54 protein-coding genes, 5 tRNA genes and 2 pseudogenes (1 of these 61 running past the window's edge) are annotated in these 56,333 nt (G+C 58.4%); 23 read left to right on the top strand and 38 right to left on the bottom strand.

Annotated elements, in window-relative coordinates:
• The 7 genes from JFU48_RS17560 to leuC all read right to left on the bottom strand — a co-directional run.
• Positions 1-866: the beginning of a FimV family protein gene (locus tag JFU48_RS17560; RefSeq protein ID WP_201137127.1), read on the bottom strand. It extends 1,777 nt beyond the left edge of the window; the window shows 866 of its 2,643 coding nt (coding positions 1-866); its start codon is at positions 864-866; its stop codon lies beyond the left edge, outside the window.
• Positions 867-1,075: 209 nt separating this feature from the next.
• A complete protein-coding gene (locus tag JFU48_RS17555) occupies positions 1,076-2,086 on the bottom strand; it encodes an aspartate-semialdehyde dehydrogenase (RefSeq protein WP_201137126.1) in 1,011 nt (336 codons plus the stop codon).
• A gap of 247 nt (positions 2,087-2,333) precedes the next feature.
• Complete coding sequence (asd, locus tag JFU48_RS17550; RefSeq protein WP_003226428.1) at positions 2,334-3,446, bottom strand: aspartate-semialdehyde dehydrogenase; 1,113 nt, start codon at positions 3,444-3,446, stop codon at positions 2,334-2,336.
• A gap of 66 nt (positions 3,447-3,512) precedes the next feature.
• Complete coding sequence (gene leuB / locus JFU48_RS17545; RefSeq protein WP_003226430.1) at positions 3,513-4,595, bottom strand: 3-isopropylmalate dehydrogenase; 1,083 nt, start codon at positions 4,593-4,595, stop codon at positions 3,513-3,515.
• Between the two features lie 52 nt (positions 4,596-4,647).
• Positions 4,648-5,415 carry a class I SAM-dependent methyltransferase gene (locus JFU48_RS17540; protein WP_201137125.1) on the bottom strand — a complete coding sequence of 256 codons (768 nt, stop codon included), beginning with the start codon at positions 5,413-5,415 and terminating at the stop codon, positions 4,648-4,650.
• A gap of 146 nt (positions 5,416-5,561) precedes the next feature.
• Positions 5,562-6,206: a 3-isopropylmalate dehydratase small subunit gene (leuD, locus tag JFU48_RS17535; RefSeq protein WP_103484400.1), complete on the bottom strand. Its 645-nt coding sequence runs from the start codon at positions 6,204-6,206 to the stop codon at positions 5,562-5,564.
• Positions 6,207-6,218: 12 nt separating this feature from the next.
• Positions 6,219-7,637 (bottom strand): 3-isopropylmalate dehydratase large subunit, encoded by a 1,419-nt coding sequence (gene leuC, locus JFU48_RS17530; protein WP_201137124.1) that lies wholly within the window; start codon positions 7,635-7,637, stop codon positions 6,219-6,221.
• A gap of 141 nt (positions 7,638-7,778) precedes the next feature.
• Here leuC and JFU48_RS17525 point away from each other — a divergent pair, with 141 nt between their 5' ends.
• From JFU48_RS17525 to JFU48_RS17515, 3 genes are all read left to right on the top strand, one after another.
• Entirely contained in the window at positions 7,779-8,669 is an 891-nt protein-coding gene (locus JFU48_RS17525) for a LysR family transcriptional regulator (protein ID WP_007969232.1), read from the top strand.
• 68 nt (positions 8,670-8,737) lie between these two features.
• Positions 8,738-12,043: a bifunctional diguanylate cyclase/phosphodiesterase gene (locus JFU48_RS17520; RefSeq protein WP_201137123.1), complete on the top strand. Its 3,306-nt coding sequence runs from the start codon at positions 8,738-8,740 to the stop codon at positions 12,041-12,043.
• Between the two features lie 59 nt (positions 12,044-12,102).
• Complete coding sequence (locus JFU48_RS17515; protein ID WP_201137122.1) at positions 12,103-13,794, top strand: molecular chaperone HscC; 1,692 nt, start codon at positions 12,103-12,105, stop codon at positions 13,792-13,794.
• Here JFU48_RS17515 and JFU48_RS17510 read toward each other — a convergent pair.
• The 12 genes from JFU48_RS17510 to gltX form a co-directional block, all read right to left on the bottom strand.
• Positions 13,791-16,487 carry a DUF805 domain-containing protein gene (locus tag JFU48_RS17510; RefSeq protein ID WP_201137121.1) on the bottom strand — a complete coding sequence of 899 codons (2,697 nt, stop codon included), beginning with the start codon at positions 16,485-16,487 and terminating at the stop codon, positions 13,791-13,793. The genes JFU48_RS17515 and JFU48_RS17510 overlap by 4 nt on opposite strands.
• Positions 16,484-17,179, bottom strand: a complete 696-nt coding sequence (locus JFU48_RS17505) for a DUF1266 domain-containing protein (RefSeq protein ID WP_201137120.1) — start codon at positions 17,177-17,179, stop codon at positions 16,484-16,486. Before JFU48_RS17505 ends, JFU48_RS17510 begins: the two co-directional genes overlap by 4 nt.
• A 186-nt stretch (positions 17,180-17,365) precedes the next feature.
• A complete protein-coding gene (locus JFU48_RS17500) occupies positions 17,366-17,812 on the bottom strand; it encodes an Hsp20 family protein (RefSeq protein ID WP_201137119.1) in 447 nt (148 codons plus the stop codon).
• Between the two features lie 121 nt (positions 17,813-17,933).
• Positions 17,934-18,893 carry a tRNA dihydrouridine synthase gene (locus JFU48_RS17495; RefSeq protein WP_201137118.1) on the bottom strand — a complete coding sequence of 320 codons (960 nt, stop codon included), beginning with the start codon at positions 18,891-18,893 and terminating at the stop codon, positions 17,934-17,936.
• 169 nt (positions 18,894-19,062) lie between these two features.
• Entirely contained in the window at positions 19,063-19,512 is a 450-nt protein-coding gene (locus tag JFU48_RS17490; RefSeq protein ID WP_201137117.1) for an acyl-CoA thioesterase, read from the bottom strand.
• A 46-nt stretch (positions 19,513-19,558) separates the two neighbouring features.
• Complete coding sequence (locus tag JFU48_RS17485; protein WP_003226446.1) at positions 19,559-20,392, bottom strand: alpha/beta fold hydrolase; 834 nt, start codon at positions 20,390-20,392, stop codon at positions 19,559-19,561.
• 30 nt (positions 20,393-20,422) lie between these two features.
• Positions 20,423-20,962: a TetR/AcrR family transcriptional regulator gene (locus tag JFU48_RS17480; protein ID WP_045122549.1), complete on the bottom strand. Its 540-nt coding sequence runs from the start codon at positions 20,960-20,962 to the stop codon at positions 20,423-20,425.
• 181 nt (positions 20,963-21,143) lie between these two features.
• Positions 21,144-21,219, bottom strand: a tRNA-Glu gene (locus JFU48_RS17475).
• Positions 21,220-21,300: 81 nt separating this feature from the next.
• Positions 21,301-21,376, bottom strand: a tRNA-Ala gene (locus tag JFU48_RS17470).
• Between the two features lie 53 nt (positions 21,377-21,429).
• Positions 21,430-21,505: transfer RNA gene (locus JFU48_RS17465), tRNA-Glu, on the bottom strand.
• A 79-nt stretch (positions 21,506-21,584) separates the two neighbouring features.
• Positions 21,585-21,660 (bottom strand) — tRNA-Ala (locus JFU48_RS17460).
• Positions 21,661-21,863: 203 nt separating this feature from the next.
• Complete coding sequence (gene gltX / locus JFU48_RS17455) at positions 21,864-23,345, bottom strand: glutamate--tRNA ligase (protein ID WP_103484287.1); 1,482 nt, start codon at positions 23,343-23,345, stop codon at positions 21,864-21,866.
• A gap of 231 nt (positions 23,346-23,576) precedes the next feature.
• On the opposite strand from gltX, the gene JFU48_RS17450 reads away from it, so the two are divergent.
• Both JFU48_RS17450 and JFU48_RS17445 read left to right on the top strand, forming a co-directional pair.
• A complete protein-coding gene (locus JFU48_RS17450) occupies positions 23,577-24,626 on the top strand; it encodes an HlyD family secretion protein (protein ID WP_003226450.1) in 1,050 nt (349 codons plus the stop codon).
• A 49-nt stretch (positions 24,627-24,675) separates the two neighbouring features.
• Positions 24,676-26,166 (top strand): DHA2 family efflux MFS transporter permease subunit, encoded by a 1,491-nt coding sequence (locus tag JFU48_RS17445; RefSeq protein ID WP_201138491.1) that lies wholly within the window; start codon positions 24,676-24,678, stop codon positions 26,164-26,166.
• A gap of 123 nt (positions 26,167-26,289) precedes the next feature.
• Here the strand turns inward: JFU48_RS17445 and uvrB are convergent, their stop codons facing one another.
• Entirely contained in the window at positions 26,290-28,305 is a 2,016-nt protein-coding gene (gene uvrB, locus JFU48_RS17440; protein WP_003226454.1) for an excinuclease ABC subunit UvrB, read from the bottom strand.
• A 336-nt stretch (positions 28,306-28,641) separates the two neighbouring features.
• On the opposite strand from uvrB, the gene JFU48_RS17435 reads away from it, so the two are divergent.
• Together JFU48_RS17435 and JFU48_RS17430 are read left to right on the top strand one after the other, a co-directional pair.
• Positions 28,642-29,838, top strand: a complete 1,197-nt coding sequence (locus JFU48_RS17435; protein WP_201137116.1) for an amino acid aminotransferase — start codon at positions 28,642-28,644, stop codon at positions 29,836-29,838.
• Positions 29,839-30,064: 226 nt separating this feature from the next.
• The gene (locus tag JFU48_RS17430) at positions 30,065-30,265 is read left to right on the top strand and encodes a hypothetical protein (protein ID WP_003226457.1); all 201 of its coding nucleotides are present in this window, start codon (positions 30,065-30,067) and stop codon (positions 30,263-30,265) included.
• Here JFU48_RS17430 and JFU48_RS17425 read toward each other — a convergent pair.
• Positions 30,262-30,492, bottom strand: a complete 231-nt coding sequence (locus JFU48_RS17425) for a hypothetical protein (protein WP_007943502.1) — start codon at positions 30,490-30,492, stop codon at positions 30,262-30,264. The two genes, JFU48_RS17430 and JFU48_RS17425, sit on opposite strands and share 4 nt — an antisense overlap.
• A 227-nt stretch (positions 30,493-30,719) precedes the next feature.
• Here JFU48_RS17425 and JFU48_RS17420 point away from each other — a divergent pair.
• A tRNA-Asn gene (locus JFU48_RS17420) sits at positions 30,720-30,795 on the top strand.
• Positions 30,796-30,917: 122 nt separating this feature from the next.
• Here the strand turns inward: JFU48_RS17420 and JFU48_RS17415 are convergent.
• Positions 30,918-32,444 (bottom strand): nucleobase:cation symporter-2 family protein, encoded by a 1,527-nt coding sequence (locus tag JFU48_RS17415; RefSeq protein ID WP_003226461.1) that lies wholly within the window; start codon positions 32,442-32,444, stop codon positions 30,918-30,920.
• A gap of 253 nt (positions 32,445-32,697) precedes the next feature.
• Between JFU48_RS17415 and JFU48_RS17410 the strand changes: the two genes are divergently transcribed.
• Entirely contained in the window at positions 32,698-32,982 is a 285-nt protein-coding gene (locus JFU48_RS17410) for a BrnT family toxin (RefSeq protein WP_103484283.1), read from the top strand.
• A gap of 3 nt (positions 32,983-32,985) precedes the next feature.
• A complete protein-coding gene (locus JFU48_RS17405) occupies positions 32,986-33,318 on the top strand; it encodes a BrnA antitoxin family protein (protein WP_003226464.1) in 333 nt (110 codons plus the stop codon).
• A 2-nt stretch (positions 33,319-33,320) separates the two neighbouring features.
• Here JFU48_RS17405 and JFU48_RS17400 read toward each other — a convergent pair whose 3' ends face one another.
• Together JFU48_RS17400 and xth are read right to left on the bottom strand one after the other, a co-directional pair.
• The gene (locus JFU48_RS17400; protein WP_201137115.1) at positions 33,321-34,148 is read right to left on the bottom strand and encodes an arylamine N-acetyltransferase family protein; all 828 of its coding nucleotides are present in this window, start codon (positions 34,146-34,148) and stop codon (positions 33,321-33,323) included.
• 100 nt (positions 34,149-34,248) lie between these two features.
• Positions 34,249-35,043, bottom strand: a complete 795-nt coding sequence (gene xth, locus JFU48_RS17395; RefSeq protein ID WP_003226468.1) for an exodeoxyribonuclease III — start codon at positions 35,041-35,043, stop codon at positions 34,249-34,251.
• Positions 35,044-35,170: 127 nt separating this feature from the next.
• On the opposite strand from xth, the gene JFU48_RS17390 reads away from it, so the two are divergent.
• Together JFU48_RS17390 and JFU48_RS17385 are read left to right on the top strand one after the other, a co-directional pair.
• Entirely contained in the window at positions 35,171-35,755 is a 585-nt protein-coding gene (locus JFU48_RS17390) for a GNAT family N-acetyltransferase (RefSeq protein ID WP_003226470.1), read from the top strand.
• Positions 35,756-35,844: 89 nt separating this feature from the next.
• A complete protein-coding gene (locus JFU48_RS17385; protein WP_201138490.1) occupies positions 35,845-36,150 on the top strand; it encodes a hypothetical protein in 306 nt (101 codons plus the stop codon).
• Positions 36,151-36,227: 77 nt separating this feature from the next.
• On the opposite strand, the gene JFU48_RS17380 is transcribed toward JFU48_RS17385, so the two are convergent.
• From JFU48_RS17380 to JFU48_RS17360, 5 genes are all read right to left on the bottom strand, one after another.
• Positions 36,228-37,796, bottom strand: a complete 1,569-nt coding sequence (locus JFU48_RS17380; RefSeq protein WP_103520380.1) for a sensor domain-containing diguanylate cyclase — start codon at positions 37,794-37,796, stop codon at positions 36,228-36,230.
• A gap of 236 nt (positions 37,797-38,032) precedes the next feature.
• The gene (locus JFU48_RS17375) at positions 38,033-38,494 is read right to left on the bottom strand and encodes a hypothetical protein (protein ID WP_342216041.1); all 462 of its coding nucleotides are present in this window, start codon (positions 38,492-38,494) and stop codon (positions 38,033-38,035) included.
• 62 nt (positions 38,495-38,556) lie between these two features.
• Positions 38,557-39,285, bottom strand: coding sequence for an alpha/beta hydrolase (locus tag JFU48_RS17370; RefSeq protein WP_201137113.1), 729 nt, complete (start codon positions 39,283-39,285; stop codon positions 38,557-38,559).
• Between the two features lie 3 nt (positions 39,286-39,288).
• On the bottom strand, positions 39,289-39,786 hold the full coding sequence (locus JFU48_RS17365; RefSeq protein ID WP_003226482.1) for a PAAR domain-containing protein: 498 nt from the start codon (positions 39,784-39,786) through the stop codon (positions 39,289-39,291).
• Between the two features lie 135 nt (positions 39,787-39,921).
• Positions 39,922-40,587, bottom strand: a complete 666-nt coding sequence (locus JFU48_RS17360; RefSeq protein WP_003226484.1) for a ribonuclease T2 — start codon at positions 40,585-40,587, stop codon at positions 39,922-39,924.
• Between the two features lie 165 nt (positions 40,588-40,752).
• Between JFU48_RS17360 and JFU48_RS17355 the strand changes: the two genes are divergently transcribed.
• Together JFU48_RS17355 and JFU48_RS17350 are read left to right on the top strand one after the other, a co-directional pair.
• Positions 40,753-41,223 carry a hypothetical protein gene (locus tag JFU48_RS17355; RefSeq protein WP_003226486.1) on the top strand — a complete coding sequence of 157 codons (471 nt, stop codon included), beginning with the start codon at positions 40,753-40,755 and terminating at the stop codon, positions 41,221-41,223.
• A gap of 76 nt (positions 41,224-41,299) precedes the next feature.
• A complete protein-coding gene (locus JFU48_RS17350; protein WP_201137112.1) occupies positions 41,300-42,085 on the top strand; it encodes a transporter substrate-binding domain-containing protein in 786 nt (261 codons plus the stop codon).
• A gap of 138 nt (positions 42,086-42,223) precedes the next feature.
• On the opposite strand, the gene JFU48_RS17345 is transcribed toward JFU48_RS17350, so the two are convergent.
• From JFU48_RS17345 to JFU48_RS17330, 5 genes and pseudogenes are all read right to left on the bottom strand, one after another.
• Entirely contained in the window at positions 42,224-42,439 is a 216-nt protein-coding gene (locus JFU48_RS17345; RefSeq protein WP_081794889.1) for a hypothetical protein, read from the bottom strand.
• A gap of 102 nt (positions 42,440-42,541) precedes the next feature.
• On the bottom strand, positions 42,542-43,321 hold the full coding sequence (rimA, locus tag JFU48_RS17340) for a S6 modification regulatory phosphodiesterase RimA (protein WP_201137111.1): 780 nt from the start codon (positions 43,319-43,321) through the stop codon (positions 42,542-42,544).
• 134 nt (positions 43,322-43,455) lie between these two features.
• Positions 43,456-44,235: a methyl-accepting chemotaxis protein gene (locus JFU48_RS30620; protein WP_446739783.1), complete on the bottom strand. Its 780-nt coding sequence runs from the start codon at positions 44,233-44,235 to the stop codon at positions 43,456-43,458.
• Positions 44,236-44,313: 78 nt separating this feature from the next.
• A pseudogene (locus JFU48_RS30615) lies at positions 44,314-45,390 on the bottom strand (methyl-accepting chemotaxis protein); the annotation flags it as partial.
• 447 nt (positions 45,391-45,837) lie between these two features.
• Complete coding sequence (locus JFU48_RS17330) at positions 45,838-46,200, bottom strand: DUF6124 family protein (RefSeq protein WP_003226502.1); 363 nt, start codon at positions 46,198-46,200, stop codon at positions 45,838-45,840.
• A 441-nt stretch (positions 46,201-46,641) separates the two neighbouring features.
• Between JFU48_RS17330 and JFU48_RS17325 the strand changes: the two genes are divergently transcribed.
• From JFU48_RS17325 to JFU48_RS17315, 3 genes are read left to right on the top strand one after another with little or no spacing between them, the layout of a single operon-like run.
• The gene (locus JFU48_RS17325) at positions 46,642-47,187 is read left to right on the top strand and encodes a PAAR domain-containing protein (protein WP_201137109.1); all 546 of its coding nucleotides are present in this window, start codon (positions 46,642-46,644) and stop codon (positions 47,185-47,187) included.
• Between the two features lie 10 nt (positions 47,188-47,197).
• A complete protein-coding gene (locus tag JFU48_RS17320) occupies positions 47,198-47,980 on the top strand; it encodes a hypothetical protein (RefSeq protein ID WP_201137108.1) in 783 nt (260 codons plus the stop codon).
• Positions 47,977-48,321 carry a DUF7079 family protein gene (locus JFU48_RS17315; RefSeq protein ID WP_027611493.1) on the top strand — a complete coding sequence of 115 codons (345 nt, stop codon included), beginning with the start codon at positions 47,977-47,979 and terminating at the stop codon, positions 48,319-48,321. The genes JFU48_RS17320 and JFU48_RS17315 overlap by 4 nt, the downstream gene beginning before the upstream one ends.
• Before the next feature lie 150 nt (positions 48,322-48,471).
• On the opposite strand, the gene JFU48_RS17310 is transcribed toward JFU48_RS17315, so the two are convergent.
• Complete coding sequence (locus JFU48_RS17310; protein WP_157160377.1) at positions 48,472-48,930, bottom strand: hypothetical protein; 459 nt, start codon at positions 48,928-48,930, stop codon at positions 48,472-48,474.
• Between the two features lie 743 nt (positions 48,931-49,673).
• Here JFU48_RS17310 and JFU48_RS17305 point away from each other — a divergent pair.
• The 4 genes from JFU48_RS17305 (at position 49,674) to JFU48_RS17290 (ending at position 51,190) form a co-directional block, all read left to right on the top strand.
• Positions 49,674-49,892 (top strand): hypothetical protein, encoded by a 219-nt coding sequence (locus tag JFU48_RS17305; protein WP_201137107.1) that lies wholly within the window; start codon positions 49,674-49,676, stop codon positions 49,890-49,892.
• Between the two features lie 143 nt (positions 49,893-50,035).
• A complete protein-coding gene (locus tag JFU48_RS17300; protein ID WP_201137106.1) occupies positions 50,036-50,482 on the top strand; it encodes a helix-turn-helix domain-containing protein in 447 nt (148 codons plus the stop codon).
• Between the two features lie 223 nt (positions 50,483-50,705).
• Positions 50,706-50,945, top strand: a complete 240-nt coding sequence (locus JFU48_RS17295) for a hypothetical protein (RefSeq protein WP_082729259.1) — start codon at positions 50,706-50,708, stop codon at positions 50,943-50,945.
• Positions 50,942-51,190 carry a hypothetical protein gene (locus JFU48_RS17290; RefSeq protein WP_201137105.1) on the top strand — a complete coding sequence of 83 codons (249 nt, stop codon included), beginning with the start codon at positions 50,942-50,944 and terminating at the stop codon, positions 51,188-51,190. Before JFU48_RS17295 ends, JFU48_RS17290 begins: the two co-directional genes overlap by 4 nt.
• A gap of 250 nt (positions 51,191-51,440) precedes the next feature.
• On the opposite strand, the gene JFU48_RS17285 is transcribed toward JFU48_RS17290, so the two are convergent.
• Positions 51,441-52,577, bottom strand: coding sequence for a glycine-rich domain-containing protein (locus tag JFU48_RS17285; protein ID WP_201137104.1), 1,137 nt, complete (start codon positions 52,575-52,577; stop codon positions 51,441-51,443).
• Between the two features lie 594 nt (positions 52,578-53,171).
• Here JFU48_RS17285 and JFU48_RS17280 point away from each other — a divergent pair.
• On the top strand, positions 53,172-54,287 hold the full coding sequence (locus tag JFU48_RS17280; protein ID WP_201137103.1) for a DUF4238 domain-containing protein: 1,116 nt from the start codon (positions 53,172-53,174) through the stop codon (positions 54,285-54,287).
• Between the two features lie 53 nt (positions 54,288-54,340).
• Here JFU48_RS17280 and umuC read toward each other — a convergent pair whose 3' ends face one another.
• Positions 54,341-55,618: a translesion error-prone DNA polymerase V subunit UmuC gene (umuC, locus tag JFU48_RS17275; RefSeq protein ID WP_201137102.1), complete on the bottom strand. Its 1,278-nt coding sequence runs from the start codon at positions 55,616-55,618 to the stop codon at positions 54,341-54,343.
• Positions 55,611-56,036, bottom strand: coding sequence for a LexA family protein (locus JFU48_RS17270; protein WP_201137101.1), 426 nt, complete (start codon positions 56,034-56,036; stop codon positions 55,611-55,613). Before JFU48_RS17270 ends, umuC begins: the two co-directional genes overlap by 8 nt.
• Before the next feature lie 93 nt (positions 56,037-56,129).
• Between JFU48_RS17270 and JFU48_RS29980 the strand changes: the two are divergent.
• Positions 56,130-56,333: pseudogene (locus tag JFU48_RS29980) on the top strand (SOS response-associated peptidase family protein); the annotation flags it as partial.

Below are 56,333 nucleotides of genomic sequence, written 5' to 3'. Positions count from 1 at the left end.
CGACCCTTGGCGCCTTCGGCAGACACCAGGCTCAGGTTGTCCTTGGCATTTTGCCCGGTGCCGACATTGCTGCGGCCACGCTTGGTGGCATCGAGCTGCTGCTGGCCGGTGCCAGGCTTGGCCACATAGCGACGACCCTGACGCCAGGCTTCGTTCTGCGCCGCCACTTCGGCAATCGCCTTGGACTGCGGCAGCGCGGCACTTTGCGTTGCATCCGGCAGACGCAGCACCTGACCGGTTTTCAGCCGGTTGATGTTGCCGTCGATGAACGCATCCGGGTTCAGCGCCTGAATCGCCAGCATGGTCTGCTGCACCGAACCGCCGGTACGCGCCTTCGCGGCAATTTCCCACAGGGTGTCGCGCGGCGTGGTGGTGTATTGCGTCGGGTGCGTGGCACCAGTGGTTGGCGCAGTGATGGTCTGCGACGGCGCCGGTTGCGCGGCGGCGTCAGCGGTCTGCGGCGAGAACTTCGACGGATCCAGCAGCACGCTGTAATCGCGCAGCAGACGGCCGTTCGGCCACATCACCTGGACGAGGAATTTCACCATCGGTTCCGACAGTGGCTTGCTCGAAGTCACGCGCAGCACGCTCTTGCCGCTGGCGTTGAGCACCGGGGTGAACGTCAGGTCGTTGAGAAAGGCCTGGCGATCAACGCCGGCCTTGGCGAAATCTTCTGGCGAGGCCAGGCTTGGCACCACTTCGGCAGCGGTGAGATCCTTGACGTCGAGCAGCTCGATCTCGGCCACCAGCGGCTGGTTCAGGGTCGACTTCAGGGTCAGCTCCCCGAGCCCGAGGGCATGCGCCATACCGGAGGACAGCGCCGAGGCGGCCGCTATTGCTAACACCAGTTTGCGAACTTGAACCATAGCCTCATCCTTTGTTTGAACGTTCCTCGGCCAGCGAGAAGATGTTGATTGCCGCTGCCGTAAGGCATTGCGCGCGACGACGACAGACTGCCGCGCGCGATCATTTCTTTGATGCCCCGGAAAGTCCCGGAGGGTGACACGTTATCAAGTGCTCCGGGCAAGCATAGCGCTCACCTAGAATCAGTCGACAAATTGTTGCCAAGTATCTTTTACAGCAGGTCTTTTATCAACAATTCAGCGACCTGCACAGCATTCAGGGCTGCCCCTTTGCGTACGTTATCTGACGTCAGCCACAGATTAAGTTCCGCCGGGTCATCGACGCCGCTGCGCACCCGACCGACATAGACCACATCCTGCCCCACCGCGTCACCCACCGCGGTCGGATAATCGCCGGCTTCAACCAGCTCGATGCCGGTCGCGTCCTCAAGTGCAGCGTTGACCTTTGCCAGGTCGACCGCGCTCGCTGACTGCAAGGTCACGCTATAGCTATCGCCAAAAAACACCGGGGCTTGAACGCAAGTTGCGGAAATCTTTAATAAAGGCTGCTTCAGCACCTGACGCAACTCGCGCACCAGACGTTTTTCCAGCAGCGTGTGGCCTTGAGCGTCGGGCGTGCCGACCTGGGCCAGCAGGTTGAAGGCCATCTGACGGTCGAAGAACGTTGGCTCCAGCGGACGCATGTTCAGCAGCTCGGCAGTCTGCCGGGCCAACTCGGTCACGGCTTCGCGACCCTGGGCGGACACGGCCAGATTGGCGGTGACATTGACGTATTGCAGCTCGATCAAATCGAGCAGCGGCGCCAGCACCACGGCCAGCGCAGTGGCCGAAGGGCTTGGGCTGCTGACCTGGAACGGCGCTTTCAGACCGGCGAGCACCTCAGCGTTGGCTTCCGGCACCACTTGCGGCGCCTGCTCGGCCGGCAACGCGCCGGACAGGTCGATCAGCGAGCAACCGGCCGCGTGGGCACGCGCCGCGTAACTCAGGGAAACGGCAGCGCCAGCGGCGAAGAACACCAGTTTGACCTTGCTGAAATCGAACTCGTCGACTTCGCGCACGCGCACGTTCTTGTTGCGAAACAGCACCGAACTGCCGGCGGATTCGCTGCTGGCCAGCAAGTGCAGGTTGCCGACCGGAAAGTCGCGCTCTTCGAGAATCTGAACGAGGGTTTCGCCGACAGTACCGGTGGCGCCGACGACGGCAATATCAAGGGTCTGGGTCATGGTTCTGCCTCTGGCGAAACGGGGGGAGCGGCACTTTACCGGGTGAGTGAGATGCAGGCAATTTCTGCGGGACTTGCAGTGTCTGTTCTGACCTCTTCGCGAGCAAGCCCGCTCCCACAGGGGGAACGCATTTCAAGGGTGGGAGCGGGCTTGCTCGCGAAGGCGCCAGACCTGACACCGGAAAACCTCAGACATAAAAAAACCCGCACCTCTCACAAGGCGCGGGTTCTTTCACGACTTCAAGCGATCAACGCTCCAGCAGGATCCGCAGCATGCGGCGCAGCGGTTCGGCCGCGCCCCACAGCAGTTGGTCGCCGACGGTGAAGGCACCGACGAATTGCGACCCCATGTTCAGCTTGCGCAGACGACCCACCGGTACGTTCAGGGTGCCGGTGACCTTGGTCGGGCTCAGCTCCTGCATGCTGATGTCGCGGTTGTTCGGCACCAGTTTGACCCAAGGGTTGTGCTGGCTGATCAGCCCTTCGATGTCGGCGATCGGCACGTCTTTGTTCAGCTTGATGGTCAGCGCCTGGCTGTGGCAACGCATGGCGCCGATGCGCACGCAGATGCCGTCGACCGGGATCGGGCTCTTGAAGCGGCCGAGGATCTTGTTGGTCTCGGCCTGGGCCTTCCACTCTTCGCGGCTCTGGCCGTTCGGCAGTTCCTTGTCGATCCACGGAATCAGGCTGCCGGCCAGCGGTACGCCGAAGTTTTCGGTCGGGTAAGCGTCGCTGCGCATGGCTTCGGCCACGCGACGGTCGATGTCGAGGATCGCGCTGGCGGGGTCAGCCAGTTGATCGGCGACAGCGGCGTGAGTCGCCCCCATCTGCTTGATCAGTTCACGCATGTTCTGCGCGCCGGCACCAGAGGCCGCCTGATAAGTCATGGCGCTCATCCACTCGACCAGACCGGCCTCGAACAGACCGCCCAGGCCCATCAGCATCAGGCTGACGGTGCAATTGCCACCGATGTAGTTCTTGGTGCCCGCGTCCAGTTGCTGGTCGATGACCTTGCGGTTGACCGGGTCGAGAATGATCACCGCGTCATCGTTCATGCGCAGGCTGGACGCCGCGTCGATCCAGTAACCCTGCCAGCCGGCTTCGCGCAGCTTGGGGAACACTTCGCTGGTGTAGTCGCCGCCCTGGCAGGTCAGGATCACGTCGAGGGTTTTCAGCTCTTCAATGCTGTAAGCGTCCTTGAGCGGAGCAATGTCCTTGCCCACGGACGGGCCTTGGCCACCGACATTGGAAGTGGTGAAAAACACCGGCTCGATAAGATCGAAATCCTGCTCTTCCAGCATCCGCTGCATGAGCACGGAACCGACCATGCCGCGCCAACCGATCAGACCTACACGTTTCATCGCAACTACACCTTCTTGAAAAGTGGGCCGCTGCTTTGTATTGAATTTCGCAGCGGGCCCGAGAGATTACAGATTCCGCAGCGCGGCGACTACTGCGTCACCCATTTCCTGCGTTCCGACTTTGGTACAACCGGCAGAATAAATGTCGCCGGTGCGCAAGCCTTGATCCAGCACCACGCTGACGGCTTTCTCGATGGCATCGGCCGCGTCGTGCAGATTGAAGCTGTAACGCAGCATCATCGACACCGACAAAATCGTTGCCAACGGGTTGGCAATGCCTTTGCCGGCGATGTCCGGCGCCGAACCGTGGCAAGGCTCGTACATGCCCTTGTTGTTCGAATCCAGCGAGGCCGAGGGCAGCATGCCGATCGAACCGGTAAGCATCGAGGCTTCGTCGGAGAGGATGTCGCCAAACATGTTGTCGGTGACGATCACGTCGAACTGCTTCGGCGCGCGCACCAGTTGCATGGCGGCGTTGTCGACGTACATGTGGCTCAGCTCGACTTCAGGGTAATCCTTGGCGACCTGCTCGACCACTTCACGCCACAGTTGGCTGGATGCCAGCACGTTGGCCTTGTCCACCGAGCAAAGTTTCTTGCCACGGACCATGGCCATGTCGAAACCGACACGGGCGATGCGGCGGATTTCGCTTTCGCTGTACGGCAGGGTGTCGTAGGACTGACGCTCGCCGTTTTCCAGGGTACGGGTGCCGCGTGGCGCGCCAAAGTAGATGCCGCCGGTCAGCTCACGGACGATCAGGATGTCCAGACCGGCAACGATTTCCGGCTTCAGGCTCGAAGCGTCGGCCAGTTGCGGGTAGAGGATCGCCGGACGCAGGTTGCCGAACAGGCCCAGTTGCGCACGAATCTTCAGCAGACCTCGCTCAGGGCGGATGTCACGCTCGATGGTGTCCCATTTCGGGCCGCCCACTGCGCCCAGCAGGACGGCGTCGGCAGCACGGGCACGGTCGAGGGTTTCGTCGGCCAGTGGCACGCCGTGCTTGTCGATGGCCGCGCCACCGATCACGTCATGGCTCAGCTCGAAGCCCAGGCTGTACTTGTCGTTGGCCAGCTCCAGCACCTTGACCGCTTCGGCCATGATTTCCGGACCAATACCGTCACCTGGGAGAATCAGAATCTGCTTGCTCATGCTTTCCTCATGTCATCAGTCGGAGCGCCCGCAGGCGCGCCCGGAAAAATTCTTAGCGTTCGGCCCACAGTACCAATACATCTGTACTGAACGAGCCATCGGCATCAATCTCAAAATACTCGCGCACTTCGTTGCCCATCGACTGCTGCAACTGGCGGATCGCCGCGCGCATCACTTCGGGTGTGCGCATGCGCTCGACCCAACTGCTGTATTCCAGACGCAGGCGCTGACGACTGGTGCTGCGGGTATGCAGCCCGGCCTCGCTGACCTGCCGCAGCCACTCGCCGGCGGAATAATCGCGCACGTGGCTGGTGTCGCGCAGCACTTCGACGCTTTGCAGGTAAGTGTCGAACAACGGACTGCCCGGTGACAACACGTCGATGAACGCTGCCACGCCACCCGGTTTCAGCACCCGGCGCACTTCACGCAGGGCCACCCCGAGGTCGCTCCAATGGTGCGCCGAATAACGGCTGAACACGTAATCGAATTCGCCATCGGCAAACGGCAGGCGCTCGGCGGCGCCGTTGACCGTGGAGATATTGGCAAAACCGCGATCAACGGCTGCGGCGGCGACCACGTCGAGCATTTGCTGCGACAGGTCGTAGGCCACCACTTCTTTCACCAGCGGCGCCACATGAAAACTCACATGACCGGCACCGCACCCCAGATCCAGCACCCGAGACTGGCCCTGCCCCGCCAGTTCAGCCTGTAGCAGCGCAAATTCAGTGCCTTGAGCGTGAACGGCGCTGCTCAGGTAGGCGGCGGCCTGTTCACCGAATTGCTTTTGTACAACCTGGGTGTGCTGGGCGGTGCTGGTCATGGGGACTTCCTTTTGATCTTGTGATGCCTGCTCCGGCCTCATCGCTGGCAAGCCAGCTCCCACAGGTTTTGTAAACACCGCAAATCCCTGTGGGAGCTGGCTTGCCAGCGATGGGGCCAGCCCTGACTACATCAATCTCGAATCAATTATGCGTCGCGAAACAACCACGGCTGGCTCACACGATGCTTGGCTTCAAACGCCGCAATCGCATCGCCGTCCTGCAAGGTCAGGCCAATATCGTCCAGACCATTGAGCAGGCAATGCTTGCGGAACGCGTCGATCTCGAAGCTCAACACCTTGCCATCCGGTCGGGTCACGGTCTGCGCCTGCAGATCGATCTGCAACTGGTAGCCCGGATTAGCCTCGACCTGCTTGAACAGCTCATCCACTTCAGCGTCGCTCAAGATGATCGGCAGCAAGCCGTTCTTGAAGCTGTTGTTGAAGAAGATGTCGGCGTAGCTCGGCGCGATGATGCTGCGGAAACCGTATTCTTCCAGCGCCCACGGGGCGTGTTCACGGCTGGAGCCGCACCCGAAGTTTTCGCGGGCGAGCAACACGCTGGCGCCTTGATAACGCTCGGCGTTGAGCACGAAGTCCTTGTTCAGCGGGCGCTTGGAGTTGTCCTGATACGGCTGGCCGACATCCAGGTAGCGCCACTCGTCGAACAGATTCGGGCCGAAACCGGTGCGCTTGATCGACTTCAAGAACTGCTTGGGAATGATCTGGTCGGTGTCGACGTTGGCACGATCCAGAGGCGCGACAAGACCAGTGTGCTGGGTAAAAGCTTTCATGCTGCGCTCCTTTTAGATCAATTCACGAACGTCGATGAAACGACCGTTCACCGCCGCCGCAGCGGCCATGGCCGGGCTCACGAGGTGGGTACGGCCACCGGCCCCCTGACGGCCTTCGAAGTTACGGTTGGAAGTCGAGGCGCAATGCTCGCCGGACTCCAAACGGTCCGGGTTCATCGCCAGGCACATCGAGCAACCCGGCTCACGCCATTCGAAACCGGCTTCGAGGAAAATCTTGTCCAAACCTTCGGCTTCCGCCTGCGCCTTCACCAGACCCGAGCCCGGTACGACGATTGCCTGCTTGATCGTCGAAGCGACTTTGCGACCCTTGGCGATCACGGCCGCAGCGCGCAGGTCTTCGATACGCGAGTTGGTGCAGGAACCGATGAACACGCGATCCAGCTGAATGTCGGTGATCGCCTGATTGGCAGTCAAACCCATGTATTTCAAGGCGCGGACAATCGAATCGCGCTTGACCAGATCCATCTCTTTCGCCGGATCCGGCACGTTCTGATCAACGGCCAGGACCATTTCCGGGGAGGTGCCCCAGCTGACTTGCGGCTTGATCTGCGCAGCGTCGAGTTCAACCACGGTGTCGAACTTGGCGTCGGCGTCGGACACCAGATCTTTCCAGGCTTCAACCGCCTGATCCCACTGCGCGCCTTTCGGTGCGAACGGACGGCCCTTGACGTACTCGACAGTCTTTTCGTCCGCAGCCACCAGACCTACACGGGCGCCGGCTTCGATGGACATGTTGCAGATGGTCATACGGCCTTCGACGGACAGATCGCGAATCGCGCTGCCGGCGAATTCGATGGCATGGCCGTTACCGCCGGCGGTACCGATCTTGCCGATTACCGCGAGGACGATGTCCTTGGCGGTCACGCCGAACGGCAATTGGCCTTCGACGCGCACCAGCATGTTGTTCATTTTCTTCGCGACCAGGCACTGGGTGGCGAGCACGTGCTCGACCTCGGAAGTGCCGATCCCGTGCGCCAAGGCACCGAAAGCGCCGTGGGTCGAGGTGTGCGAGTCGCCGCAGACCACGGTCATGCCCGGCAAGGTTGCGCCCTGCTCCGGGCTGATCACGTGGACGATGCCCTGACGGATGTCGTTCATCTTGAACTCGACAATGCCGTACTCATCACAGTTGTCATCGAGGGTCTGAACCTGCAAACGCGAGACCTGGTCGGCAATCGCTTCGATGCCGCCCTTGCGCTCGGGCGTGGTCGGTACGTTGTGGTCCGGGGTCGCGATGTTGGCATCGATGCGCCAAGGCTTGCGCCCGGCCAGACGCAGGCCTTCGAAGGCTTGCGGCGAGGTCACTTCGTGGATGATGTGACGATCGATGTAGATCAGCGCCGAGCCATCGTCGCGCTGTTTGACCAAATGCGAATCCCAGAGCTTGTCGTAGAGCGTTTTGCCGGCCATCAGACGGTTCCTCATCAGCTTGTTTCTATGCCTTGGGCTTATCAATAACCCTTTGGCTTGTGAGGCCGATCCTATGGCGTTACATTAAATAACTCAAATTCATATTTTTTATGCTTTGGATAACCAACTGGAATACGAACCATGGATCTGGCCAACCTCAATGCTTTTATTGCTATCGCCGAGACCGGCAGCTTCTCCGGCGCCGGGGAACGCCTGCATCTGACGCAGCCGGCGATCAGCAAACGCATCGCCGGACTGGAGCAACAACTGAAGGTGCGGTTGTTCGATCGACTGGGTCGTGAAGTCGGTCTGACCGAGGCCGGCCGCGCCCTGCTGCCCCGGGCGTACCAGATTCTCAACGTGCTGGACGACACCCGCCGCGCCCTGACCAACCTGACTGGCGAAGTCAGCGGCCGGCTGACCCTGGCCACCAGTCACCACATCGGCCTGCACCGTTTGCCGCCGCTATTGAGGGAATTCACCCGCCGCTACCCACAAGTGGCGCTGGATATTCAGTTTCTCGATTCGGAAGTGGCCTACGAGGAAATTCTCCATGGCCGCGCTGAACTGGCAGTCATCACTCTGGCGCCAGAGCCACACACGCTGGTCAAAGCCACGCCGGTGTGGGACGACCCGCTGGATTTCGTGGTGGCGCCGGAGCATTCGCTGATCAGCAACGGCGCGGTGAGTCTGGCGGATATTGCCGGTCATCCGGCGGTTTTTCCCGGAGGCAACACCTTTACTCATCATATTGTCCAACGTTTGTTCGAAGCCCAAGGGCTGACGCCGAACATCGCCATGAGCACCAACTACCTGGAAACCATCAAGATGATGGTCTCCATCGGTCTGGCCTGGAGTGTTCTGCCACGCACCATGCTTGATGAACAGGTCGCGCGCATACCTTTGCCGGGCATACAGCTCAGTCGCCAGCTAGGCTATATCGTGCACACCGAACGGACGCTGTCGAATGCAGCAAGGGCCTTCATGGCTTTGCTGGATGCGCAAATCGATCTGCCAGGGACTCCGGGCTAACTTGTGCTACTCCTACAGAGCCGCTGTCCCTGTGCCTAACGCCACCATCAGCTCAAGGCCCGTTAACAATGCCGAAATCTGTTGACCGAATTCCGCCGATGCCGCGTATTCAGGCCATTGATCCGCGACGTTCCGAGCAGAGCTGGGAGAGTGCGCCGCAATTGCTCGCCGCGCTCAACGGCGCCCGGCTCGGTGCCTGGTATTGGGACATCGAGCGCGGGCAGATCAGTTGGTCACGGGGCACCCAGGCGCTGTTCGGCTTCGATCCACGGCAACCGCTGCCGCAGGATCTGGAATACCTCGACCTGTTGCCGCCCGAGGACCGCGCGAAAACCGTCAGGGCATTCCACGCGGTGATTGCCGGAGCACCGCTGGAACAGGCGATGCACCACCGCATCCGCTGGCCCGATGGCAGTCTGCACTGGCTGGAAATCAGCGGCAGTCTGCTACCGGACAAACAGGGGCGTCCTCGAATGATCGGGGTGATTCGCGAAATCACCCACCAGCGCCAACGCGAGCAGGCCCTGAGCAGCTCGGAGAAACGTTTCGCCACACTCTTTCACCTGTGCCCGAACATGGTGCTGCTGACGCGCCAGGAAGACGGTCTGATCACCGAGGCCAACCAATATTTCGAAAGCCTGTTCGGTTGGCCGGTACAGAGCGCCATTGGCCGCACCACCCTGGAGCTGGGCCTGTGGGTGCACCCGGAGCAACGCGCAGAACTGGTGAAAAGGACCAAGGCCAAGGGCGAACTGATCAGCATGGAAGTGCAGTTCCGTGCCAGCAACGGGCAGATTCATGACGGCATCCTCAGCGCGCAGAAGGTCGAACTCGAGGGCCAGCCGTATCTGCTCAGCACGTTTCTCGACACCACCGAACGCAAAGCCGCCGAACATGCCTTGAAAGACAGCCAGGAACGCCTCGATCTGGCGCTGGACTCGGCGCAGCTCGGCACCTGGGACTGGCACATCCCCAGCGGCATGCTCTATGGCTCGGCACGGGCCGCGCAACTGCACGGGCTGGAGCCGATCCCGTTTCACGAGTCATTCGAAGAGTTCTTTGAAGGCGTGCCCGGCGAAGAACGCGACAGCATGCGCGACGCCTACCGCAGCCTGCGCGAAGGCCCGGCGGGCAATTATCAGCTGACCTACCGCGTGCAATTGCCGGATGGCAGCTCACGCTATCTGGAAAGCCGCGCCCGCCTCTATCGCGACGAGAACGGCGCGCCGCTGCGCATGGCCGGGACCTTGCTGGACATCACTGATCAGGTCGAGCGCGAGCAACGTCTGGTGGCCTCGGAAGAGAAATTCGCCACGTTGTTCCAGGTCAGCCCCGATCCGATCTGCGTCACGCGGCAGGACAGCGGCGAGTTCATCGAAATCAATAACAGCTTCACCCAGACCTTCGGCTGGAGCGCCGCCGACGTGATCGGCCGCACCGCCGAAGACATCGGCCTGTGGGACGCCTCGGCGAAAAGCCTGCAACGCATCGAGCGGGTGATCCGCGAACAGGGCCTGAGCAATGTCGCGATCATCGTCCAGCACAAGGACGGCCAGTCACTGACCTGTGTGATTTCCAGCCGACAGATCAGCGTTGGCAATCAGCCGTGCATCGTCACCACTTTGCGCGACATCACCCAGCAGCAGCGCTCCGAAGCCGCACTCAAGGCCAGCGAAGAGAAATTCGCCAAAGCGTTTCACTCCAGCCCCGATGCGATCACCATCACCGAGCGCGACACCGGGCGTTATCTTGAGGTCAACGACGGTTTCTGCCGCCTCACCGGCTATCGCGCGGAAGAAGTGGTGGGCAAAACCGTGTACCAGATCGGCATCTGGGCCGAAGAGAAGCAACGCTCGGCGCTGTTTGCCGAATTGCAGATCAAAGGCCGCGTGCATCATCAGGAAATGCTCGGGCGCAACAAGCGCGGCGAAATGCTGACCGTGGAAGTGTCGATCGAACCGATCACCCTCAACGAAACCGCATGCCTGCTGCTGACCGCCCGCGACGTCAGCCTGCTGAAAAATGCTGAAGCGCAGATCCGTCACCTGGCCTATCACGACCCGCTGACCAATCTGCCCAACCGCGCCCTGCTGATGGATCGCCTGAGCCAGCAGATCGCCCTGCTCAAGCGCCACAATCTGCGCGGCGCGCTACTGTTCCTCGATCTTGACCACTTCAAGCACATCAACGACTCGCTCGGCCACCCGGTCGGCGACACGGTGCTGAAAATCGTCACTGCGCGGCTTGAAGCCAGCGTGCGCATGGAAGACACGGTGGCACGTCTCGGCGGCGATGAATTCGTGGTGCTGCTCAGCGGTCTGGAAGGCACGCGCAACGAGGTCAGCGCACAAGTGCGGGAACTGGCCGACACCATTCGCGAACTGCTGTCGGAGCCGATGTTCCTCGACGGCCAGCGCCTGCAAGTGACGCCGAGTATCGGCGTGGCACTGATTCCCGATCACGGCTCGACCCCGACCGATCTGCTCAAGCGCGCAGACATCGCCCTGTACCGGGCCAAGGACTCCGGGCGCAACACCACGCAGATGTACCACAACACCATGCAGAAGGCGGCCAGCGAACGGCTGCGCATGGAGACCGATCTGCGTCTGGCGCTGTCCCGTGGCGAATTCAACGTGCACTACCAGCCGCAGGTCGATGCGCGGGACAACCGCATCATTGGCGCCGAAGCCCTCGTGCGCTGGAATCATCCGGAACTCGGCGCGCAATCGCCCACCGAATTCATCAAGGTGCTGGAAGACAGCGGTCTGATTTTGGAAGTCGGCACCTGGATCCTCGACGAGGCCTGCGAAGCGTTCAAACAGCTGATTGCCTTGAAACTGGTTGACCCGTTCAACTTCAGCCTGTGCGTGAACATCAGCCCACGACAATTCCGCCAGAACGATTTCGTCGAACGCATCGAACACAGCATGAGCAGCCACGGCCTGCCCTGCTCGCTGCTGAAACTGGAGATCACCGAAGGCATCGTCATCCAGAACCTGGAAGACACCATCAGCAAAATGCGCCGCCTGAAAAAACTCGGCGTGAGCTTCGCCATGGACGATTTCGGCACCGGCTATTCATCGCTGACCTACCTCAAACGCCTGCCGGTGGACACCCTGAAAATCGACCAGTCATTCATCCGCGACGCGACCACCGACCCCAACGACGCCGAGATCATCCGCGCCATCGTCGCCATGGCCCGCAGCCTGGAACTGGAGGTGATTGCCGAAGGTGTCGAGACGCCGGAGCAACTGGCGTTCCTGCAGGGGCTGGGTTGCCATTTGTATCAGGGCTATCTGCACAGTCGGCCGGTGGCGTTGGAGGCGTTGAAAAAGATGCTGTCAGGAGGTGGGCAGCTTGCAACAGATCAGTAATTGTCAGGATTTGCGACAACCTGTAGGGTCGCGGTTTTTGCGCTGTTTCGAGATCGATCATGCAGGATGCAACCCTTCCCCGCCCAGCCCTGCTGGGCATTGACCTTGGCACCACCAACAGCCTGATCGCCGTCTGGCAGGATGGTCAGGCCCGATTGATTCCCAACGCCCTCGGCGAGGTACTTACCCCGTCAGTGGTCAGCCTCGATGAAGATGACACGATTCTGGTGGGCAAAGCCGCTCGCGCTCGCCTGACCACGCATCCCGACCGCACAGCCGCTGCCTTCAAGCGTTTCATGGGTAGCGACAAGCGGATCGAACTCGGAAGTCGCCACTTCAGCCCGGAAGAATTGTCGGCGCTGGTGCTCGGCTCGCTCAAACAGGACGCCGAATTCTTTCTCGGCCACCAGGTATCGGAAGCGGTAATTTCGGTGCCGGCGTATTTCAGTGACGAGCAACGCAAGCGCACCCTGTTCGCCGCCGAACTGGCCGGCCTCACCGTCACGCGCCTGATCAACGAACCGACCGCTGCCGCCATGGCCTACGGGCTGCACGAGCAAAAGTTCGAGCGCACGCTGATCTTTGATCTGGGTGGCGGCACGTTCGACGTGACGGTGCTGGAATACGCACTGCCGCTGATCGAAGTGCATGCCTCCACCGGCGATAACTTTCTCGGTGGTGAGGACTTTACCGCCGCGCTGATGCAGGCCTGCCTGAAAAACTGGCAACTGACCCCTTCAATGATTGATGCTCAAGGCATGGCCAGCCTTGGCGACGCGCTGGAGCAGCTCAAGTGCAAACTCGGCGAAGGCACCCAGTCATTGAGCTGGCGCCATGCCGACCGATCATTTGAATGGTCGCTGGACGAAGCCGCCGCCGTGAAGATCTGGGAGCCACTGCTCGCCCGCCTGCGCGCACCGATCGAACAGGCGCTGCGCGATGCGCGCCTGAAACCACGGGATCTCGACAGTCTGGTGCTGGTCGGTGGCGCCACTCGGATGCCGGCGGTGCAGCAGATGGTCGCCACGCTGTTCGGACGCTTGCCGTATCGGCATCTCGACCCCGACACCATCGTTGCACTCGGCGCGGCCACGCAAGCCGCCTGCAAGGCGCGTGATGGTGCGGTGGAAGAGTTGATCCTGACCGATGTCTGCCCTTACACGCTGGGTATTGCGACCATGCGCGGCAACGGTATCGACGGTGCTTTTTCGCCGATCATCGAACGTAACACCATCATCCCGACGTCACGGGTGGAGCGCTATCACACGACCTATCCCGGTCAGGCACAGATCCGCATTGCGGTCTATCAGGGCGAACGGCCGTGGGTACGCGACAACATCCTGATTGAGGCTTTCGATGTCGACTTGACGCCCTACGATCACATTCAGGAACTGGATGTGCGCTTCAGTTACGACATCAATGGGTTGCTCGAAGTCGACGTCACGCTGCTCGAGAGCGGTGATCGCCACAGCCACAGCATTGACCGCAGCCCCACGGGGCTGGATGAACAGGCGCGAAGGGAAAGTCATAACCGCCTGTCCACACTGAAGGTCCATCCACGTGATGCATTACCCAACCGCACATTGCTGGCCCGCCTGGAAAGAGCATGGATGCAGAGCCTCGGCACACAACGCGAACGCATTGCCGAATGGCTGCACAGCTTCACCACGATCCTCGGTGGTCAGCAACCATCAGAGATCGCAAACCATCGCTCAGAGCTCAACAAGGCGCTTGATCAACTGCGCCTCTAGCCGTTGAGCAGGCGTAATGCGGCCTGCAGGCCGCCGGACAGCATGGCGCTACCACCGCTGTCCGGCGGCACGCCATAGCGGTTGGGTAATTTGTCTCCCGGAAAACCGAACAGCACCAACGGCAGAAATGGCAGGACCGGTGACAGCGCCATGAATATCAGCAATGTGGGTATGCCCCGGCCCATGTCGTGCAACCGGCGCAGAATGGCGCCGAGCAACAGCAGAACACCGAGTAACAGGATCAGAATGCCAGAGGCCGTGGTACCACTGATCAGACCTGCCACCGGTGTAACCACCACAACTCCCAGAACCTGAGCAATAAAAGCCTTGCGCCCCAACCGCGATCCCAGGCGCCAGATCGCACCCGCCGGTACCGGCTGAATATTACTATTGGCCAGCAGTAACCGTTCCGACCAGGACAGCAAGGCACACAATGCCAGCCGTAACCCGATACTGTTCTGCACGTCATCCTTGCCCTGTTGCAATTGGCGCAGTACGCGCGTTTTCGGCACACCGGCAGCGCCATAACGAATCAGCCCCTTGAGTGCATCCAGTGCCTCATACGCCAGCAGTTTGTCGACACCAAAATCCGTCAACACCTTGCGCGGCGGCCACACCGGCTCGCCCTTGATCAAGCCGTCGCGAAAACCTTCGAACCAGTCGTCCTCACAACTGACCGCCGCGATCGACTGCAACAAGGCACGATGCTGTTCGGCGCCCAGGCTCGGGTCGTGATAGAGCACGCCCCAGAACATCAACAAACCCAGCAGATCGTCACCGCAGGCTTCCCGGTCGCTTTCAACGCAGGTGTAAAGCAAGATATTGGCAGGCAATCTGGCGCTGTCGAGAGCCTGTTGTACGCTGAATAATTGCTGCACCAACAAACCATGAACCGGATCATCGCCTTGCAGCCATCCCAGTAAACCACCGCAACTGCCTTGCTCACGCCGCAAGCGCTGCAACAGTGGCTGCAACCGAGCCAAAGGATGAGCAGGATTGAATGCCAGGCGCTCCAGGCACTGTGCATCAATCAACTGCAGCCAACGCTCGGGCTGCTCCAGCAACGCTAGTAAAAACAGAGTCTGGGCGTTCCACTCCCATGTGGCCTGCCCCAAGCCAACCGGCGGCAATTCAATACCGCGACGGCTCAACTGCAGCAGCAAATCAAGTTCGGACAAGTCGCAGTCGTCTTTGACAGCGCTCAGCCTGAACGCTTCGGCCATTCGCTCCAGCGCTGCGTCGCTGTAGGGCCGCAAGCGTCGCAGCCACAAACGACAGACTTTGTGCGGCTCGCCTTTTGTCAGCACCTCGGGCAAATACCGCGAATTCGAGTCCGCCTCGCAGAAAGCGTCCATGGCCTGCGCAATCGGGGCACTGCTCAACCAGCGCAGATGCTGCCCGGCCTGATATTTGAAACCGCTCAGCACCAGGCTTTCGAGCGCATCGACCGGCAGCGGCGCACCCAGAATCTGCTGCAGCAACGCCGAATCCCCTCGATGCAGCGCCCAGGCATGGCGGTACAGATGCAGCAATCGGCTATCGGCATTTTCGCCCAAGAGCTGTGCTAACAATGGGAGTTCATCGCCCGTCATGCGCCAGTCGACAAAGCTCTGCGCCAGACTATCAAGCTGCAACCGCCCGACATCCAGCCAACGATTCAGCGTCTCGGGCCGTTGTGACGGACTGCCATATACCTGGTATTCATCCCCGAGATCCTCTGACCAGTCAGCGCAGTCCTGCAGACGATCGAATGCCTGAATCAGCAGCGGTAGAAAGGTTGGCTGCCGCGTGGCGCACAATTCCAGCAGACGGCTTTCAGCCATCGGATGACGATGTTCGTTCCACAACCGGATCCAGCAAGGCAATGCCTGATCGTCCCGGCCCAACAAGCTGTTCTGACACGCCAACAGATACAGCCAGTCCACATCATCCGGTGCTGCAAGTTGCTGCTCGACACAGCACTGCAAAAATGTCGACGCACCGATTCCCGCTTGAGTGAACTGCACCAGCAAGCGCTTGATGAACGCAGCATCATCCGGCAACGGCAGGCACGTGTGCTGACTGGCGAAGTCGACGAACTCATGGAGGGGGCGCTGGGAGAAGATGAAGTCGAGGCTACGGGCGTACCACAGCGATTCAGTCTGCGCCGCCTCTGACCAGGCGCTCATCAGATCCGTGTCGAATGGGTCGGGCGTATCGATTCGCTGCAGAAAGGCTTCCACCCGGTGTGCGTCATCGAATTCCAGATCCAGCAACTGTTGATCCCAAGCCATGCGCTTGGCTAACAAGTTAGCGCAACGGTAGGACAACGGACCGGCGCCGACCATTCGGTGATAGAGCCCCCAGCTGAGTTCATCAAGTACATCCAGCGACAGCTCATCCAGTGTCTGGACAAATGTCTGCCATGCCGCGAAATTGAACCGGCGCGCTGGATCATCAAGCAGCTCGCAGAAATTCACGAACGCCTGAGGGATCGCGACGATCTCCTGCTCTGCCTCTTCGGACTGTTCTTCGGACTCGTCCTCCTCTTCTTCACGCGCCAGACGCATCGCGTTTTCGTAGGCCATGCGCAGCGCCTGAAAGCCTTCCGGATCGGTCTCCGGGTGATGCGACGGCAGGCGTGCGCGGTAGGCATTGCGAATCAAGGTTTCATCAGTCGTAGGCTCGATGCCCAGTCGGATCCAGCAACTCATGACCAGTCGAACTCCTTGAGCGATGCCGGCCGTGGCGGAAGATCAATTTCCATGTCCCAAGGCAAATCGGCCAGAAAGTGCGGAATGTTCTGCGCAAGACCACGGACAATCCGCAGGTTATGGGCGCTGTTACCCTGTCGGTCCAGCTCGCAAGCCAGCTCGTCATCGCTGGTGCTCAGACAACACCAAAAGGTCCGGCCCACCACAAAACCATTGAAATAAGCCATCCAGCTGCCGTAGTGAAATTGCGCCCTGATGGCCAAGCGACTGTGCAGCCAGTTGCTCTCGACCAGATCGATCCACTGATTGCGTACCGCACAACGCAGGAGAAAACCCATCCGCCCGTAATCCCAGGACAAAATCCCCCCGGGGCCGCAACTGCCGAACGTGCGGCTGGCGAATTCATGCAGGACACGCTCGCGGGGGCTCAATTCTTCGAGCAACGCCTGCCATTGACTCGGCAGACAACGCTGCCAAGCCAGATAGGCCCCACTGAGATGCTTGGCATGGCCGTCATCGGTCATCCATTCGAGCATGTCGAACAATTGCCGCCGATCATCGATCCCCCAGCTGTCTTTCAGATCGATGTAATGGTCATCGCAGAACGCGGGGTCGTCGTACCCAGCACCGGTATTGAGCGCAGCCATTGGTGCAGAAAGGGCGCACAGCCAGCGCTGTTGAATCTCGTCCATGAAAAAAGGCTCCAGGCCGACCGCCAAGGAGTGGGGCCGGCAAAACTGCGGCGGATTGTAGAGAAACCGCTGTCAGGGGCAAAGTCGAACAGCGCTTTTCTTGCGCCCACAAAAAAGGCCCCGACGGATCGGGGCCTTCATTCAGCGGCTCAGCGCCTGTTCAGGCATTTTGTATCTGCACGTGAATCAATGTTGCAGAGCCGGCTTTTGCGCCCCGCTGATCGGGATGCGCTTGGCCTTCGCTTCTTCCGGGATCACCCGCAACAGGTCGATGCTCAGCAGACCGTTGCTCAGATCGGCGGCCTTGATCTCGATGTGATCGGCCAGGCGGAAGGACAGCTTGAAAGCACGCTGGGCAATGCCTTGATGCAGGAAGGTCACGCCTTCGTTGGCATCACGCTTGCCGCCACTGATGGTCAGCACACCCTTCTCGACTTGCAGCTCCAGGTCTTCTTCCTGGAAACCGGCTGCCGCTACGACGATGCGGTATTGATCGTCACCGTGTTTTTCCACGTTGTAGGGTGGGTAGGTGCTGCCTGGCTCGTTGCGCAGCGCGGTTTCGAACAGATCGTTGAAACGGTCGAAACCAACCGAGGAACGGAACAGTGGTGCCAGGGAAAATGCAGTACTCATGGTTCAAATCTCCTGAAAACAATCAGCAAGGTTTTTTGACTCCGCGACCCGAATTCGGCATCGCGTACCCCTTAGATAGGGACCGCCAAAATGATTTCAAGAGATTATTTGAAGATTTTTTTCAGGCCGCTTCGGCGACGGGCAAACCGAGCAAACGCGAGACTTGATCCGGTTCTGTCTCACGACGCAGCACGGTAAACAGCTCGGTGGCCTCGGGATAATTGCGCGTCAGCATCGCCAGCCATTGCTTCAAGCGACCCGGCGATTGGCGTGCAGTCATCTGCGCCTTGGCTTGCAGCCAGAAGTCCTGAATCAGCGGCAGCAACTCGGCCCAGCTCATCTCGACCACTTCTTCACCGGCGCGCGCGGCAGCGATCTGCCGGGCCAGATCCGGGCGTGATACCAGACCGCGACCGAGCATGATGTCTTCGACGCCACTGATCTCGCGGCAGCGGCGCCAGTCCTCGACGCTCCAGATATCACCGTTGGCGAACACCGGCACCTTGACCACGTCCTGCACCCGCGGAAGCCACTCCCAATGCGCCGGCGGCTTGTAGCCATCGACCTTGGTCCGGGCGTGAACCACGATGTGCTCGGCGCCGCCCTCGGCCAGCGCAGTCGCGCAGACCAGCGAGCCGTCCGGGCTGTCGAAGCCCAGGCGCATCTTCGCGGTGACCGGGATATGTGCCGGCACGGCGCGACGCACGTGTTCGACGATGCTGTTGAGCAGTTCCGGCTCCTTGAGCAGCACTGCCCCGCCCCGGGATTTGTTGACGGTCTTGGCCGGGCAGCCGAAGTTCAGGTCGATGACTTCCGAACCGAGCTCGCAGGCCAGCGCCGCGTTTTCCGCCAGGCACACCGGATCGGAACCCAACAATTGCACGCGCAGCGGCACGCCGGAACGGGTACGGGCGCCGTTGAGCAGCTCCGGGCCGAACTTGTGGAAGTAGGCCGGGGTAAGCAACTGATCGTTGATCCGAATGAATTCGGTCACGCACCAGTCGATGCCGCCAACGCGGGTCAGCACGTCGCGCAGGATGTCGTCGACCAGCCCCTCCATGGGCGCCAGGGCAATTTGCATGGGGAAAACACTACTCAGGAAGAAAAAACGTGCGGCAGTTTACTGGATATCGCGCAAATCCGCAGAACAACACTCTTTCCTGTGGGAGCGAGCTTGCTCGCGAAAGCGGTGTATCAGTTGATGCAACCGTCACTGGCCCACCGCTTTCGCGAGCAAGCTCGCTCCCACATTAGAGCTGCACTGTTTCTGGACGTTGGATCGCCGGGCCATAACCCTCGATGAATTCCGCCGGCATGCGCTTGGGCTTGCCGGTAGACAGTTCGATGCAGACGAACGTGGTTTGGGCGCGCAGCAGGGTGGCGTTGTCGCTGGGGCGGATCAGCTGGAAGTGGCGGGTCATTTTCAGGCGCTGATCCCAATCGACGATCCAGGTCGCCAGTTGCAGCTCGTCGCCTTCGTAGGCCGCCGCCAGGTAATCGATTTCGTGGCGCACCACGGCCATCGCCCGGTCCAGGCGCCGGTACTCGACCAGATCCAGCCCCAGCCGCTGCGAGTGGCGCCAGGCGCAGCGTTCGAGCCAGGTCACGTACACCGCGTTGTTCGCGTGGCCCAGCCCGTCGATGTCCTCGGCGCCTACTTGCAGATCAATGGTGAACGGCGTTGCCCGATCCCAGCCCATGCCCCACTCCCGGTCAGATTATTCAACCGGGGCAGTGTAACGGATGTCAGGCCGATTGCCGCGCCTGAAGGCTGCGCCCCGCCAACAGTGATAACACCCCATCAACCACCCGAGGGTCGGCCAGCACCCGCTGGTGGCCGCCGCTTTCCAGGCGCAGCAGACGACTGTCGAACCATGATTCGTGGATCAGTTGAGATTCCTTGACCGAGACGAAGGTGTCGTCCTCGGCATGCACGATCAGGCCCGGCATATCCAGTTGATAGTGCGCGACATCGAGGGTCGCGGCACGCATGCCGACGTCCTGCTCGACCTGGCGGATGAACGCCGAGCGCGCCCGCGGTGGCATGCCGACATAGCGGGCAAAACCGCGCAGCACGCCGAGGATCCGCGCGGGAGCTGCGATGCTGACGAGGGTTTCGGTGCGCAGGCCCAGTTGCACGGCAAGCATGGCGCTGGCGCCGCCCATCGAGTGGCCGATGACGGCCTGAAGAGGTGGCAGTTCCGCAGCGGCTTCGAGCATGGCGCGGGCGAACAGCACGACATTGGCCTCGCGCCCCGGTGAGCGGCCGTGGGCCGGGCCGTCCAGCGCGACAACGGTGTAACCGGCCTCGACCAGCGCGGTGATCAACGCCGCAAACTGCGTGGGTCGCCCTTCCCAGCCGTGCATCAACAGCACCGCCGGTCCCTGGCCCCAGCGCAGCGCCGACAGGCCGAAACGCAGCGTGATGCGTTCGGCGCTCGCCAGCAGCGGCAGCTCCCAATCGCGCAGCGGCAGCGAACGTGGCGTCATGAACGCCTGACGCATTTTGCTTGCTACCCGTTGCGGTGCAATCCAGCCCAAGGTGCCATTAACGCCACGAACCCACTTCAACGTGTTCATCGCTCTCTCCTCAGGCGTGTTGCCTTCAGGTCAACGCACCGCCGACTTGGCAGCGCGCAGCAATCGATCGGATAAATCGCCCGGGCCCAGCGCGCGTGCCAACGCCAGACCACCCACCATCAACGCCACATCGGCCAGCGCTTTGTCGGTGTCCTCGGGGCTGGACGCCAACTGCGCAATCATCAGTTCCAGGTGTTCGTTCAGCGCGATGCGAAACGACTCCGGCAAACGTCCCAGCTCGCCGATCGAGGCCGGAATCGGACACGCGGCGTCGCTGGAATCCCGATGCTTGCGCGACAGGTAGAACGCAGCGACCAAGGCGCGACGCTCTTCGCCGGTCAGCTCGGAGTCCATGTCGGCAATCAAGTCGCGTCGACGTCCCAGCAATTGTTTGAACGCCTCGAGCATCATGGCGTCCTTGCTTTCGAAGTGCGCGTAGAAACCTCCGACGGTCAGGCCGGCGGCGCCCATCACTTCGCCCACGCTGGGATCTGCCGGGCCGCGCTGGATCAGTGCGGCGCTGGCAGCCTTGAGGATGCGTTCGCGGGTTTGAGCTTTTTTATCGTTCATCGTTGCCTCCGAATATTACGACTAGAATATTATTCGCATAATAATATTCTGCAAGTCGAGGATATGACCGCTGGTCTGAAGCACAGTGTAAGGAAAAAGGAGATTTGGCCAAATGCCAGACAAACAAAAGGGCCATTCAATAATTGAATGACCCTTATAAATCCCGCAGAGCGGGTAATCGTGGCGTCCCCTAGGGGACTCGAACCCCTGTTACCGCCGTGAAAGGGCGGTGTCCTAGGCCACTAGACGAAGGGGACACAAACCCTTCTATACAGCTGATCAGTGCTGAGATCTGATCTGATTCAAGGTCGGTGTGGCCAGACCTTGAACTGTAAAATTGGTGGAGCTAAGCGGGATCGAACCGCTGACCTCCTGCATGCCATGCAGGCGCTCTCCCAGCTGAGCTATAGCCCCGGATTTTTCGCCTCGCGGCGGAGTGACATCTTGCAACATCACTTCTGTAAAACTGGCGTCCCCTAGGGGACTCGAACCCCTGTTACCGCCGTGAAAGGGCGGTGTCCTAGGCCACTAGACGAAGGGGACGCAAACCCTTCTATACAACTGATCAACGCTGAGTGTTGATCGCTTCGGAGCCGGTGTGGCCAGGCTTCGAAGTGTAAATTGGTGGAGCTAGACGGGATCGAACCGTCGACCTCTTGCATGCCATGCAAGCGCTCTCCCAGCTGAGCTATAGCCCCTCATCGTTGATGTCATCGCTGAGGACGGGGCGAATCTTAAGGGCGTATCGAAAGCCTGTCAAACTTATTTTTGAAAAATTTCAAAGTTTTTTGTCGGCATAACAATCACTTACCGCCCTCCCCCCGAAAATCCGGGGGAAAAACGCCGAAGGCCGGAATCAAACGATCCCGGCCTTCGGTGGTTACTGCAGAGTCAGACGTGCTCAGGCAATCGCGCCTAGCAGCTTTTCCCACTCTTTGTTTTCTTTCTTCGACACACCGCCCAGCAGGTCGATCGCCTGGCGCAGACGGAAACGGGTCAGGTCCGGGCCGAGGATTTCCATTGCATCGAGCACCGACACCGAACTGGCCTGCCCGGTGATGGCGGCAAACATCAGCGGCATCGCGTCACGCAATTTCAGCTCGAGGGATTCGACCACTGCCTGAATCGTTGCAGTGATGTTGTCCTTCTCCCACTGCCGCAGGCTTTCCAGCTTCCACAGGATCAGTTGCATCAGCTGACGCACCTGATCGCCCGAGAGCTTTTTCGACTCGAACAGCTTGGCATCCGGATTCACGCCACCGGCAAAGAAGAAGCCGCCCAGCGGTGCAACCTGGCTGAAGGTTTCCACGCGACCCTGAACCAGCGGTGCGATCTTCATCATGTATTCGGAGTTGAACGCCCACTTCTGCACGCGTGCGGCGAACTCTTCCACCGGCAGGTCACGCAGCCACTGACCGTTGAGCCACGACAGTTTCTCGATGTCGAAGATCGGCCCGCCGAGCGACACGCGCTTGAGGTCGAAGTTGTCGACCATTTCCTGCAGCGAGAACTTCTCGCGCTCGTCCGGCATCGACCAGCCCATACGACCGAGGTAGTTGAGCATCGCTTCCGGCATGAAGCCCATGCGCTCGTAGAACGTCACCGAGGTCGGGTTCTTGCGCTTGGACAGCTTGCTCTTGTCCGGGTTACGCAGCAGCGGCATGTAGCACAGCTCCGGCTGTTCCCAGCCGAAGTATTCGTACAGCAGAATCAGTTTCGGCGCCGACGGCAGCCATTCTTCGCCGCGCAGCACGTGGGTGATACCCATCAGGTGGTCGTCGACCACGTTGGCGAGGAAGTACGTCGGCAGGCCGTCGGTCTTCATCAGCACTTGCATGTCCATGCGATCCCACGGGATCTCGACATCGCCGCGCAACATGTCCGGCACCACGCAGACGCCTTCGGTCGGCACTTTCATGCGGATCACGTGCGGTTCGCCAGCCGCCAGACGGGCCGCGACTTCTTCCTTCGACAGCAGCAACGCGCGGCCGTCGTAACGCGGGGTTTCGCCGCGCGCCATTTGCTCGGCGCGCATCTGGTCCAGTTCTTCAGCGGTGCAGAAGCACGGGAATGCGTGGCCCATGTCGACCAGTTGCTGGCAATACTTCTGATAGATATCGCCACGCTCGCTCTGCCGGTACGGGCCGTGCGGGCCGCCAACGTCCGGGCCTTCGCTCCAGTCGATCCCCAGCCAGCGCAGGGCGTCGAAGATCTGCTGCTCGGACTCGCGGGTCGAACGCAACTGGTCGGTGTCTTCGATGCGCAGGATGAACTCACCGCCATGCTGCTTGGCAAAGCAGTAGTTGAACAATGCGATGTAAGCGGTACCTACGTGGGGGTCCCCGGTAGGCGATGGCGCGATGCGAGTGCGGACGGTGGTCATGGCATGTCTCGAAAAGAATGAAAAGCAAAGAACAATCAAGCCGCGAATGGTAACAGGCGACACCCGCCCCGCTCCAGCGGACAGGGCATTTAAGCCAAGTTTGCGTCTGTAACGCCCATAGACCGTGGTGACGGGCCGAATATCAGCCATTGGCATTTACCGTTTATCGGCTGTATGCCAGATTCAGCCGCAGAGAACTTTCCTTACAATTCCTCGACTACAGTTTGCCTCATGCCTGCCCAACTCAAGCGTCGCCTGTTTATTTTCCTGCTGCTGGTTCTGTTGATTGCCGGGGGCTTCTTCGCCCATTGGTTTTTCAAGGGCCGGTTTTATGAAAGCACCGATAACGCCTATGTCCAGGGCGAGATCACCCGCGTTTCCAGCCAATTGAGCGCACGCATCGACGAAGTGCTGGTGCAGGACAACCAGCATGTGGAAAAAGGCCAGTTGCTGGTGCGCCTTGAACCCGCTGATTTCCGCCTGGCCGTCGATCGCGCCAACGCCGCCCTCGCCACCCGCGAAGCCGAGCGCTTGCAGGCACAGAGCAAGTTGACTCAGCAGGCCAGTCTGATCGCCTCCAGTGACGCACAAGTCGCCGCATCGCAGGCCACGCTGGGCCGCTCGCAGGTCGATTTGTCGCGCGCCGAAACCCTGCGCAAACCCGGTTACGTTTCCGAGGAGCGGGTGACCACCCTCTCCGCTGACGCCCATATCGCCCGCTCGCAAGTGGCCAAGGCCCAGGCCGATGCACAGAGCCAGCGCCAGCAGGTCAACGCACTGACTGCCGAGATCAAACGCCTCGACGCGCAGATCGCCAACGCCCGCGCCGATCTGGCGCAAGCCGAACTCAACCTGACCCGCAGCGAAATCCACGCGCCGATCAGCGGCCTGGTCGGCCAGCGTGCCGCACGCAATGGTCAGGTGGTGCAGGCTGGCGCGTATCTGCTGTCGATCGTCCCCGATGAAGACATCTGGGTGCAGGCCAACTTCAAGGAAACCCAGATCGGCCGCATGCTCCCCGGACAAAAAGCCGAGCTGACCTTCGACGCTTACAGTGACACGCCGATCGAAGCGCGGGTCGACAGCCTGTTCGCCGCCTCCGGTGCGCAGTTCAGCCTGCTGCCGCCGGACAACGCCACCGGCAACTTCACCAAAGTCGTGCAGCGAATTCCGGTGAAACTGACGTTCAAGGCCGACAACCCACTGCACGGCAAGATCCGCCCAGGCATGTCGGTCACCGCCACCGTGAATATCAAAGACGCCCCAGACAATGGCCGGTGATTCGCTGATCCGCCCGGTCGGCGAACCGACCCGGCGGGACTGGATCGCGGTGATGAGCGTGATGCTCGGCGCCTTCATGGCAGTGCTCGACATTCAGATCACCAACTCTTCGCTCAAGGACATCCAGGGCGCGCTGTCGGCGACGCTGGAAGAAGGCTCGTGGATTTCCACGTCCTATCTGGTCGCGGAAATCATCATGATCCCGCTGACCGCGTGGCTGGTGCAGCTGCTCTCGGCGCGACGCTTGGCGGTATGGGTGTCGCTGGGTTTCCTGGTGTCATCGCTGCTGTGCTCGATGGCCTGGAGCCTGGAGAGCATGATCGTCTTTCGCGCCATGCAGGGTTTCACCGGCGGCGCGCTGATTCCGCTGGCGTTCACCCTGACCCTGATCAAACTCCCCGAACACCACCGCGCCAAAGGCATGGCGATGTTCGCCATGACCGCGACCTTCGCCCCCTCCATCGGCCCGACACTGGGTGGCTGGCTCACGGAAAACTGGGGCTGGGAATACATTTTCTACATCAACATCCCGCCGGGGCTGATCATGATCGCCGGGCTGATGTACGGGCTGGAAAAGAAGGAAGCGCACTGGGAACTGCTGAAAAGCACCGACTACACCGGGATTCTCACGCTGGGTGTCGGCCTCGGTTGTCTGCAGGTTTTTCTTGAAGAGGGCCATCGCAAGGACTGGCTCGAATCGAACCTGATCGTGACCTTGGGCAGCATTGCCCTGCTGAGCCTGATCACCTTCGTCATCGTGCAGATTTCCAAACCCAATCCGCTGATCAACCTCGGCATTCTGCGCAATCGCAACTTCGGCCTGTCGAGCATTTCCAGCCTCGGCATGGGCGTCGGCTTGTATGGCTCGATTTATCTGCTGCCGCTGTACCTGGCGCAGATCCAGAACTACAACGCCCTGCAGATCGGCGAAGTGATCATGTGGATGGGCGTGCCGCAGCTGTTCCTGATTCCGCTGGTGCCGAAGCTGATGAAGTTCGTGTCGCCGAAGTGGCTGTGCACCCTTGGCTTTGGCTTGTTCGGGCTGGCGAGTTTTTCTTCGGGGGTGCTCAACCCGGATTTCGCCGGGCCGCAGTTCAATCAGATCCAGATCATCCGCGCGCTGGGTCAGCCGCTGATCATGGTCACCATTTCGCTGATCGCCACGGCGTACATCCTGCCGCAGGACGCGGGGTCGGCATCGAGTCTGTTCAACATCCTGCGCAACCTTGGCGGTGCGATCGGCATTGCCCTGCTCGCCACGCTTTTGGATGCGCGGACCAAGACCTACTTCGATTATCTGCGTGAGTCGATTGTGCCGACCAACCCGCAAGTGGCCGAACGCATGGCCTCAATGACCGACCGGTTTGGCAGCGACACCGCGGCGCTGGGCAAGATGAGCGAGATCGTGCATCAGCAGGCGCTGATCATGGCCTATAACGATGCGTTTCACTTCGTCGGGATTGCGCTGGGGATCAGCATGCTGGCGATTTTGTTGACCAAAAAATTGCCGGCGGGGTTGAAGGCTGGGGAAGCTCACTGATTTTTGTGGTGTCTGCACTGGCCTCTTCGCGAGCAAGCCCGCTCCCACAGGGGATTTGTGTAAGACACAGATCCAATGTGGGAGCGGGCTTGCTCGCGAAGAGGCCAGATCAGGCAACAGAGATCAAACAGCCAAAAGCCGCTCGCGAAGCTTGGCAATCTCATCGCGCATCTGCGCCGCCGCCTCAAACTCCAGATCCCGCGCCAGTTGATACATCTTCTCTTCCAGCGCCCGAATGCGCTTGGTGATTTCGCTCGGCGAGCGTAGTTCGGCTTCGTACTTGGCGCTTTCTTCGGCAGCCTTGGCCATGCCCTTGCGCTTCTTGCTGCGCGAGCCGGGCACGGTGGCGCCTTCCATGATGTCGGCGACGTCCTTGAACACACCCTTCGGGGTGATTCCGTTTTCCAGGTTGAAGGCGATCTGCTTATCGCGACGACGCTCGGTCTCGCCAATCGCTCGCTCCATCGAGCCAGTGATGCGATCGGCGTAGAGAATCGCCCGGCCATTGAGGTTCCGCGCCGCCCGGCCGATGGTCTGGATCAGCGAGCGCTCGGAACGCAGGAAGCCTTCCTTATCCGCGTCGAGAATCGCCACCAGCGACACTTCCGGCATGTCCAGACCTTCACGCAGCAGGTTGATCCCCACCAACACATCGAAGGTGCCCAGACGCAGGTCGCGAATGATCTCGACCCGCTCGACCGTGTCGATGTCCGAGTGCAGATAACGCACGCGCACACCGTGGTCGGCGAGGTAATCGGTGAGGTCTTCGGCCATGCGCTTGGTCAGCGTGGTGACCAGCACCCGCTCCTCGACCGCTACGCGTTTGGTGATTTCCGAGAGCAAATCGTCGACCTGGGTCAGCGCCGGACGCACCTCAACCTGCGGGTCGACCAGACCGGTCGGACGCACCACTTGCTCGACCACGCGCCCGGCATGCTCGGCCTCGTAGTTACCCGGGGTCGCCGAGACGAAAATGGTCTGCGGGCTCACCCCTTCCCACTCGTCAAAACGCATCGGCCGGTTGTCCAGTGCCGAAGGCAAGCGGAAGCCGTATTCGACCAGGGTTTCCTTACGCGAACGGTCACCCTTATACATCGCGCCGACTTGCGGCACGCTGACGTGGGATTCGTCGATCACCAGCAAGGCGTCGGCCGGCAGATAGTCATACAGCGTCGGCGGCGCGGCACCGGCCGGGCGCCCGGACAGGTAGCGCGAGTAGTTTTCGATGCCGTTGCAGTAACCCAGTTCGAGGATCATTTCCAGGTCGAAACGGGTGCGCTGCTCGAGGCGCTGGGCCTCGACCAGTTTGTTGTTGCTGCGCAGGTATTCGAGGCGCTCCTGCAACTCGACTTTGATGTGCTCGATGGCGTCGAGCAGGGTCTCGCGCGGCGTCACGTAGTGACTCTTCGGGTAAAACGTGAAGCGCGGCATCTTGCGGATGACTTCGCCGGTCAGCGGGTCGAACGCGGAAATGCTCTCGACCTCGTCATCGAACAGCTCGATGCGGATCGCTTCCAGATCGGACTCCGCCGGATAGATGTCGATCACATCGCCGCGCACCCGGAACGTCGCCCGGGCAAAATCCATGTCGTTGCGGGTGTATTGCAGATCGGCCAGACGCCGCAGCAAGGCGCGCTGATCGAGTTTGTCGCCGCGATCGACGTGCAGCACCATCTTCAAATAGGTTTCCGGGCTACCCAGACCGTAGATGCACGACACCGTGGTGACGATGATCGCGTCTTTGCGCTCGAGCAACGCCTTGGTCGCGGACAGGCGCATCTGCTCGATGTGGTCGTTGATCGACGCGTCCTTCTCGATGAAGGTGTCGGACGACGGCACATAGGCTTCGGGCTGGTAGTAGTCGTAGTAGGAAACGAAATACTCGACCGCGTTGTTCGGAAAGAACGCCTTGAACTCGCCATACAGTTGCGCGGCGAGGGTCTTGTTCGGCGCCAGCACCAGCGTCGGGCGCTGTACCTGCGAGATGACATTGGCGATGCTGAAGGTCTTGCCCGAGCCGGTCACACCGAGCAGCGTCTGGTGCGCCAGCCCGGCCTCGATGCCCTCCACCAATTGGCGGATGGCTTCAGGCTGATCGCCGGCGGGCTCGAAGCGGGTGACTAGCTGGAATTCGGACATACACACCTCTGGGATCGCGGCTCGCGCAGAAAACAGCCGAGCCGCCGGATGACCGCAAACGACCGTTGTCGCCCAAGGAAAAACGAAGATTGTGCTCAATGTGGAGCCGATTGCCTCGCCTTTCAAGGCAAACGTCCTACATCCGGTAAAGTCTCTGACAGAGTCAATCGACTAACGGTCAAGAAATAATCGGAAAAACTTGCTTGAAAAGCTGAATCGCCTGTCGCCATTGCTCAGTGATGGCCTCTATACTAGCTCCCCGTTTGTGCACCGCTCTAGTGCATTCGGCTGGAGCGCGACACGTCCCTCCACTCTCCATTCAGAGCCGCCGTAATAATGAGCCTGTTCTCCGCTGTCGAAATGGCACCCCGCGATCCAATCCTGGGCCTCAACGAAGCATTCAACGCCGATACCCGGACCACCAAGGTCAACCTGGGTGTAGGTGTTTACTGCAACGAAGAGGGGCGAATTCCCCTGCTGCGCGCGGTGATCGAAGCCGAAACCATTCGCGCTGCTCAGCACGCCTCCCGTGGCTACCTGCCGATCGACGGCATCGCGGCCTACGACCAGGCGGTGCAAAAGCTGCTGTTCGGTAACGACTCGCCGCTGATCGCTGCCGGTCGCATCGTCACCACTCAGGCTGTCGGCGGTACCGGCGCACTGAAAATCGGTGCCGACTTCCTCAAGCAACTGCTGCCGAACGCCGTCGTGGCGATCAGCGACCCGAGCTGGGAAAACCACCGCGCGCTGTTCGAAACCGCTGGCTTCCCGGTGCAGAACTACCGTTACTACGACGCTGCCACCCACGACGTGAACCGTGCCGGCATGCTCGACGACCTCAACGCCCTGCCGAACGGCTCGATCGTTGTGCTGCACGCCTGCTGCCACAACCCGACCGGCGTCGACCTGAGCCCGGCCGACTGGAAAAACGTTCTGGAAGCGGTCAAGGCCAAAGGTCACGTGCCGTTCCTCGACATGGCTTACCAGGGTTTCGGCGACGGCATCGACGAAGACGCGGCGGCTGTGCGCCTGTTCGCTGAATCGGGCCTGACTTTCTTCGTCTCGAGTTCGTTCTCCAAGTCGTTCTCGCTGTACGGCGAGCGCGTTGGCGCCCTGTCGATCGTCAGCGAGTCGAAAGAAGAAAGCGCGCGCGTGCTGTCGCAGGTCAAGCGTGTGATCCGCACCAACTACTCCAACCCGCCGACCCACGGTGCAAGCATCGTCGCCGCTGTGTTGAACAGCCCGGAACTGCGCGCCCAGTGGGAAGCGGAACTGGCAGAAATGCGTCTGCGCATTCGCGGCATGCGCGAGCAGATGGTTGCCCTGCTGGCCGAGAAAGCCCCGCAGCGTGACTTCAGCTTCGTCGGCCGTCAGCGCGGCATGTTCTCCTACTCCGGCCTGACCACCGAACAGGTGCACCGCCTGCGTAACGAGTTCGGCATCTACGCCCTGGACACCGGCCGCATCTGCGTCGCGGCACTGAACCAGAGCAACATCAAAGCGGTAACGGATGCGATCGTTCAGGTCATCTGATTTCGCCTGGCAATGAAAAACGGGAAGCCTTGGGGCTTCCCGTTTTTTATTTGTCCGAAGGAATGCAACATTCCCTCTAAACTGCACACAAATCTGAAGTGTGGGAGCGGGCTTGCTCGCGAAAGCGGTGTATCAGCCAAAGATCATGGCGACTGACTCGACGCTTTCGCGAGCAAGCCCGCTCCCACAGGTTTCGTATATATCCAGGAATTCTGTGAGAACCCAAATGAAAAACGACAACCTGCGCGCCGACCGAGACGATCTGGATGACTTCATCCCTCGCACCACGGCCAAGCGCGACAAGAGCCTGGTGCTGCAAGTCGCAGCGGGCGTGTTCCTTGGTGGCCTGGCCTTGTGGCTGGTGCAACTGGCCGCCACCGCGGCGTATGCCAAGCTGATGCTCGGCACCATCACTTTCGGCGGTTAAGCCAGTTCCGTCGCACGCTGACTGGCTGCATCGTCATAGGCGACGTACAGCGATTCGGCGATCTGGCTTTTGATTGCCTTGGTGCTTTCCAGGCCGAGCACGAAACCTTCGGCCTTGCCGCCGGCGCGGTTCAACTCCTCAGCGGTGCTGGCCTGGGTAATCGCGTCGAAGAGTTTCTCGGCGTGCGGGCCGACGCCTTTAGGCAGGCTGATTTGCGCGATGCTCATACGAACACCTCGCGTGAAAGAGAAATCAGAACGGTTTGAATCATGGCGCGTACCTTTTGGCGAATGGCCGGCAGCGCGTGTGACCACTTCCGGGCAGCCATGGTAGACCTGTGAGGCGGTTCTGGTAACCGCCAATCGCTGACAAAGCACCGTCCGTCCTGCTCAAACCAGAAATTTTCTATCCTGTGCTTGACTTCTCTTTTTGAATCAGTAACATACGCACCAATTCCGCAATAGCTCAGTTGGTAGAGCAAATGACTGTTAATCATTGGGTCCCTGGTTCGAGTCCAGGTTGTGGAGCCAAATAGCAAAGCCCCTGAATCGAAAGATTCAGGGGCTTTTTTGTGGGCGATGGAAAATCTGCTGCGAAACGAAAAGGGCCGATCTGTCTCACAACAGATCGGCCCTTTTCATGCATTCAGCGATCAGACGTGTTCGCTGCTCTTCACTTGGGGCTTTGGCGTACCGTGACCGTGATCATGATCGGCATCGACCTCGATCACCGGCACTTCCTTGCCATCGCAATCGTGCAGCTTGCCGTCGCTGAAGTAATCGCCTTCACGCAGCGCCGCCAGGTCGCGATAACGCAGGGTGCGCTCTTCCGCTGCGGCAAACACCGACTGCTGGTCCGAGTTGCCGGCAGTGAAGTGGTTGAAAGTCAGGTTCAGCACAATCGCCATGATCGCCGACGAGCTGATGCCCGAGTGGAAAATGGTCGCGAACCAGCTCGGGAAATGATCGTAGAAGTTCGGTGCGGCAATCGGGATCATTCCGAAGCCGATCGAGGTTGCGACGATGATCAGGTTGACGTTGTTGCGGTAATCGACCTTCGACAGGGTACGAATCCCGCTCGCCGCGACCGTCCCGAACAGCACGATACCGGCGCCGCCCAGCACTGACGTCGGCACCGCAGCGATCACCCGCCCCATGAACGGCAGCAGGCCGAGGATCACCAGGAAAACACCGCCGGTGGCCACGACATAACGGCTCTTGATTCCGGTCACCGCCACCAGCCCGACGTTCTGCGCGAAGGCGCTCTGGGTGAACGAACCGAAGATCGGCGCAAACATGCTCGACAGCATGTCCGCACGCAGACCGTTGCCCAGGCGCTTGGAGTCGACTTTGGTGCCGATGATCTCACCGACCGCCAGAATGTCCGCCGAGGTTTCCACCAGGGTCACCATGACCACGATGCACATCGACAGGATCGCGGCGAAGTGGAAAGTCGGCATGCCGAAGTGAAACGGCGTCGGAAAGCCGAACATCGGCCCTTGGGCGACACCGGAGAAATCCGCCATGCCGAGGAACACCGCGAGAATCGTGCCGATCACCATGGCCAACAGGATCGACAGACGCGAGATGGTCGAGCTGCCGACCTTGCTCAACAGCAACACCAGCACCAGCGTCACCGCCGCCAGACCGATGTTCTGCATGCTGCCGAAGTCCGGCGCATGGCTGTTGCCACCCATGGCCCAACGCGCGGCCACCGGCATCAGCGTCAGGCCGATGGTGGTGATCACGATACCGGTTACCAGCGGTGGGAAAAACTTGGTGATTCGCGAGAACACCGGGGTGATCAGCAAGCCGATCAACGACGCGGCAATCACCGCGCCCAGCACAGACTGGAAGCCGCCCTCCCCGCCACTGCTGACGATCGCGACCATGGTCGCCACACCGGAGAACGACACACCCTGCACCAGCGGCAACTGACAGCCAAAAAACGGTAGACCCAGGGTTTGCAGCAGTGTCGCCAGCCCCCCCGCAAACAATGAAGCAGCAATCAACAAACCAATGTCCGCCGGCGACAGCCCGGCCGCCTGGCCGATGATCAGCGGCACCGCAACGATACCGCCGTACATGGTCAGAACATGTTGCAGGCCGTAAGCCATATTCGCGCCGACCCCGAGATTTTCGTCCTCGGGCCGTTGGTGTGAAACATGGGGCGTTTTCATGTGGGGGGTTCCCTGGTTTTTGTTATGCGCACACTGTATTCAATACTCGTGACAAATGTCCATAGAGTTGTATACAACTTATCGGTCACATAATGGATAGGTAGCCACCCAAGCTTCTATCTCGCCACCCCCATCGCCCACAAATCCGGCAACACATCCCCTCCTGCCCCCGGTTTTTATCGCACTAGGCTGAAGTGTTCATGGCGACCAGCGGTGTATCGGCGCTGTTTTTTATACATATAAAGTATGCATAATGAAGTCATTCGAAATTCAGTACGACAAAAGCAAGAACGCAGCCAACAAACTCAAGCATAGAGGCGTCAGCCTTGCCGAGACCGAGCCGGTCTTTCATGACGAACGCGCGCTGACGATCGAGGACAACGACCATGACGAACAGCGCTGGATCACCCTCGGTCTCGATGGCAAAGGACGTTTGCTGGTGGTTGCGTACAGTTATCGCGAAGCCAACGTCGTACGAATCATTTCTGCACGTGTCGCCACACCGAGCGAGCGTTGCGCTTATTTTCAGGAGGCTTGAACGATGAAAGACGAATACGACTTCTCGCAGGGCAAACGCGGAGCCTTGGCGCCCACCAAGGGCAAAACCCGCATCACCATCATGCTCGATGACGCGGTCATCGAAGCCGCCCGCAGCGTGGCGGAAAACGAAGGGTTCGGTTATCAGACCGTGATCAACAACACCCTGCGCCATGCCCTGCTGGAGGCTGGCAGCAAAAAGCAGGAGGTCGAGCCGCCCCACTCCGGGCAATTCAAGAAAGGCATCACCGCCGCCGACCTCAAGAGTCTGGAAAAAAAGCTGTCGGCTGCGGTCGGGGAAATCCGCCGGGTACTGGAACCGGACGCCAAGCCCTGAGATCAGGCTGGCAGAATCACCCGCGCCAGCGACTGGCGCACATGCGGCTGGTCAGGCACGCACAGGCCGAATTCCTGCTCCAGCACTTCAAGCAGTTCAGCGACATCCGCCACCTCGCGTCGCTCGCTGGCGGCGCCCATATGATGAATCGCGAAACTGCCGTTGTTCAGGGTCCGGCGCCAGCCATCGCCGGTGCGCGCAACCATCAAACGCTGAGCAAACGGTGATTCGGGATGAGTCGATACGTACCAGTTGCCGAGGGTGTAATCGATGTCTTCCTGGCGTTGCAGATCAAACAGGTACATCGCGCGCCATTCGCCGGCGACATTGGCGCGCAGCATGTAGCCATCGGCCTGTTTCTCGATGCGATAGGACTCGTGCGGCGTCGCCTGTTCAGCCTCGGTATCGAGCAGCAGCGGCGCGGTCGGCACCATACCGCCAAAGCCGACGTCGGTGATGTAGCGCTCGCCATCGATGATTACCAGGCTCAAGCGATGGGTACGCGCCGTCCACGTGCCTTCGGGTTGCGCCAGCACCACACGCCCGGAGATGCCACGGGCGTCGAAGCCCAGCTCCAGCAATAACGCCAGAAACAGATTGTTCAGTTCGTAGCAGTAACCGCCACGGCCACCGTGGAGAACTTTTTGTTCGACCGACGCCAGATCGATCAGTACCGGTGCGCCCGTGATCGTCGACAGATTCTCGAAGGGAAAGACGCCGGTATGGCGCAACTGCAACTGCCGCAGGGTTTCCAGCGTCGGTGCCGGTAGGGCATCGAAGCCCAGGTGTTGCAGATACAACGTCGGATTCGCCAGACGTGGCTCGCTCATTGCTCAGTCCTTTTGCATGTGGCCGCGGATCGCTGCGCCGCTGGCCGCCATGTATACGGGATTGGGCGCCGATTCCGACAATTGATTTCGCCAATCAACGTTACCGACGTTTGCGCGAACCGATGCGAATCCAGGTCGGCGCATGGTCGCTGGCGTGCGGTTCGTTGCGCACCCAGGCGTCTACACCAGCCTCATGCAAGTACGGGCTGAGTGCCGGGTTGAGCAGCAGATGATCGATGCGCAGGCCAGAGTTGGTTTGCCAATGCTGACGGAAGTAATCCCAGAACGTGTAGAGGCGATCGTCGGGATACAGATGGCGCAGCGAATCGGTCCAGCCCTGATCAAGCAGCCGTTGATAACACTCGCGGCTTTCGGGTTGCAGCAGCGCGTCCTTGAGCCACGAGCGGGTGTTGTAGATGTCCATGTCGGTGGGCACCACGTTGTAATCGCCAGCGAGCACCACCGGATGATCGCTGCCTTGCAGATCCTTGGCGTAACGGATCAAGCGCTCGAACCAGGCCAGTTTGTAGTCGAACTTCGGCCCCGGCTGCGGGTTGCCGTTGGGCAGGTACAGGCAGCCGACCAGTACCCCGTGCACCGCCGCTTCCAGATAACGACTGTGCTTGTCCTCGGGATCGCCCGGCAGGCCGCGGCGGCTCTCCAGCGGTTGCGCATCACGGGCGAGGATCGCCACCCCGTTCCATGACGCCTGACCGTGCCAGATCGCGCCATAACCGGCGGCTTCGAGTTCAGCTACAGGAAATGCACTGTCGACTGACTTGAGTTCCTGCAGGCACGCGATGTCCGGTTGTTCGCGCTTGAGCCACTCCAGCAGGTTTGGCAAGCGTGCGCGCAAGCCATTGACGTTGAACGTGGCGATCCGCAGGTTTTTCATCGTCCAGACTCCGGCGAACAAGGTGTGAAAATTGTGACTCTGTAGCGGCGACGGTGGTTGCATCGGATCAACCGGCTGCGGCGTAATAGGCTCTCGCCACTGCCCCAAACTGCCGAGACCTGCTCCCATGCTCACCACGCTGCAAGGCCCGCGCATCCTCCTGCGCCCGCTTCAGTACATCGACGCCGACGCCCTGCTCCACGCCGCCGCTGACGGCGAACTGTGGAACCTCACCGTCACCGTGGTGCCTTCGGCGAGCACCATCGACAGCTACCTGAAGAAGGCCCTGGACGGCCGCGACGCCGGCACGGTCATGCCGTTTGTGATTGTGTTGAAGGATAGCGGCGAAGTCATCGGCTCGACCCGGTTCTGGAAGATCGACCCGCTCAATCGCAAGCTGGAAATCGGCAGCAGCTGGATTTCCGCGCGCTGGCAGAAATCCTTCGTCAACACCGAAGCCAAATACCTGATGTTGCGCCACGCCTTCGAGGTGCTCGACTGCGTGCGAGTGCAGTTCACCACCGACGAGAACAACCAGAAGTCGCGTAACGCGATTCTGCGCCTCGGAGCGCAACAGGAAGGGATAGTGCGCCACGAGCGAATCATGCCGGACGGGCGCAAGCGCAACTCGGTACGCTTCAGCATCATCGATGACGAGTGGCCGCAGGTGCGGCAGGCGCTGGAGCAGAAACTGGCTGACGACAGGCGCTGAGGCTGAACAACCGCTCGTCAGCCAATCGGCACCAACGCCCACGGATGTCAGACCAAAGTCAGGTAACCGACCCTTACTGGAGACGTACCATGACCACACGCACCCTCACCTCTTTGTTGCTCGCTGGCCTGCTCGCTACGGCCTCGGCTGCCAGCTTCGCGGCGAACGACAGTTCCGGCACCTCGACCAGCAATCCCGACGTCAACAGCAGCACGCCAAAGCCGCCAGACAACACGCCAGGCGCACCTGCCGGCAGTAACGGCACCGGCAGTCCCGGTTCTGGCAACGGCACTGGCACCAACGGCGGCGCCATGGGTTCGGGCTCCGGCGCTGGCGGCGGCACAGGCGCGGCCGGGGGCGGAACCGGCGGCGCGGGCGGTGGCTCGGGCAGCTGAACGAACCGGCGTTACGGTTGGTGATGAGACCCGCGTGAGGGAGCTTGCTCCCTCACCCTTGTTGAAGCGTCGAAACGTCAGCGATCCGAACGAATCAACTCGGCAAAGCCTGCATCCAGCGACAACACCGCCGCGCGATTGCGGCCGGCATTTTTCGCCTGATACAGCGCTGCGTCAGCCCGCTGGATAAACACTTCGAGGCTGTCATTGCCGCTGGGAATGAATGAATAGCAGCCCAGGCTCACCGTCAGATACCCGGTGGGCGAACCACTGTGGGTGATGCGTTTGTCCATCACGCTGCGCCGGATCTGCCCGGCAATCGCCAGCGCGCCGTTGATGTCGGTGTCCGGCAACAGCACCGCAAACTCCTCACCACCGTAACGCACCGCCAGGTCAGACTTGCGCTGGGTACAATTCTTCAGCACCTGCGCCACCTGCGTCAGGCAATGATCGCCCGCCACATGACCGTAGGCATCGTTGTAGCGCTTGAAGAAATCGATATCGAGCATGATCAGACCGACCGGACTCGACTGCCGTGCGCCGCGGGCAAATTCGATCTCCAGCGAACGCTCGAACAGCCGCCGGTTTGCCAGCCCTGTCAGGCTGTCGTGGGTAGCGATCTGCTCCAGTGCGCGCTGCGCCTTGCGCAGGTTTTTCTCGATACGCTCGCCGTCGCGCACCTGATGAATGAACACCCAGCCGAACAGGCCGACGCCAAGAATCACCAGCGCCACAATCACGCTGGACTGAAATGCCCGCTCATACCAACCCTTGAGAATCGTATCGCGCGATGACGCCGCCGCGACCACCAGCGGATACGACGCCAATTGCCGGTAGCCGTACAGACGCACCACGCCATCGACCACCGACTTGATCATCGCGGTACCGGCCGGGGCTTCGGGCAACAGCTTCTGGTAAATCCTGCCTTTGGCCAGCGACGAACCGATCAGGCCTTCGTCGAACGGCCGCCGCGCCAGCAACGTGCCGTCCTTGAGGCCGAGAAACATGATGCCGTTGTCATCGAGGCTGAAGCTTTTGAAGAACCGGTCGAAGTAAGCCATCTTGATCCCGGCCATCAGCACCCCCTGGAAATTGCCGGCACGGTCGTTGATGCGTTTCGAGATCGGGATGATCCACTCGCCATTCTCACGGCTGCGAATCGCCGGGCCGATGTGCGCCACGGAGGAAACGTTCTGCTGGTGAAACTTGAAGTACTCGCGGTCGGCCACACCATTGCCACGAGGCAGATCCGTAAATGACGTGATCACCCACTGACCGTCGCGATCGAACAGGAACATGCCGTGCAACTGTTCCAGTTGTTGCACCCGACGCGCGAAGGTTTTTTGCAGACGTGGTCGCTGCGCGGCGCCGTAACCATCGTCCTCGACCCAATCGACCAGGCTGGTGAGCACCAGATCGGCGGCCAGAAACGTGTCTTCGGCCTGCTGCGCCATGGCCCGGGTCAGGTTGGAAGAAGCGATCTGCGCGCTGGCCAGATCCTGGCGTCGGGTCTGCTCAAGTTGCAGATACAGCAATCCGGACAGGCACAGGCACACCGCAACGATGAACAGCGCTGCCGCCTTGCGCAGCGGCAGGCGTTTAAGCGTGCCGGGAGTCTGATGCGGATCGTGAATGGGGATTGGCAAAAACGTGTCCTGGGCAGGTACGACAGGGGCCGCAGCCCGAAACCCTTACTTTTCGTGAGCGTAGCCCACCGGGGTGTGCTCGGCAAACCCGCCGCGCCAACACATGCCCGCCCCGTTGTATCGGCGCGCGAGGGATTTGGATGACCTCCGCACGTCGATTTATTTTCAGTTGTGGTTTTGCGGGTGATCGCCCTCGCGTATCTGCGTAGGGCAATCGCGCAGTGCACCGATGACGGCTATCGGGGTTTGTTGATTTCCCGCAGCAAATCCGCAACCGGCAGGTTCATGGTGTTTGAGTAGTAGGGTTTGTAGCCGTACGCGGTGACGACGACTTTGCAGGGGATTTGTTGTTTACCAAGCAGAAGGGCATTCAATTCCTGTACTGAGAGATCCTCTTGCGAAGTACCGTTATTTTGGGTCTGTCGCAAAAAAGCACTCGTCATATAGTTGAATTTACCGCCTGCCTGACTGGTTTCTTCCACCTCAATCAGTCCGTAAGCCGAGTACCTGAATCGGTTAGTGATGGAAAAATTCTGATCATCACCAAGCGGACACTCAAACATCGTCGACGCTGCGCCCTTCCCCATACCTCTTCCGAACAAATCCAAAAGATTTACATCCGAGTCGTAATGAATTTTGTAAAGCAGACCAATACTTTCCCTTTCCACTGACAGAAAGTTGAGATTCGCAGGAGGCACTGTGTGATCTTTGGCACATGACGAGCACAATATGGCTAACAGAAGAACAGACAATCTTTTCATCAGCGATTGGTCTCTCGAATTGACTCGAACATCAAATCACTTGCCGATTTTCCTTCAACGACAGGTCGGGTAAACATCGCTGGAGCATTAGCGTGGTTCGTATCCATGGTGACATTAATGTCAGGCCCGCACAGCACTTGCCATTTTTCCCCGAAATCCGCCACCGAGTCGGACTGGTCTGGCTTGGAAGGCATAGCTTTAATGTTTACCCAGAAATCAGCCATCGGTGTGGGCTTATCTCCGTAGATATCGGATCCCAGCCACACCAAAGTACCTTCACCTACGGGGTCGAGCGTAACGAGCATGTTGATCCTGTAACCCCACTCCGACATTACACTGGTCAAATGCGCGCCGTTCCATCCCCCAAGGCTGTGTCCGACAATGTAGATTGGACAAGACTTGTAGGGAATTATGTTGAGAACATTTTTTTGGATGTCCTTCTTTCCCCGAACCTCGTTATACCCAAGCCATTGGGATTTATATTTTCCTAGTTTGGTCAGGTCCAGATTACGTTTGTCGAAACCGGTCATGGCCTGGTTCACGTTCCCGAACGGCCCCGAAAAATAATAACTTTCCTTATCCCCTGCGCCGCCAATAAAAAACACAATCGCCTTGGTACTCTCCACCGGCACCTGCTTGTCACTGACATCCTTCTTACCCGTCAGCGCATGTTCCTTGTGCAGCTTGTAATTGTTGCCTTTAGCGCACGTTACTGTTTCAGCGGCCATGCCTCACTCCTCCAGAAACAGCTTGATGGTTTCAGGCAGGTGCGAGCTGACTTCGTGGGTGAACCCGTTAGCGTCAGACACCCCGTGTTCCAGGCGCCCGTCTGCACGCTGGATCACGTAGGGATGATTGATCATGGGCTCACCGGTCACGTCATTGACCAGTTTCAACTTGTCTGTGAAATGCACCGGCATTGGCAGCAGACCACTGAAAGGCGCCGCTGTTACTGTGTCACCGATGATGACCGTGCCTGACCCACCAATGACCACATTGCCGTGCCCCCCGGTGCTGTCCAGGGTCGCGGCGTTTAAGCCATTGATAAAAACTGTTGAGGAAACGCCGCCAGTAATGGGGCTACCGCACGCTGATTTATCGGTCATTCGCGCAGCCGCCAATCCGTCGAAATTTACATTCGGCGAGCCACTGGCAATCGGATTGGTGCCATGTCCCGGGAGTGGGCAGGCGGTTGGGTCGGTGACGCGGGCGGCGGGTTTTCCGCTCATGAACAGCTCCTTGCAGTGTTGCGGGTCATCCTTTGGGGGGCGCAAGCATGCGTGAATTTTCCGGGTGCTTCAAACCTTCAGGCGAAAAAAAGGCGCCTGCTTGGGCGCCCTTTCCTGTTCGTGAAACCGCTCACATCAACGCGATGGCGGTACCCGAATATCCCCCGCCCGGCACTGCGTCTTCACGCCCTTGCCGCACGCGCCGAACTGCAGATCCTTGCCCATGCACACCCGCACTTCCGACAGTTCCGGGCCGCTGCAGATCACCGCGATGCCATCCGCCGGGATCCCCGGGTTGGCCTTGCGGAACAGGTCGGCGATTTCCTGGGCTTCGAAGTAGTACGAGGAACTGAACGGTTGCAGCTCTTGCGGGATTTTCACCGCGCCGACCGCTTTGTCCGCTTCGTCCAGATAACCCATCGCGCCCAGACCGCTGCAGGTGCCGTGTTTGGACCACTCGTGATCGAGCAGTTTTTTGGTCGGGAACAGCGTCAGACCTTTAGTCGTTTCGGCTGCCGACAGGGTGGTCAGCGGCGGGCAGGATTCCGGCCAGCCGCCATTGGCGTATTGCGGCCACAGACCATGCAGCACGAAACCGTAGCCCTTGCCGGAACATTGCACGTCGTCCTTGTGTGTCAGGCAAAAGGTCGGCGACCAGGACAGCGTCAGCAGGTAGTAATCGAACTGCCCCGCCACCGCTTCCGTTTGCACCTTGCTGGCGTTCGACTGACGCGCCGAACTGAGGCCGATGCTACCGGCCGTCAGCGCAATCACTGCCAAAATTGTAAACAGCTTTTTCATCTACCCGCTCCTTGGGACGCCTGCGTCCGTGGTTTTCGATCCTGACCAGACTTGGCCAGCGCTGATTTCGACATGCTTGTGTTGCAAGCGCATGACGCAAGGCAACGCCGTACGCCGTTGAAAGGTCTACGATTAACAGGCAGACATCAAACCAAGGGATCCGAAATGAGTAAAGCAGACGAACTCGCCGCCAAACTCAAGCAAACACGGCACACCCATGCGGATGCCGCGCTGGAGATCGATTGCTGGCCGGCGCAGGTCTACGATCTGTACCACCGCATCGAGGGCTGGCTGCAGCCAGTCACCGAAGTCGGCCTGAAAATCCGCCGCAATCCGACCCACGTTTGCGAAAGCTCACCCGATGGCGAGAGCCACGATTACGCGATCGACCAACTGGTGATCGAAGCCAATCAACAAACCCTGACATTCGATCCCATCGCCCGGTTTACCGAGGACGGCGCCGGCCGCGTGCAGATCACCCTGCCCGAGCGCAACACCTATCTGCTGCGCACCGTCGATGAACATCACGAAAGCCATTGGTGGTTGCAAACGGTAGAAACCGGTCAGGAACTGGATGCGATTGCCCTGACGGAGAACAATCTGTTGCAGGTGGTGCAGGAAGGTCTCGGCCTCTGAGCGCGAGCTACCCATAGGGATCAGCGCCGGGAACGTGTTTAACTTCTCACTCCGATCCCTTTGAAGCCCGACAGACATGCCCAACAACAAAAAACTGCTCTTGCTCGCTCCATTGCTCGCGCTGAATTTCAGCGCTCAGGCCACCGAGCAAACTTCGCACCTCGACACCATCCAGCAACAAGGCCAGTTGCGCGTCTGCACCACTGGCGACTACAAGCCCTACACCTTCAAGCGCAGCGACGGCGACTTCGAGGGCATCGACATCGCCATGGCGCGCTCGCTGGCCGACAGCCTCGGGGTGAAAGTCGAGTGGGTGCAAACCACCTGGAAAACCCTGATGCCGGACATGCAGGCCGGCAAGTGCGACATCGGCATGGGCGGGATTTCAGTGACGCTGGAGCGGCAGAAGAAAGCCTACTTCAGCAACACCCTCGACAGCGACGGCAAGATCCCGCTGGTGCGCTGCGCCGATCAGTCCAAGTACCAGACCGTCGAGCAGATTAACCAGCCCAACGTACGGCTGGTTGAACCGGCAGGCGGCACCAACGAGGCTTTCGTCCACGCGTTCCTGCCCAAGGCGCAACTGGCCCTGCACGACAACGTGACGATCTTCCAGCAACTGCTCGATAACAAGGCCGACGTGATGATCACCGACGCCTCGGAAGCGCTGTATCAGCAGAAACTCAAACCGGGTTTGTGTGCGGTGAATCCGCACCAGTACATGCAGTACGGCGAAAAGGCCTATCTGCTGCCGCGCGATGACATCAGCTGGAAACTGTACGTGGACCAGTGGCTGCACTTGAGCAAAGTCACTGGCAGTTATCAGAAGGTCATTGGTGAGTGGCTGGCGCTGCCGCAGTAATCTTCCAGGCACAAACATTTGTGGCGAGGGAGCTTGCTCCCGCTGGGCTGCGTAGCAGTCCGCTGTTTTAAAAGCGGGGGTTGCTTCGCAACCCATCGGGGATAAATCCCCTCGCCACAGGTTCAGGTTCTATTTCTATCAATCGTCGTGCAACATCCCGGAGCTGTACTGGTTCAAGCTGCTACCAATACTGTTACCACCGAATTTGAGGGTCGTTGCATTTGTGCGACCCTCCGGCGATTGGCAATCCGAGGAGAAACAACTGGTGGTGGTCAGCCCACCGGAGCCCGAACAGGCACTCAATACCGAGACAGCTGCAGCGATCAACAGCACTTTGACGACATTGGTGCGCATGGTACGGCTCCCCTTGGGATGATCTTGTGCAAGCATCGTAGGCCTTCGCCGCACCCGGCAAGATGAAACTTTGCCGATCGACAGCACGGGTTCAGGTTCGCCTCAAATCGGCTGCCACGCCTCCACCGGAATCTGCGCCATCGCCTCAAACGCCGGTCTGGCGAACCAGAAACCCTGCATCAGATAAATCCCGCAGTCAGCGAGAAAATCCCGCTCCTCGGGGTGCTCGATGCCCTCGGCAATCACCTCGACGCCCAACTCGGCACACATGCCCACCACGCCCCGCACAATCGCCTGGCGTACGCGGTCGCGATGGATATCGCGAATCAGCGCCATGTCCAGTTTGATCAGATCCGGCTGAAAGTCCGCCAGCAGATTCAACCCGGAATACCCCGCACCGAAGTCATCAATGGCGGTCTTGAACCCGAACTCGCGGTACTCGCGCAAGATGTTCATCAAGTGCTTGTTGCTTTCGACGTGCTCGCCCTCGACCGCTTCGAAGATCAGCCGATCAAGCGGGAACGCATGTGCGCGGGCCGCCTCCAGCGTGCTGCGAATGCACATGTCCGGTCGATACACCGCGTTGGGCAGGAAATTGATCGAGAGAAACCCGGTGAGTCCCAACTGCGCAGCCGTGGAGATCGCACGCACGCGGCACAGTTGATCGAAGCGATAGCGGTTCTGGTCATCAACCTGCTCCAGCACCGACAGCGCACCCTCGCCCTGCACGCCCCGGACCAACGCCTCGTGGGCGAAGGTCGATTGATCACGCACATCCACAATCGGCTGGAAAGCAAAGGAGAACGCCATATCGGCCTCGCCTTTTTGCCGGCATCCTTGGCACCCCCCGCTGGGCTGGGGGAAAACGGGAATATTGGTCATGACGCCCCCTGAGAGCGGGTTGTAACCTTCCATGGCCCAGAAAATAACAGCACGGACCGGATGGCCGCCGCTCGGCGACCCCCACTTATACACGCTGACCGGTCAGGCCAGCCCAAGTTCATCTCAAAACGCCATCAGATTCGAAAATGCGATGTCATGCGCTGCAGGTCCTGCCCCAGCGACGCCAGTTCAATGGTCGCGGCAGCACTTTCTTCGCTGGCGACGGCCGACTGATCGGCCACATCGCGCACACTGACGATGCTGCGATTGATCTCATCGGCCACCGCGCTTTGCTGCTCGGCGGCGGCGGAAATCTGCAGGCTCATTTGCTGGATCGTGCCGATCGAATGGTTGATCTCGGTAATCGCCTGCTCGGCCTTCTGCGCCAGCACCACGGTGTCCAGGGTGCGCTCGCGGCTGGATGTCATCAGTGTAGATGCCGCTTGCGTGCCCTGTTGCAGGGTGACAATCAGCGCTTCGATTTCCTTGGTCGAATCCTGGGTGCGCTGCGCCAGCGAGCGCACTTCATCGGCAACCACGGCGAAACCACGGCCCTGCTCCCCCGCCCGCGCCGCTTCAATCGCCGCGTTCAGCGCCAGCAAGTTGGTCTGCTCAGCGACTGCCTTGATCACATCGATGACCTTGCCGATCTGCTCACTGTCCTGGGACAGCACGTTCATCGCTGCGCCCAACTCTTCGATCGCCACCGACAATTCACTGATCTGCACGGTCGCCTGCTTGACCACCGCACTGCCGTGACGCGCCTGCTGATCGGCCAGGGTCGCAGCGGCGGATGCGTCCGTGGTGTTGCGCGCCACCTCCTGCACCGTCGAAGCCATTTCGTGCATCGCCGTGGCGACCTGATCCACCTCGACTTTCTGCTGACGCACACCGGCGCTGGTCTGCTCGCTCATCGCCGAGAGCTTCTCGGCCGATGTCGAAATATGCGTGACACCGTTACCGATCCCCTGCACCAGCGTGTTCAGGCTTTGCGCCATGTCCTGCATCGCGTTTTGCAGATCGCCCAACTCATCCTTGCGGCTGGATTTGGCTTGCACCGTCAGATCGCCCTTGGCAATCCGTCGCGCCAGTTCCACCGTCAGCGCCAGCGGCCCGGTGATCTGCCGCGAGATCAGCACCGCAGCAAACAGGCCGGCCACCAGCGCCAGAACCGTCAGCACTGCAATCTGGATAAAGGCACGCTGTTGATCGTCCCGCGCCAGACGCTGCTGAGTGTCCATCAGGCCGGTCATGATGCTGTCCATCGCCTGGCTCTGCTGATCCACCTGCTGACGCAGGCTCTGCTTCTGCTCGAACAGCGCGGCGACCTCCACCAGCACCTCACGATAACGGCGCATGCCGGCCTGCGCCTCTTCAAGCTGACTCGACAGGGCCGCCGGCAAACCGCTGCGCGCCTTGCTCATGTCGGCCAGAAACGCATCGGTGGTGTCCAGCAGCACCTTCTTGTTGGCCTCGCTCGGCACCGCGATATAACGCCGCAACATCAGCCGAAACATCGTCATGCCATTGCGCAGATCCGCCACCGTGCGCAAGTCCGCCACCCGCGCGCTGTCGGCCGACGCCAACGCGCTGGCCGTGGTGCTCTCGAACATCCTGTTGAAGGTCTCGGCGTACTTGTCCGACATCGCCCCCAGCGGTTTCAACGCATCGCTGGTCGCCTTGTCCGCCTCGATCAAGCGCTTGACCCGCTGATCGTAAGCCAGCGTGGTGTCCTGTAACTGCTTCAAGGCCTGCTGGTTTTCCGCCCGCGTCAGGGTCTGCAACGCCTTGGCGATCAGCCCCTGCAACACCGTCAGCTGCGACTGATAAGACTCGGCAAACGCCGCATCCGCCGCCGCTTCGTACTGCTTCTCCGACAGCCGCATGTCCTGCGACGCATCGTTGAGCGTGCCGATCAGACGCGTGGTGTCCAGGCGATCCACCAGCACATTACTGCTGCTATAGCCAATGAAGGCCACCGCCCCCACCGCCAGCAAAAGAACGCCAAACCCGGCCCCCAACTTTCGGGAAACCTTGATGTTGCCCAGGAAATTCGATGCTTCTGCCATGTTCAGCCTCTAACGCCCTGACGCGATTCAGCGTCAGGCACAAAAAGTAGATCTCTGATAACCGGAGTTACCACTCATATTCGGGGTCGTCGTCCTGGGCGAAATACGGGCAGCTTCCACTGACCCGGCTGCAAATAGCCGATGCGAAAACCGTTTTGACGGCCCACGCACCAGCGAACAAATCCAGGACTCAAGCTGGATTTATCGTTTCAGCAAAGGTGTTGGGAACGGATGCTATAAACTTTGAGAAAAGTTGTACAACTTTATATTTTTGTACAAGCAGTGAACTTTTTCGTGCGCATGATGACGCATTGCCATCATTTTTCGTGGCACATCGCTATTGCTGCGAAAACAGGCTGAAAACCGCCATTTTCGGCGGATGTCTTGCGCATCGACAGAACGCCCTCCGCGACCACAACCTCGCCGCTCGCCACGGAGGGCAGCGCTCTACGCCTTGAGCTCGACGTTATCCAACGCCTGATTCACCGCCAACTCCCCCAACATCACCACCTGCGCAATGCCCAACAGCGTCTTGCGGTGCGAGACATCCAGCAACGCGGCGAAATCGTTGAGCATGGTCGTGGCGGAACCCAGGGATTCACTGGCGTTGGCGAGCAGGGATTCGGTGTCGTAGGCCGGGTTGGCGAGGAACATCGGTTTGGATTGATCACCGCTGGCCATGATCTGGCTGGCCGGGGTGAGGTAGTGATCGAGGGCGCGCTCGGCGGCTTCGTGGAGTTTGCGGGAATCGAGGGATTCGTAGGGGGATGCGGGGTCGGATTCTGGGGGATTCGGTGTTGGTTTGAACATGGATGAAACTCCTAACACTTTTAGTGAGGGCTTCACCCTTTCGCTACCAAACGAAGGGTGGCGGCCATGAACAGGTTGGTAGACCGGGTGCTAGGAGCCGGCGCGCCCGAAGACGCCCTGTACATGACCACCATAGACCCCGATCGACAGCACGATCGGTGATGGTGACGCTGTACATCTAACACGCGGGCTACCAAACCCGGTCACTGGTTTTCAGTGACCCGAGAACGATAGAACCCACGGTCTAGGCGTACAAGCCGGCGGATTCTGTCTTAGGTGTAGGGAGAGGCGCAAGGTGGTGTAGGGCCGGATCCGTGCTGACCACAACACTTTAAACAGGCTGAATCTCAACTGTTTAAATTGAAGGCGCTGTACCAAGGCACGGGTCCAGCCGAGTCTGATAAAGTCGGCACCGGTTCATTCGTTGACAGGGAGTCAAACATGGCAAAGCCAGCCGCACGCATCAGCGATCCCACCAGTTGCCCAATGCCCGGGCACGGCCCCAACGCCATCGCTTCCGGTTCCCCCGACGTATTCTTCGACGGACTTGCGGCTGCTCGAAAAGGCGACGCTTGCACTTGTGGCAGCGCATTAGCTTCAGCGGTTTCAGGGACAGTGTTCATCAATGGCAAAAATGCCGCGCTTGTCGGCACCACTGGTACGCATGGAGACGTTGTGATTGGTGGATCGGGAACAGTGATCATCGGTGACTCCCATACACCAGCTCCCTTTACAGCCCCTACCCCTATCATCGTTCACCCTGGTTGGATCAGCTTCAATATTCCAGGGGAGGAGTCATATCAGGGCATGAGTTGCACCGCACACTTTGACGACGGAACTACCCTATCAGGCGTTTTTGATAACGCCAACACTGTGAAATTTCTCAATATCCCCGGGAAAATCTGTCACAAGCTTGAATTCGGTACACAAGAGGAATCGGCCGCTGGTTCGATCTTCGATACATTATTCAACGCTTCTTTGAAATAAGGATTTTTTCATGACTGAACCATTGCTCGTCACGGGAAGCTACGTTGTCCAGAAAGCACACGCGCTCGAAAATTCGCCCTTGGATATGGCTATTGCGGGAATGGAAGGTGCTGCTACAAGATTTTCTGTAGACGCTATATCGGATGCAAAAGTACGCACCAATTACATGAACAACATCAAACGCATGTCAGTGGAAACAAAAGCCGAAGTCACTGCTGGAAGGCTCAGTGCTAAAGAAGGAGCAGCGTTCTGCCAAGAGATGCGAAACAGAATCTTGCTGGAACACCGAAAATATACTTCGGCACAAGGCGTTGCCTTCGCCGAGAGAAAAAAGAAACTTCCTCCAACGCTTCAGGAAACGCTGGATAAATACGCACTAAAAACCGCAAAAGTGGAGTACAGCAAACTTACTCCAGAACAAAAAAGCAAAGTTTACTATGAGATTCTTGACTCAGCAGGTCGGGACAATGCACCGGTAAGTAGGGGAACCAAGAAATTAAGAATTATGGGAAAAGTCGGTTTATTGGTAACCGCCACCTTCGCCGTTTATGAAATTATGAATGCTGACAACAAAGTGAAGGAAACAGCCAGACAAGGAATCATCATCGGCGGTGGTGCTGCGGGTGGTGGGTTAGCGGGTTTGGGCGTTTCCGCATTTTGCGGGCCTGGTGCCATTGCATGTGCTGTAGCAATCGTATTGGCAGGCAGTATTGCAGGAGGCATCGCTGGTAGCGTTGTTGCTGATACCTTTGATGAAGAGTTGGAGGAATTTTCTAAATGGGACGCGCTATGACAAAGCAACAAAGAGCGGATATTCGCTGGGCATTGTCAGACGCATTCGTTGATAACGAAGTCGACTACGCTGCGATTGCGCGGCAGACAGAAGAATTTGATAGAGACGAAATCAAGCGAATTTTGTTTGAAGAAGTGGCGCCTGTTTGTCATTCCAACCTTGAAAGCACACTTCCGACTATCTGGCTTTGTTTCAATAGAGAAGAACTGGAAAGCGACATTGAGGAAATGCTTAATGCAAAGAAACATAACTGGATGAAGAGCCAGCTAAACTCCCTATTGGTAAAATGGCTAAAACTCAGATACAAATATATTTGGCACAATATAGAAACTCATTATTGACAACCCGAAAGGAATGCAGTACTGAAAGGCACACCAACTTATCACCTGCAACAAACAATCAATTTTCGCTAGAGGCCCTTAGCGAAGATCCGTTCAAAAACGGCAAGGACGATCAGAACATCTAGACAGGAACGCTCACAAAAGCGGACCTCACTTAGAGAATATATAAATCATCGTCCCACCACCGTCACGAACGAAAGCTTGGCACTCAATTGCAACTCCTCTCTGCTCAACCGTAGCGATCTCTCCGCTATCATTAAGCGCCCGCGCCCTACATTGCTTCGAATATTTCATAATATCGGCGGCTGATCGTGTCGAAACCAAACTACCTGCCCTTCCTACTAGATCATAGAATTGCTGATCCGGGGTCGGACCGTCCCATGAGATCGCAACATTCGGTAGGCCGGTTGCGCAGCTAAGAGACAAAGTCATGTATCGCCCATCACGAAAGTGCGTTGTCTGTTTGCCTTCAGTTTGCCTATCCAGTGTTAAGTGACGCTCCGCATAAAGTTTCGAAAGGATTGACTCGCAATTATCAGCAAGCGCGCTGTTAGAAAGCGTCAAAAGAGCAATGATGGTACCAACGCTGATCCGAAATTTACCGCTCATGAGCGTCCTTTTGTGATCGTTTTCGATCAGTTCTTCAATTAAAAGGGGGTAGATTTATTACTGCCAAGCATTTCCCCAATGCTTGGCTAATTTTTGAGCATAGACCTCCGCCAGCTACCAAACCCGTCCGCCCCCCATTCCTGATAAACTCCCCCACCTCCCAGCCCCACCCAATCCAGAACCGCCAATGTCCCCTATCTCCGCCACGCCCGCCCCACTCTCCCGCCGCTTCTCCGTCGCCCCGATGATGGATCGGACGCATTGATCAGCCCGCCCCCGCAAACAAAGGCCAAAGCAACACCTTAAATGAGCCTGTACCAGTTACGTACCAGCAAAATTTATTCAATCGACCATCCAGTTTTTTCTTCCCTTCTCTTAAGCAATTTTTAAGCAAGCGTTTTCGGCTCCAATCTGGACACTGCTGACACTGTCAATAAGACGGGTTTGAGGCAGGCATGATGGCCGCGCTTTTCGTGTCGCTCGGTTCAGCTTGCAATAGCCCCATATTAATTTTGAGTTCGAATCTCTCCTTCACCGCCACATTCAGTAAACGCAAACCCCTGATTTTCCTAGAGAAAGTCGGGGGTTTGTGGTTTTTGGCGTCTGAAAAAAAGCCATATGGGACTGAGATGGGACTGGTGCGCAATTTTGGTGCAAAAAACAGAGCTTCCCGATTGATTGGTTGAGCATGATCCGGCTGCAATGGACTAGTCTCTGCAGACGCCTCGATCAAGGACGAATCCATGCCAAATAACTCAGACTCCAACATCGCCACGGCAGACGCTCTCACATTGCTTCTGCACAATCAGCATGCCTTGGGTGCGGCAATAGAAGAGGTCACGAGATGGCTTTCAGAAAATGGCGTAGAGAATGTTGCCGATAACGCACTGGTGGCCATGGAAACCTTGGACACGAATGCTAAAGCGATTACAGATGCGATTACTCGACTACGGCAATCGTAGGGAGTCGCCCCATTGGGCACCATGAAGGGTTGGCAGAACATGGAAGGCCAGAGAACCTGTAGATGACCTTTCGTGAACTGTTCACTTTTCCTCTCTCTATCCATTACTGCTAGGATTCCACCTCATGCAAATGAGGTGTGCGGATGCCGACAAAACATGCACTAGCAGAAATAATTGAGCGCTTGCACACCAATCAACGAGGCTTTGAGGAGGCTCTGCAAGGGGTACTCACCATCGTTGAAAAATTTGGTGGTGTTGAAACGGTCGAGCGCATTCGGTACACGTTAGAGGCAGTTCAGGACATCACCTCGCAGATTGATCATGCTTATACGCAGGCAAGTGTCACCAGGAATGCATCCAAGGAAGTTGTCGGGACAGGCCCAAGCACCATTGGCAGCCGGCTACGTGAGGAGCGGGTCAAGCTGAAGATGACTCAACAACACTTTGGAGCAGTTGGCGGGGTGAATATCGATGCTCAGTTTAAATACGAGCGAGGAATACGAATCCCTAAAGCTGATTATTTGGCAAACATCAACCCTTTGGGGGCTGACATTTATTACATTGTTACGGGCAGGCGTTTAGCAAGCTAAATGTCTCAAGACAGGCGCCGTTGCATCGTAGTCCTATGACCGTCCGCTTCTGGCCGATAGCGGCCTTTGACGACCGGTTCGTTGAATTCCGTCCTATGTTCAATCGGCCCCCACACCTGGCTCAGGTGTGGGGGCCTTTTTTTGTGGCCGTGGAAGCCGGTCCCCCCAGGGCTGGTCTACCATTCCCTCGATATCTGGTTGATCTCTGGACGTGGGAGTACGCATGACTGATGCATTGGCGGCACTGAAACTGCCGAACGCAGTGGAGGTGCAAACCCTGAAACTGCTGCACCAAATTGAACTGGCGCACACGGCTGACGACCTGTTCCGCGCCAGTGATCGTGCCGAAGGTTTTGTGCTGGGCCTGGAGACGGTCAAGGTGCTGAACGCGGCCAGTATCGAAGGTTTGTATAAGACCTTCGAGGCAGCGGCCACGGCGCGGCGTCAGGAGCACGAGCAGTGATCGGCGAAGGTATTCACGAAGAGGTGTTGCGCGCCCTGGTCGAACAACACGCGGTGCGCGAATGCCTGGTGGCCAAGATCAACGGCGGCCCAGAATGGGGCCTGTCGATTCGCCTGGGCGGCAGCGGCGCACGCTGGGTGCCGGTGCGCTCGCGACGTGAATCACTGCGCACCTGGGCAAGCTTGACCGCCGTGGGACGTTTTGCCGAAGGCGTGGGCCTGAGTGGATTCAGTGTCGAGCTGTAAGCGGTGACAGGCGGCTCAAGGCGATTGCAGCATCCCCTAGACATTAGGACCTGCCCACTTACAAAGTCTGGATAGGGATTCGAACCCGTTCCGGCTCATCCGCAGGCCGCTAAAGGCCAGCAAATAGTGGGTGCGCAACATTTAGCTGCGGTGCTGAACGGCCTACCGCGGCCCTGAATCTGCCCTAAATTTGCCCTAACTAGCGGGTTAGCTACCGCCGAAAATATCGTTATGCAACGCTCACAAAATATCAAGCATCACCAATCCGAATTTCAACGGGCAATCGGGCAAATTCAAAATCACCAGACAAAATCCTCAAGCACCAAACGCCTGCTATGTTTGCTCGGAACTGCACAGCTATAGAATAAGTGAGATTGGCAACGAGCCTCTCAGTTCCCTTCGTCACATTCAGCGGTAGTCGGAAGACTTCATACCCATTTGGATCGTCTACGACGATATAAAAGGTGAGTTGCAAACCCAAAGGCAAATAGCCTAAAGAAAAGATTACCGCGGTCGGCCAGCAGACGTCAGCAGGAAGTGCAGGATACTTCCAGAACTCCCCGGCGCCACCCAGAACGTTAAGCAGCGAGTTCGTAGGATGTATTACTTCCGCTATTACAATTGCGCAAACATTCAACCCTGACTCAATGTCCGTTGAGTTGGCCTCCCGAGCTGTTGGAGGAAGCGCAAATCCTGGCGACCCTCTTTTTCCACCCTTAGCTATGATTGACCTAACTGTTTTTCCATCGGGCGTTATGAAATGTATCTCTGAGTCTTCTCCATTCTCAGCATGTTCGCCAGGATAACGTTGAGAAGCCCCCCCTCTTCCAACGACTAGCTTGACGGACAATGGCCCGTTATCAGATTCAAGCTCGCTCATGGAGAACTTCGCAACGAACCTATCCCCTCCACCTCCACCTTCGCCCCCCACCGCATTTTCATTTTCCGAACCGGCTCCCCCACCGCCTGCACCAGGGTGCTCGGCATTGGGCAATTTATAATCGAAAAGGCTAAGGTCTATCGGATCACCATAATAATGCGTATCCCCTCCTTTTCCTCCGCCCCCTCCTCTAGCGTTCGTACCGATAGCTCCTCCACCGCCTCCCCCTGCAGCCCGCGAATTTCCGCCTGCCCCTCCAAGCCCCAATACTGAGTCAGCTATCGTGATGATGTGCTCGGATGCAATCAATGCTTCGTTTGCCATCTCAGAGTTCAGTATCCAACCTTGACCGCCTATTGCATCGAACTCGTTGAGCTGTTCCTGCTTCCAAGTTTTGAGTAACTCAGGTGGAAACGCGGCCGCTCTATTTGGTTGATCGATCTCCCATGCGTGCTCCAGACAGAGTATTAAAAGGTTGCTTGAAGACCGATTTTCTTGCTCGGTCATGTTCTCATCCCATCGCTCACCACCCTCGCTACGTGCACAGATATGGGCAACATTGGAATTCAAGGATCGCTCACCTGTTTCAGGATCAACTTTATAAAGCGGCCGCCGGCAAGATGGGTAGGCACACCTAAATGCGTTTGCATATAGTGCTTTCACTGTCGCTTGAGATGGTGGGCGATGTTCCTTTGACATTGTAGGTCCCTTTCAAAGTGTCGTCTGATGTTAGGCCAACTTGTCACCATTCGGACAGCTAATTCCCCCCTCATCGAGCGATACCACCAGCCCCGTTCACAACTGATCATGCTCGGCAGCTCTGATTCCGAGTCAGCCCCCCGAAGGTTTAGGAGTATGCGGGGGATTTAGGGATATAGGTCCGTTGCTATGGGCTATGGCGGCTGACCTCGGCAGGTTGCCTAGATGCATAAATGGCACTGGGTGGCATAGGTTGGGTGTGCCCGAACACGCTTTATTTCCTATGGGTGGCCGAAAGATTTTTTTACTTTCTAAAATTTCCCCCGACAGACCCTTTTACCTCTCGCCATTTGGTACGCTTGCACCGCAAACGTGCCAAGAACCAAGGAGCGGTGTACATAAATGCCTGCCAATAAAAAACACCATTATGTTCCGAGGGTATACCTCAAAAACTTCTCCTCTAATGAGAAGACAATAAATTTGTTCAATTTGAACAGAGATATTGTCATTCGCGAGGGAAAGCTAAAGTCACAATGCTATCGCGATTATCTTTATGGCGTAGAAGATGGACTGGAAAAAGCGCTTGGAATAATTGAAGGTCAAGCAGCTATATTATTCCGTGAAATTCGGAAAGAGCTCAAACCACCTTACTTTGAAAGTGGTGATTACGGAAACTTCCTAACGTTCGTGATCTTTCAGCGCAATCGAACTCTCTATGCTGCTCGCTCTATCAATGAGATGCTTGTTGCGATGGCGCAAAAATATATTTCGTATCGACCTGATGTCCCAGAAGATATTTTTGACAAGATTTCGATCAAAGTAAATGACCCTGTAATACATGCATTGAAGGCTGCAAACCAGTCTCTACATTTTGCCATGGACCTATCATGTAAATTACTTCTCGCGAAAAAAGGTTCAGAATTTATAACATCTGATAATCCAGTGGTGTTCTACAATCAAGCTCTGGAAGTATGCGACTCTCACCATGGAATAGGTACAGCGTCTAAAGGATTACAAATCTTCTTCCCGATTTCTCCAGAAATTTCGATTCTATTCTATGATGCAAGCGTCTATAAAGTTGGGGGCAGACGAGAACAGTCGATCCAAGTTACAGAACAGAGCGACATGGATCAGATCAACACTCTGATGCTAGCAAATGCTGAAGAAAACATTTACTTCCTCACCAGTGACCGGATAAACCTAAAGGAAATAAAGCGAGGAAAAAAATTTCGTGTTGCAAATACGGGCAAGCTCCATACTTTACCTGGAAAAAGAACCGAGCACGAATACTCCGACATACTCATACATCAAGGGATTAGACCAAAAACTGGGCTTCGGCTTTCTTTCTTGAAAGAGCTCACAACCGCCGATGAACTTAGGCATTTAATCAATAGCGGTCACCTACGTCACCCTGGCTTGCTCCGCGACCCCGTATTGGTAACATGGGATAAGCGATGGCAAGAGAGTATCGAAGCCGGTAATAAACAAAATTTCTTTGAATATATGGCCTCTCAGTGAAAAGTTAACTCTAATTCGCTAGCAAACAGACCGCTTAGCTCAATGCACATCAATTACACACATGAAACCTTCCAAAGCTGATCAAGTTTCGTTGTGTAGCTTTGACTCATCATCTCACGTCTCATTCCCCACTCCGGTTTAGTAGGTACGCTGGCTGACCGCAGCGTGCCCCTACCCCATCGCCCATTGATCTGATCAAGCACCGTCATTACCCGAGTTGCTTCGGCCGGTTGCGAAGTAGCGAACAGATCATCGGTAAATTCCCCGTGCTGGCACAGATTGAGCAACATCACCTCAGCCTTGCTGTACTTGAAGCCCGACCGAAATACGCGCTCAAGCGCGCCAACAGCCGCCTGAGTGAGAAGGCGTACGTCGTCAGTGGGATAGGGCATATCAACCACTACTCCGTTAGCGTACTTCGCCTCCTCAGGATTGAACATGCCGGTACGGATACAAACGCGCACCTTTTTGCACAGCGAGTTCTGGGCACGAAGCTTCTCAGATGCTCGCATCATGTAGGTGGCCACCGCTTCTTTGATAGGCGGTAACTCCGTCAGCCGCTGGCCGAACATGCGGCTGCAGCAAATCTCCTGCTTTGGCGGATCTGGCTCGTCCAGCTCTAAGCAAGGCGTGCCGCCCAACTCCCTGGCCGTCTTCTCGATCACGACGCTGAACTTCTTGCGGAGCGTCCATGGGGCCGCTTTAGCTAGGTCCATTGCAGACTTGATGCCCATCGCATCAAGGTGAAGTTTCATTTTGCGACCAATGCCCCATACCTCCGCAACGTTCGTATTACGCAGCACCCAGTCCCGCTTAACCGGGTCAGTGATATTGACCACGCCACCGGTTTGCGACTGCAGGCGCTTCGCGGTGTGATTTGCCAGCTTTGCCAGCGTCTTTGTGTGAGCGATCCCGACACCGACAGGAATGCCCGTGCAGCGAAGAACCTGGTCGCGGATCTGTCTACCAAGGGCGTCCAACCCACCGATGCCGGTCAGGTCAGCAAACGCCTCATCAATGCTGTACACCTCAACTTGCGGCACCATCGCCTCGATAAGGCTCATCACACGCTCGCTCATGTCGCCGTACAGCGCATAGTTCGAGGAGAACGCGACAATGCCGTATTGCTTGAGCTTGTGCTTGATTTGAAAATACGGTTCACCCATCTTGATGAACGGCTTCGCGTCGTAGCTGCGGGCAATGACACAACCGTCGTTGTTCGACAGCACCACGATGGGCACCTTGGCCAGGTCGGGGCGGAACACGCGTTCGCAACTGGCGTAGAAGCTGTTGCAATCGATCAGGCCGAATACCGGCGTTACTTTAGACATGGCTGCGCACGCTGCCGATGATTACGCCCCAGATGGCTAGCTCATCACCTTCCAGCACATAGCGAGGCGGATACTTGGGGTTCTCAGACAAAAGGATCACGTCCTTCCCCCGAATGCACAGTCGTTTGCACAGCGGATCATTGTTCAGCAGCGCCACGACGATGTGGCCATGGGCCGGCTCCAGCGAACGGTCTACAACTGCTAGGTCTCCGTCAAAGATGCCCGCTCCCTGCATGCTTTCCCCGGTAATTTTCACCAGATAAACATGCGGGGCGCGGATGTTGAGCACCTCATCTAGGGAGATGTGTGCCTCAATGTGATCAGCCGCCGGCGAAGGAAAACCAGCGGGCACCTGGAACAAACAAAGAGGCAGCTTCAGGCCGACCTCGGCAATTAGGCCTAAAATTGAATAGCTCATGACGCACGACTTCCAACACTGTACGAACATACAGTTAACTTTCAGAAGCGCTCGCGGTCAATTTCTGTAGGAAATATCTGATAGGCGGGCGATATTTGCGGGCGATTTTCACAGTACGACGGCATTCACGACTTTGTAGCGGCGTTGAGCATGCCCAACACACTGGTCAATCACACCGGCGACCAACCCTTCGAGCGCTACAACGCGGCTCCTAGCACCCAGCTGGCGATTTTCCATCAGGAGGGTCAGCACCTACACGCCGACATGGTTCGCTGGGATGGCGTCCACACTGGGCGA

Origin of the sequence: Pseudomonas sp. TH49, from assembly GCF_016650625.1 — a bacterium.
In the GTDB taxonomy this organism is placed as follows: domain Bacteria; phylum Pseudomonadota; class Gammaproteobacteria; order Pseudomonadales; family Pseudomonadaceae; genus Aquipseudomonas; species Aquipseudomonas fluorescens_H.
Note: the sequence above shows the minus strand (reverse complement) of the source record. Positions and strands in the feature narration are given on the sequence as shown.

Excerpts from the sequence above, each read along its gene's own strand:
- JFU48_RS17555 (WP_201137126.1), bottom strand. The coding sequence starts at position 2,086 with ATGACCCAGACCCTTGATATTGCCGTCGTCGGCGCCACCGGTACTGTC.
- asd (WP_003226428.1), bottom strand. The coding sequence starts at position 3,446 with ATGAAACGTGTAGGTCTGATCGGTTGGCGCGGCATGGTCGGTTCCGTG.
- leuB (WP_003226430.1), bottom strand. The coding sequence starts at position 4,595 with ATGAGCAAGCAGATTCTGATTCTCCCAGGTGACGGTATTGGTCCGGAA.
- JFU48_RS17540 (WP_201137125.1), bottom strand. The coding sequence starts at position 5,415 with ATGACCAGCACCGCCCAGCACACCCAGGTTGTACAAAAGCAATTCGGT.
- leuD (WP_103484400.1), bottom strand. The coding sequence starts at position 6,206 with ATGAAAGCTTTTACCCAGCACACTGGTCTTGTCGCGCCTCTGGATCGT.
- leuC (WP_201137124.1), bottom strand. The coding sequence starts at position 7,637 with ATGGCCGGCAAAACGCTCTACGACAAGCTCTGGGATTCGCATTTGGTC.
- JFU48_RS17525 (WP_007969232.1), top strand. The coding sequence starts at position 7,779 with ATGGATCTGGCCAACCTCAATGCTTTTATTGCTATCGCCGAGACCGGC.
- JFU48_RS17520 (WP_201137123.1), top strand. The coding sequence starts at position 8,738 with ATGCCGAAATCTGTTGACCGAATTCCGCCGATGCCGCGTATTCAGGCC.
- JFU48_RS17515 (WP_201137122.1), top strand. The coding sequence starts at position 12,103 with ATGCAGGATGCAACCCTTCCCCGCCCAGCCCTGCTGGGCATTGACCTT.
- JFU48_RS17510 (WP_201137121.1), bottom strand. The coding sequence starts at position 16,487 with ATGAGTTGCTGGATCCGACTGGGCATCGAGCCTACGACTGATGAAACC.
- JFU48_RS17505 (WP_201137120.1), bottom strand. The coding sequence starts at position 17,179 with ATGGACGAGATTCAACAGCGCTGGCTGTGCGCCCTTTCTGCACCAATG.
- JFU48_RS17500 (WP_201137119.1), bottom strand. The coding sequence starts at position 17,812 with ATGAGTACTGCATTTTCCCTGGCACCACTGTTCCGTTCCTCGGTTGGT.
- JFU48_RS17495 (WP_201137118.1), bottom strand. The coding sequence starts at position 18,893 with ATGCAAATTGCCCTGGCGCCCATGGAGGGGCTGGTCGACGACATCCTG.
- JFU48_RS17490 (WP_201137117.1), bottom strand. The coding sequence starts at position 19,512 with ATGGGCTGGGATCGGGCAACGCCGTTCACCATTGATCTGCAAGTAGGC.
- JFU48_RS17485 (WP_003226446.1), bottom strand. The coding sequence starts at position 20,392 with ATGAACACGTTGAAGTGGGTTCGTGGCGTTAATGGCACCTTGGGCTGG.
- JFU48_RS17480 (WP_045122549.1), bottom strand. The coding sequence starts at position 20,962 with ATGAACGATAAAAAAGCTCAAACCCGCGAACGCATCCTCAAGGCTGCC.
- gltX (WP_103484287.1), bottom strand. The coding sequence starts at position 23,345 with ATGACCACCGTCCGCACTCGCATCGCGCCATCGCCTACCGGGGACCCC.
- JFU48_RS17450 (WP_003226450.1), top strand. The coding sequence starts at position 23,577 with ATGCCTGCCCAACTCAAGCGTCGCCTGTTTATTTTCCTGCTGCTGGTT.
- uvrB (WP_003226454.1), bottom strand. The coding sequence starts at position 28,305 with ATGTCCGAATTCCAGCTAGTCACCCGCTTCGAGCCCGCCGGCGATCAG.
- JFU48_RS17435 (WP_201137116.1), top strand. The coding sequence starts at position 28,642 with ATGAGCCTGTTCTCCGCTGTCGAAATGGCACCCCGCGATCCAATCCTG.
- JFU48_RS17430 (WP_003226457.1), top strand. The coding sequence starts at position 30,065 with ATGAAAAACGACAACCTGCGCGCCGACCGAGACGATCTGGATGACTTC.
- JFU48_RS17425 (WP_007943502.1), bottom strand. The coding sequence starts at position 30,492 with ATGAGCATCGCGCAAATCAGCCTGCCTAAAGGCGTCGGCCCGCACGCC.
- JFU48_RS17415 (WP_003226461.1), bottom strand. The coding sequence starts at position 32,444 with ATGAAAACGCCCCATGTTTCACACCAACGGCCCGAGGACGAAAATCTC.
- JFU48_RS17410 (WP_103484283.1), top strand. The coding sequence starts at position 32,698 with ATGAAGTCATTCGAAATTCAGTACGACAAAAGCAAGAACGCAGCCAAC.
- JFU48_RS17405 (WP_003226464.1), top strand. The coding sequence starts at position 32,986 with ATGAAAGACGAATACGACTTCTCGCAGGGCAAACGCGGAGCCTTGGCG.
- JFU48_RS17400 (WP_201137115.1), bottom strand. The coding sequence starts at position 34,148 with ATGAGCGAGCCACGTCTGGCGAATCCGACGTTGTATCTGCAACACCTG.
- xth (WP_003226468.1), bottom strand. The coding sequence starts at position 35,043 with ATGAAAAACCTGCGGATCGCCACGTTCAACGTCAATGGCTTGCGCGCA.
- JFU48_RS17390 (WP_003226470.1), top strand. The coding sequence starts at position 35,171 with ATGCTCACCACGCTGCAAGGCCCGCGCATCCTCCTGCGCCCGCTTCAG.
- JFU48_RS17385 (WP_201138490.1), top strand. The coding sequence starts at position 35,845 with ATGACCACACGCACCCTCACCTCTTTGTTGCTCGCTGGCCTGCTCGCT.
- JFU48_RS17370 (WP_201137113.1), bottom strand. The coding sequence starts at position 39,285 with ATGGCCGCTGAAACAGTAACGTGCGCTAAAGGCAACAATTACAAGCTG.
- JFU48_RS17365 (WP_003226482.1), bottom strand. The coding sequence starts at position 39,786 with ATGAGCGGAAAACCCGCCGCCCGCGTCACCGACCCAACCGCCTGCCCA.
- JFU48_RS17360 (WP_003226484.1), bottom strand. The coding sequence starts at position 40,587 with ATGAAAAAGCTGTTTACAATTTTGGCAGTGATTGCGCTGACGGCCGGT.
- JFU48_RS17355 (WP_003226486.1), top strand. The coding sequence starts at position 40,753 with ATGAGTAAAGCAGACGAACTCGCCGCCAAACTCAAGCAAACACGGCAC.
- JFU48_RS17350 (WP_201137112.1), top strand. The coding sequence starts at position 41,300 with ATGCCCAACAACAAAAAACTGCTCTTGCTCGCTCCATTGCTCGCGCTG.
- JFU48_RS17345 (WP_081794889.1), bottom strand. The coding sequence starts at position 42,439 with ATGCGCACCAATGTCGTCAAAGTGCTGTTGATCGCTGCAGCTGTCTCG.
- rimA (WP_201137111.1), bottom strand. The coding sequence starts at position 43,321 with ATGACCAATATTCCCGTTTTCCCCCAGCCCAGCGGGGGGTGCCAAGGA.
- JFU48_RS30620 (WP_446739783.1), bottom strand. The coding sequence starts at position 44,235 with ATGAGCGAGCAGACCAGCGCCGGTGTGCGTCAGCAGAAAGTCGAGGTG.
- JFU48_RS17330 (WP_003226502.1), bottom strand. The coding sequence starts at position 46,200 with ATGTTCAAACCAACACCGAATCCCCCAGAATCCGACCCCGCATCCCCC.
- JFU48_RS17325 (WP_201137109.1), top strand. The coding sequence starts at position 46,642 with ATGGCAAAGCCAGCCGCACGCATCAGCGATCCCACCAGTTGCCCAATG.
- JFU48_RS17320 (WP_201137108.1), top strand. The coding sequence starts at position 47,198 with ATGACTGAACCATTGCTCGTCACGGGAAGCTACGTTGTCCAGAAAGCA.
- JFU48_RS17315 (WP_027611493.1), top strand. The coding sequence starts at position 47,977 with ATGACAAAGCAACAAAGAGCGGATATTCGCTGGGCATTGTCAGACGCA.
- JFU48_RS17310 (WP_157160377.1), bottom strand. The coding sequence starts at position 48,930 with ATGAGCGGTAAATTTCGGATCAGCGTTGGTACCATCATTGCTCTTTTG.
- JFU48_RS17305 (WP_201137107.1), top strand. The coding sequence starts at position 49,674 with ATGCCAAATAACTCAGACTCCAACATCGCCACGGCAGACGCTCTCACA.
- JFU48_RS17300 (WP_201137106.1), top strand. The coding sequence starts at position 50,036 with ATGCCGACAAAACATGCACTAGCAGAAATAATTGAGCGCTTGCACACC.
- JFU48_RS17295 (WP_082729259.1), top strand. The coding sequence starts at position 50,706 with ATGACTGATGCATTGGCGGCACTGAAACTGCCGAACGCAGTGGAGGTG.
- JFU48_RS17285 (WP_201137104.1), bottom strand. The coding sequence starts at position 52,577 with ATGACCGAGCAAGAAAATCGGTCTTCAAGCAACCTTTTAATACTCTGT.
- JFU48_RS17280 (WP_201137103.1), top strand. The coding sequence starts at position 53,172 with ATGCCTGCCAATAAAAAACACCATTATGTTCCGAGGGTATACCTCAAA.
- umuC (WP_201137102.1), bottom strand. The coding sequence starts at position 55,618 with ATGTCTAAAGTAACGCCGGTATTCGGCCTGATCGATTGCAACAGCTTC.
- JFU48_RS17270 (WP_201137101.1), bottom strand. The coding sequence starts at position 56,036 with ATGAGCTATTCAATTTTAGGCCTAATTGCCGAGGTCGGCCTGAAGCTG.